Source organism: Thermus albus (genome assembly GCF_022760855.1).
In the GTDB taxonomy this organism is placed as follows: domain Bacteria; phylum Deinococcota; class Deinococci; order Deinococcales; family Thermaceae; genus Thermus; species Thermus albus.
The window spans coordinates 221,388-276,191 of sequence record NZ_JAKTNR010000002.1 but is presented as its reverse complement, the minus strand read 5'-3'; the positions used below and the strand labels follow the sequence as shown (position 1 = coordinate 276,191).

The following is a 54,804-nucleotide window of genomic DNA, read 5'->3' as shown; positions in this document are numbered from 1 at the left end:
TTCCCGGTCTTTTTGAAAAACTCCAGTAAGGTTTCCCGCATTCTATCCCAGGAGGCCCTCCAGGGCCTTCTCCGTGGCCTTCAGGCTCTCCGAGAAGGCCGTAAGGGCCTCGTCCACATGCTCCTTGCCGATGATGAGGGGGGGCTCGAGGCGCACCACCTTGGGGTTATTGAGGCCAAAGGCGGTGATCACCCCCCTCTCCGCCAGCTCCGCCACCACCAGGGCACCGATGTCGGCATCGGTAAACTCCACCCCCAGCATCAGGCCCCGGCCCCGCACGTCCTCTATGAGGTGAGGGTACTGGGCCTTAAGGGCCTTTAGGCCCTCCATCAGGTACCTTCCCATCTCCAAGGCCCTTTGCGGCAGGTTCTCCTTCAGGGTCACCTCAATGGCCGCCAGGGCCGCCGCCGCCGCCAAGGGGTTGCCACCAAAGGTGGAGGAGTGGAAGAGGGGGTTTTGCCGGAAGATCTCAAAGACCTCCCTCCTACCCACGCAGGCCCCGATGGGCATCACCCCACCCCCCAAGGCCTTGGCCAGGGTCATGAGGTCGGGGGCCACCCCTTCCCAGTCCACCCCAAAAAGCCTCCCCGTGCGCCCAAGGCCGGTCTGCACCTCGTCGGCGATCATGAGAACGCCCTTTTTTCGGGTTAGCTCCCGCACCCCCTTTAGGTAGCCTTCTGGGGGCACCCGGATGCCCCCTTCCCCCTGGATGGGCTCCACGATCACCGCGGCCGTCTCCCCGTCTATGGCCGCCTCCAAGGCCTCCAGGTCCCCGTAGGGCACCACCTTGATCCCGGGGAGCAGGGGCTTGGCGGGGTCCTGGTACTGGGGCCTGGGGGTGAGGGAAAGGGCCCCCATGGTCTTGCCGTGAAACCCCCCCTCCGTGGTGATGATGCCGGGTTTTCCCGTGTAGGCCCGGGCCAGCTTGATGGCCGCCTCCACCGCCTCCGCCCCCGAGTTGCCGAAAAAGACCATCTCCAAGCCCTCGGGCGTGATCTCCGCCAGTTTGGCCGCCAGCCTCGCCGTGGGCTCGGACACCAAAACCCGAACCGACATGGGCATGCGCTCCAGTTGGGCCCTAACCGCCTCCACCACCTGGGGATGGCGGTGGCCCAGGTTCAAGGTGCCGTAGAGGCCCAAGAAGTCCAGGTAGCGCTTACCCGTGGTATCCCAGACGTAGGGGCCTTCCGCATGGGACTCCATCCGGTCCAGACCGGTGAAGCGGAGGAGGCCTGCCAGTCCAGGGTCGATGTGGCGCTCAAAAAGCGTAAAGGGGTCGTGGCTCATGCCCACAATGCTATCCTAAGTGTAGCACGCTTAAGGCTTGGTAGATGTCTTCCGGAATGCGGCCAGCCCTCTCCCCCACCTGGCACAGATGCCGGGTAAAGCCTTCGGCCAGAAGCACCCCGTCCCGTTCCACCCGGTAGCGGAAAAGGAGGTCCCGCCGGGAAAGCTGGGCCAGGCGGGTTCGCACCAAAACCTCCTCCCCAAAGCGGGCGGGGGCGCGAAAGGTTAGGCCCAGCTCCACCACGGGGAAAAACACCCCCCTGGCCTCCACCTGGTGGTAGGGCAGACCCGCCTTCTCCAGAAACTCCACGCGGGCCGCCTCCAAGTACACCGCATACACGGAGTGGTGGACCACCCCCATCTGGTCGGTCTCCGCATACCGCACCTTTATGCGGGTCTCGCTCTCCACGGCACAAACTCCAGGCGAGGCAGGTGGCGCAGGCGCACCCGCCGGGCGATGGCGGAAAGGAGCCTTCTCTCGGCGTGGCTCAAGGCCGCCAAGGCCCTTTCCTCGTCACGGAAAGCTTCCACGTACACCGTAAGGACTCTGCCGTCGGGGGAAAGGCGCACCGCCTCCACGGTGAGGAGAAAGAGCCGGGGGTCTTCCAGGCCATGGATGGCCTCGGCCAGCGCCCGCCTAAGGCGCTCCTCCAGATGGGCCTTTCCGTAGCTCACCGCCTAAAGTTTACTCCTGGTCCAGGCGAAGGACCAAGCCCGCAAGCTTCCTCGCCACCTCCTCCGCTCCTTCCCTGGCCTCCACCATGACCCGCACCACGGGCTCGGTGCCCGAGGGGCGTACGTTCACCCGGCCGAAGCCCTCAAGCCTTTCCTCGGCCTCCCGCACCGCCTCCTGGAGCCTCGGATGGCCCAGGACCTTCTTCTTGTCCGAGACCCGCACGTTCAAAAGCACCTGGGGGTACATGGGCAGGGCCTCGTACCAGTCCGCAAGGTCCCCACCCATGGCCTTTAGGGCCTTGAGGGTGAGAAGGGCGGTGAGAAGGCCATCCCCGGTGGTGTGATGCCGGAGGAAGATCACGTGCCCCGAGGGCTCTCCTCCTAAGGCAAGCCCCTTTTCCTTAAGCATCTCCAACACGTAGCGGTCTCCCACCGCCGCCCGGTGGAAGTCCAGGCCCTTTTCCCTTAAGGCCACCTCGAGGCCCATGTTGCTCATCACCGTGCCCACCGCCCCCTTTTCCCCAAAGGCCAAGGCCGCCAGGTAGAGGATGTGGTCCCCGTGGAAAAGCCGGCCCTTGCGGTCTAGGAACTGCACCCGGTCCCCGTCCCCGTCAAAGGCGATCCCCAGGTCCAGGCCCAGCTCCACCACGAAACGCGAGAGGGCCTCGGGGTGGGTGGAGCCGCAATCCTTGTTGATGTTCCGCCCATCTGGGGTGTTGAAGAAGGCCATCACCTCGGCCCCCGCCCGTTGGAAAAGCTTCGGACCTAGGCGGTAGGTGGCCCCGTGGGCCAGGTCCAGGCCCACCTTAAGGCCCGAAAGGTCGGGGGCGTGGGAGAGGAGGAAGTCCAGATACATCCTCTCCGCTTCCCGAAAATCCCCCACGGTGCCGATACCCCGGGTGGGATGGTCCTCCTCCAGGAGGGCTTCTATCTCTTCCTCCACCGGATCGGGAAGTTTCTCCCCCTCGGGCCCAAAAAACTTGATGCCGTTGTCCTGGTAGGGGTTGTGGCTGGCGGAGATCATGGCCCCGGCGCTGGCCTTAAGGTGCCGGGTCAGGTAGGCAAGCCCGGGGGTGGGTAGCACCCCCAGGTGCTCCACCCTGACCCCCTGGCTCATGAGCCCCGCCGCCAAGGCGGCCTCCAGGAGGTCGCTGGACTCCCGGGTGTCCTTGGCCAGGAGGACCACGGGCCTAGGGGCCTCCCGGCGAAAGTAGGCCCCCGCCGCCTGGCCCAGCCTAAGGACGAAATCCGGGGTAAGGGGGGGCTTGCCCGCCTCCCCCCGCACCCCGTCGGTACCAAAGTAGCGCCTCATGGGGAAGACTATACCGCTCTAGGCCTTGGCGGAAAGCCAGTCCTCCCCGATGCCCACCTCCACCTCCAGGGGCACCGCCAAGGGCCACACCCCCTCCATGATCCCCTTGGCCTCTTGGGCCACCTCCTCCGCCCGGTCCTTGGGGGCCTCGAGCACCAGCTCGTCATGCACCTGGAGAAGCATCCGGGCCCCCAGGGCCTCCAGCCTGGGGAAAAGCCTCACCATGGCCAGCTTCATGAGATCCGCCGCCGTCCCCTGCACCGGCATGTTGAAGGCCATGCGCTCCGCGGCCTCCCGGATGCTCTTGACCCGGGAGGTAAGGTCGGGCACGTAGCGCCTACGGCCAAAAAGGGTTTCCACATAGCCCCGCTCCCGCCCCTCGGCCAGGGTCTTCTCAATCCAAGCCCGCACCTTGGGGTAGCTCTGGAAGTAGCGCTCAATAAAGGCCACCGCCTCCTCGTAGGGGATGGAAAGCTCCCCCGAAAGCCGGTGGGCGGACATCCCGTACAGGACCCCGAAGTTGATGGTCTTGGCCGCCCGGCGCATCAGGGGGTCCACGGCCTCGGGAGGCACCCCAAACATCCAGCTGGCGGTTTGGGTGTGGATATCCTGCCCCTCCTGGAAGACCCGGATCAGATTCTCGTCCCCGGAAAGATGGGCCAAAACCCGGAGCTCTATCTGGCTATAGTCCAAGGCCACCAGGGTCCACCCCTCTTCCGCGATGAAGGCGCGGCGGATCCGCTGGCCCAAAGGGGTGCGCACGGGGATGTTCTGCAGGTTGGGGTCGGAGCTGCTTAGGCGCCCGGTGGCAGTGGCCGTCTGGTTGAAGCGGGTGTGGAGGCGGCCCGTCTTAGGGTGGACCAGGCCGGGGAGGGGGTCAATGTAGGTGCCCTTCAGCTTGGCTAGCTCCCGGTACTGGAGGATGTGCTCCACGATGGGGTGGACATGCCGCAAGGCCTCGAGGACCGCGGCACTGGTGGAGCGCTTGCCCGTCTTCTCCGTCTTGCCGATGGCGGGAAGCCCGAGCTCGTCAAAGAGGACCCTTTCCAGCTGGTCGCGGGAGTTCAGGTTAAAAGGATGCCCCGCCAGGCGGTGCACCTCCTCCTCCAGCCGCCCAAGCTCCGCCTCCACCTCCAGGGAAAGGGCCTTAAGGTAGGCCACGTCCAGCCGCACCCCCGTGGCCTCCATCTGGGCCAGGACCCGGGATAGGGGTTTCTCCACCTCCTGGTAAAGCCAAAGTAGCCGCTCCTCCCCCCCAAGCCGCTCCCGGAGGGCGGCATGGAGCCTTTCGCAAAGAAGCGCCCTTTCCCCCGCCTCCTCCGTCCACTCCCCCCCGTACCGCCGGGCCACCCCCTCGGGGGTGGTGTTGGCGGGATCCAGAAGGTAGGCGAGGAGCATGGGGTCATCCCCAGGCACCAGGGAGATCCCTTCCCTTAAAGCCACCACCGCCAGGTCCTTGGCCAGTAGGCCCCGGGCCTCCCCAAGCTCCCCCAGGGCGGCCAAAGGGTTTTCCGCCCGGTACACCCGCCCCTCCAAAGCCGCCGCCAGGGCCCTGAGTTCGGCCCACATGGGCTCAGGCCTGGAGAGGACAAACCCCACGAAAGCCCCTTCAGGAGGTGGCCAAGGGGCTTCCTCCGCCGCTATGGGGCTTTGCAAAAGGCCAAACTCATGGAGGAGGCTGCCAAACTCAAGCCTTTCCAAAAAGGCCCTGAGGGCCTCCCGGTCAGGCTCCCGGCGCCCGGCAAAGTCCACCTCCAAGGGCAGGTCCGTGCGCACCCGGGAAAGCTCCAAGGAAAGCTGCAGGTCCTCCAGGTGGGCCTGGATCTTCTCGCGAAGATGGGCGGGCTTCACCTGGTCCAGGTTCCGCAAAAGGTTTTCCAGGCTCCCCCATTCCCGGACCAGCTTGGCCGCGGTCTTCTCCCCGATCCCCTTAACCCCGGGGATGTTGTCGGAAGGGTCCCCGGCTAGGGCCCGGTAGTCCACCCACTGGGAGGGTTTTAGGCCGTACCTCTCCCAAAGCCACTCCGGGGTGATGAGGTACCCTTCCGGGTGCAGGATGGCGATCCGCTCCGATAGGAGCTGGTAGAGGTCCCGGTCGGCGGTGAGGATGCGCACCTCGTAGCCTTCCCGTTCCGCCCTTTTGGCCAAGGTGGCCAAGACGTCGTCGGCCTCAAAGCCTGGGACCTCGAGGCGCATTAGTCCCAAAAGGTCCACCAGCTCCTTGATAAGGGCCAGCTGCCGGGGAAAGTCCTCCGGGGTGGGGGCCCGCCCCGCCTTGTAGGCCTCGTAGGCCTGGTGGCGGAAGGAGGGGGCCTTGGCGTCAAAGACCACCACCACCACGTCCCCGTCCTCCTTGAGGGCCTTCAAGAGGCTTTTGGCAAAGCCGTACACCGCCTGCACCGGCTCGCCGCGGCTGGTGGTGAGGCCCTTGAGGGCGAAGAAGGTGCGGTAGGCCAGGTGGTGGCCATCCACCAAAAGGACCCGGCCCTTGGGCTCAAAAAGGGGCAGCATCGCCCTTATGCTACCCTAGTCCTCCGCCCGGACCTGCCCCCGGGTGAGGTTCCTCACCTCTCGCAAAAGCTCCTCCTTTTCCCCGGCAGGAAGCCGCACGCAAAAGCGCACCCCTTCCGGCCGGTAGTCCTCCGTCACCGCAAGGGAGCGGGAGCGTAAGAGCCCGTGCACCCGGCCCACCTCGGAGAAAGGCACCAAAAAGCGCACCTCCTCCCACGCCACGAGGGGCGCCTTAGGGGCTCGCCGCAAGGCCTCGGCGGCCACACCCCCATAGGCCCGCACCAACCCCCCGGCCCCCAGCTTGATGCCCCCAAAGTAGCGCACCACCAGGACCACCACCCCGTCCAGCCCCTGGGCCTCAATGGCGTGAAGGATGGGTTTGCCCGCGGTGCCTGTGGGCTCGCCGTCGTCAGAGAAACGGTAGAGGTGGCCCAGCTTGTAGGCATAGCAGTTATGGGTGGCCTGGGGCTCGCGGTTCGCCGCCAAAAAGGCCAAGGCCTCCTCCTCCGAGGCCACCGGAGCCGCCTTGGCGATGAAGCGGCTCTTCTGGACCGTCTCCTCATGGACCACCTTGTCCGCCAGGGTGTAGGCCATCTACGCCGCTTCCTCCAAGGCCCGGCGGGCCGCCTCCTCCATTCCCCGGGGGTCTGGGAGGAACCCCGTCCAGATGCGGAAAGCCAAGGCCCCTTGCCAGGCCAGCATGGGAAGCCCCGTCTGTACCCGAAGGCCCCTCTCCTGGGCCTCCCTTAGAAACCGGGTCCAGAGGGGGCGGTAGACCAGGTCCACCGCCGCCCCTTCCTTGGGGAAAAGCGCGGCCGGTAAGGGGGTGGCCCCTGGGTCCTTAAGCCCCACGCTGGTGGCGTTCACGATGAGCCGAGCCTCCTGGGCCTTCTCCAGGGGGACAGCCTCGAGGCCAAACTCCTCCGCCAAGGCCTGGGCCTTTTCCCAGGTGCGGTTCCAAATCCAAACCCTAAGGCCCGCCTCCCGCAAGGCCCAGGCCACCGCCCGCCCCGCCCCTCCGGCCCCCAGGACCAAGGCCGGGCCCACCAGGGGAATCCCCCCGGCCTTCAGGGCTTCCAGAAAGCCTGGGGCGTCGGTGTTGAAGCCCAGAAGCCTTCCCTCCACGGAAAGCACCGTGTTCACCGCCCCTATGGCCTTAGCCTCCGGGGACACCCAGTCCAGAAGGGGCAAGGCCGCCTCCTTGAGGGGAATGGTGAGGTTCACTCCCCGATATTCCCGGCGCACCACTTTAAGACGCTCCTCCAGGGCCTCGAGGGGCGTCTCCCAGGCCTCGTAGCTTCCCGCAAGCCCTGAGGAAGCCAGGGCGTGCCGGTGCATGGCCGGGGAAAGGGAGTGAGCTATGGGGTAACCCAAGACCGCCAGACGCAGCACAGGTCTCATACCCCTATTCTCCTGTTGCCCCGCCGAGATGACGCCTACCCAAGGTCCTTTCCGGGGCCCCCACCCAGGCAGGGGCCAGGGTGGGGTGGTATCAGGATACCCCACCACACTTTTCCTCCAAGGCCGTATAGAATGAGGGCGGTGAAAAGGCTCTTGGCCCTCGGCTTCCTCCTCTCCCTAGCCCTAGGGAAGACCTACCTTATCCCCATCCAGGGGGAGATCGATCCCGCCTTGGCCGTCTTCGTGGACCAGGCGCTAACCCGGGCGGAGCGGGAAGGAGCCAGTGGGGTGGCCTTCCTCATCGACACCCCAGGGGGCCGGGTGGACGCCGCCATCCGCATCTCGGACCGCATCCTGCAAACCCCCCTCCCCACCCTGGCCGTGGTGCAGAACGCCTTTTCCGCCGGGGCCCTGGTCGCCCTTTCCTGCCGCCAGGTGGTCATGCTCCCGGGCTCGGAGATCGGGGCGGCCCTGCCAGTGGTGGCCTTGCCCCTTCAGGAGCCCCAGGCGGCGGACCAGAAGATCATCTCCGCCCTCAAGGGTAAGTTCCGCGCGGTAGCCGAGGCCAGGGGTAGGCCTGCGGAGCTAGCGGAGGCCATGGTGGACCCCAACCTGGAAATCCCGGGCCTCTCCGCCAAAGGGGAGCTCCTCACCCTCTCCGCGGACAAGGCAGTGGAGCTGAAGGTGGCGGACTTCAAGGCGGGGAGCCTCTCCGAGGCCCTGCGCCAGGCCGGTTACACCCTGGAAACGGAAAGGCTGCAGCCGGGCCCCAGGGTACAGGTGGCCCGGTTCCTCACCAGCTCCACCGTGGCCGGGCTCCTTTTGGCCCTTGGGCTTTTGCTCCTTCTCCTGGAGCTCTTCACCCCGGGGTTCGGAGTGGCGGGGGCCTTGGGGCTGGCCTTCCTGGCCCTCTACTTCGCCGGGGGATGGCTGGCGGGGCTCTCCGGGGCTTTTGAGCTCATCTTGTTTTTCTTGGGGGTGGCCCTCCTGCTGGCCGAGGCCTTTCTCTTTCCAGGGTTCGGCATCGCCGGAGCCTTGGGGGTTGGCTCCATCCTGGCCTCGGTCTACTTTACCTTCGGGGAAAACGCCCTGATGGTGATCGCCATCGCGGTGATCGCCTTGGGCCTGGGCCTTCTTCTGGTCTTCCGCTTCCTGCCCAGAACCCGTCCCGCACGGGCCTTGGTGCTGGAAAGCGCCATCTCCGAACACGCCACAGGGGATGAGGTGGAGGTGGGGGCCATCGGCGTGGCCCTCACGGACCTGAGGCCGGGGGGCGTGGCCCGCTTCGGCAACAAGCGCATAGACGTGGTAGCCAACCGGGGTTTCCTGCCCAAGGGCACCACCTTGAGGGTGGTGGAGGTCAGGGGGCCCACGGTGGTGGTGGAAGCCTTGGAGGAGTGATATGGAAGGATTGGGTGTGCTTTTTCTGGCTTTTATCGTCCTTGTTCTGGTCTTCTTGTTCTTTAGCTTCATCCCCGTAGGCCTCTGGATCTCCGCCTGGGCGGCAGGGGTCCGGGTGCCCCTCATCACCCTGGTGGCCATGCGCCTCAGGCGGGTACCCCCGGCCAAGATCATCTACCCCCTCATCAAGGCCACCAAGGCGGGGTTGGACGTGCGCTTGGACCGCCTCGAGGCCCACTACCTGGCCGGGGGCAACGTGGACCGGGTGGTGGATGCCCTCATCGCCGCCGACAAGGCGGGGATCAAGCTCACCTTTGACCGAGCCGCGGCCATAGACCTGGCGGGGCGGGACGTGTTGGAAGCGGTGCGGGTTTCCGTGAACCCCAAGGTGATCCAGACCCCCATGGTGGCCGCCGTGGCCAAGGATGGCATCCAGCTTCTGGCCACCGCCCGGGTCACGGTAAGGGCCAACATTGACCGCCTGGTGGGCGGGGCTGGGGAGGAGACCATCATCGCCCGGGTGGGGGAAGGCATCGTGACCACCATCGGCAGCGCCAACTCCCACAAGGAGGTCTTGGAAAACCCGGACCGCATCAGCAAGACCGTGCTGGAAAAGGGCCTTGACGCCGGCACCGCCTTTGAGATCCTCTCCGTGGACATCGCCGACGTGGACGTGGGCAAGAACATCGGGGCCCAGCTGCAAATAGACCAGGCGGAGGCGGATAAGAAGATCGCCCAAGCCAAGGCGGAGGAGCGCCGGGCCATGGCCGTGGCCGCGGAGCAGGAGAACCGGGCCCTGGTGGAGGCCATGCGGGCCAAGCTGGTGGAGGCCCAGGCCCAGGTGCCTTTGGCCCTGGCCGAGGCCCTGCGGGCCGGAAGGCTTGGGGTCATGGACTATTACCGCCTGAAGAACATCGAGGCCGACACCGACATGCGGGAGTCCATCAGCCGGGCGGCCAAGCCCGAGGGTGAGGAATGAGTTTAGACAACCTTCTGGGTCTCCTTTTCCTCCTCTTCTTTATCGTCATCCCGGCCCTCCAGGGCCTCAGCCGGCGGGGCCAGCCTCCTCCCCCACCCGATTTCCCCTTGGACCTCCCCGAACCCGAATCCCCACCCCGTCCCAGGCCCAAAGCCCGGCCCAAGCCAAAACCCCGGCCTACCCCTCCCCCCGCCTCTTTGCCCACCGAGGCCGCCTCCTTGGAGCGCTACCCCAGCCCGGAACGCACGCCCCTGGAGGTCAGCTTCCGCGAAACCCTCTCCCCGGAAGAACCCCGCAAGAAAGCGCCCAAAAAGAGGCTGGTCGCCACCGACGGTGAGAGCATCCTGAAAGGGGTGATATGGCACGAAATCCTGAAGAAGCCCAAAGGCTGGTGATCCCTCTAAAATCCGAGGAAACCCTGGCCTTCTTGGGCCAGGCGGACCGCAACCTTAAAAAGCTCCGGGCCCTCTTCCGGGAAGCCTTTGGCGACCGGCTAAAGCTCATCGTGCGGGGTAACCAGGTGGAGCTGGAAGGCGAAAGGGAAGCCTTGGAGGTGGCCGAGCGGACGGTGCGGGACCTCCTGGCCCTCCTAAGGCAAGGGGCGGAGCTGGATCCTCCCACCCTGGAACAGGCGGTGGCCCTGGCCCTGCAGGGGGAAGGCCTCTACCAGGCCACCACCCCGGAAACCGAGCTGGCGCTACCCGGCCGCCTCCGGCCCAAAACCCCGGGGCAGCGGCGGTACGTGGAGGCCATCGCCACCCACGACATCACCTTCGGCATCGGCCCTGCCGGCACCGGCAAGACCTACTTGGCCGTGGCCATGGCGGTGAGCCACCTTAGGGCCAGAAGGGTGAAGCGCATCATCCTCACCCGGCCCGCGGTGGAGGCCGGGGAAAAGCTGGGTTTCTTGCCCGGGGACATCCAAGCCAAGGTGGATCCCTACCTCCGCCCCCTCTACGATGCCCTTTTTGACATGATCGACGCCGAGCGCTTTGAGCAGTACCTCCAGTCCGGGATCATTGAGGTGGCCCCTTTGGCCTTCATGCGGGGCCGGACCCTCAACGATGCCTTCATCATCCTGGACGAGGCGCAAAACACCACCCCAGAGCAGATGAAGATGTTCCTCACCCGCATGGGCTTCTCCTCCAAGATGGTCATCACCGGGGACATCACCCAGATCGACCTGCCCAAGCACCAAAGGTCGGGGCTTGTGGAAGCCATCCGGATCCTTAAGGGCATTGAGGGCATCGCCTTCATCTACTTCAAGGAATCCGACGTGGTGCGCCACCCCCTGGTGGCCCGCATCATCAAGGCCTATGAGGAAGCCGAACGCGGTGGGGATCGTAGCCAATAAAAGGCCCCCCAAAGGCCTTATCCCTAGGCTCCGCCAGGCCCTTTCCGCCCTGATGGAGGAACTGGGCGTGGGGGAAAAGGCGGTCACGGTCATCCTTACCGGGGATCGCAGGATCAGAAGCCTGAAACGGGAATGGTGGGGAGAGGATGAGGCCACGGACGTCCTTTCCTTTCCCCACTATGAGCCCGGGGACCCCTTTGTGCCCCCGCACCTGGGGGATATCTGGATCAGCCTGGACACCGCCAAAAGGCAGGCGGAGGAAAGAGGGGTTCCCCTGGAGGAGGAGGTGCTCACCCTGGCCGCCCATGGGCTATGGCACCTCCTGGGCCACGACCACCAGAAGGAGGAGGATTGGGAAGGGTTCCGCCGCGTTCAAGAGAGGATCCTCAGCCTCTGAAGGGCGTTTGGCGCTCCTTCGGCTACGCCTGGGAGGGCCTGGTCTACGCCTGGCGGGTGCAGCGCAATTTCCGCCTCGAGGTCTACCTGGCCCTCCTAGCCCTGGGCCTGACCCTCTGGCTGGGGGTCAACCCAGTGCCGGTCCTCCTCATCAGCGCCCTGGTGCTCTCCCTGGAGCTCCTGAACACCGCCCTGGAGGCCCTGGCCGACCTGGTAAGCCCGGTGTTCCACCCCCTGGTCAAACGGGCCAAGGACACGGCGGCAGCAGCGGTGCTTTTGGCCAGCTTCCTCGCCCTCCTCCTGGGCCTCTATCTCTTTCTGCCTCCCCTCCTGGGACGTTTTGGGCTAAGCTAGTCCTATGGACCACGAGGAAAGGGAGATGATCCTGGAGATTTTTCCAGGAACTCCCCCCGAACTTCTCCCCATTGGGGAGATTCTTTATTATCGCGACGAGGAAGGGCGGGTGATCATCCAGGAAAAGGGGCCGCCGGAGCTCCGCCTGACCCTGGACCCCTTGCCCGGAACCCTGGGAAGCCCCCAGGTGTGCGAGGCCTGCCGCCGCCACCTTTCGGGAAGCGCCTTGGGGTTCTTCCGCCACCCGGTGGGCGGAAGGGAAACCCACCTCCGCTACCTGGTCCTGTGCTTGGACACCGCCACCTGCGCCAGCCATGCGGAGCCCGAGCGTTTGAGGGAAATCCTCCTTCGCGGTATACTCACCTGAGAAGGAGGCCCTTGGGCCAAGGAGGTCGGCTTTGGCCGACCTTCATGACTTACGAGGTGAGTTATGGCGCGCGAGGTAAAGCTAACCAAGGCCGGTTACGAGCGGCTCATGCAGCAACTTCTGCAGGAACGGGAGCGCCTGCAAGAGGCCACCCGCATCCTGCAGGAGCTCATGGAGTCCTCCGACGACTACGACGACTCAGGTCTGGAGGCGGCCAAGCAGGAAAAGGCCCGCATCGAGGCCCGGATCGATAGCCTCGAGGACATCCTCTCCCGGGCGGTGATCATAGAAGGGGCCACCACCGAGGTGATCGGCCTGGGCTCGGTGGTGGAGCTGGAGGACCCGGTCACCGGAGAACGCCTGGAGGTGCAGGTGGTCTCCCCCGCCGAGGCCAGCGTCCTGGAGACCCCCATGAAGATCTCCGACGCCTCTCCCATGGGCAAAGCCCTCCTGGGCCACAGGGAGGGGGATGTGCTCAGCCTGGAAACCCCTAAGGGCAAGAAGGAGTTCCGGGTGGTCTCGGTGCGCGGCTGAACATGAACGAGCAGACACGGCAACGCCTACTCAACCTGGAAGCCCTGGTGGAGGCGGGTTTTCAACCCTACCCCTACCGGTATCCCAAAACCCATAGCGCCAAGGAAATCCTATCCGCTAAGGAGGGGGCCCCCCCGGAAAGCGAGTGGCCCGAAGAGGTGGCCCTGGCCGGGCGCATCGTGGCCCTTAGGCGCATGGGCAAGGTCACCTTTGCCCACCTCCTGGACGGAAGCGGCAGGATCCAGCTTTACTTCCAGAAGGACCTTACCCCTCGGTATGAACTCCTGAAAAAACTGGACGTGGGGGACATCCTGGGGGTTAAGGGCCCGGTCTTCACCACCAAGACCGGTGAGGTTACGGTAAAGGTCCTCTCCTGGACCCCTTTGGTGAAAAGCCTCCACCCCCTCCCCGACAAGTGGCACGGGATCAAGGACAAGGAGGTGCGCTACCGGCAGCGCTACCTGGACCTGATCGTCAACCCCGAGGTCCGGGAGATTTTCCAACGGCGCACGGCCATGGTGCGCTATATTCGCCGCTTCTTTGAGGAGCGGGGGTTTTTTGAGGTGGAAACCCCCATCCTCCAACCCACCACCGGGGGCGCCGAGGCCCGGCCATTTAAAACCTATCACCATGCCCTAGACCACGAGTTTTACCTTCGGATCTCCTTGGAGCTTTACTTGAAGCGCCTTCTGGTGGGCGGATTTGAAAAGGTGTTTGAGATCGGACGCAACTTCCGCAACGAGGGTATCGATCACAACCACAACCCCGAGTTCACCATGCTGGAGGCCTATTGGGCCTACGCCGACTACCAGGACATGGCCACGCTGGTGGAGGAACTGCTTTCCGGCCTGGTCCTCCACCTCTTTGGCTCCTACCGGGTCCCCTACCAGGGCCGGACTCTGGACTTCACCCCACCCTTTAGGCGCATCTCCTTTGTGGAAGCCCTGAAGGAGAAGGCGGGCCTTCCCTTTGACCCCTTGGACCTGGAAAGGCTAAGGATTTTCGCCGATGCCCACCACCCGGAACTGGCCCATGTCCCCAGCTACAAGCTCCTGGACAAGCTTTTCGGCATTTATGTGGAACCTGAGCTCCAGAACCCCACCTTCGTCTTTGACTTCCCTTTGGCCATCAGCCCCCTGGCCAAGCGGCACCGGGAAAAACCCGGCCTCACCGAACGCTGGGACCTCTATGCGGCCGGGATGGAGCTGGCCCCCGCCTACTCCGAGCTCAACGACCCCCTGGACCAAAGGGAGCGCTTCCTGGAACAGGCCAGGCGCAGACGTGAAGGGGACGAGGAGGCCCCCGAGCCCGACGAGGACTTTCTCCTGGCCCTGGAATACGGCATGCCCCCGGCGGCGGGGCTTGGCTTGGGCCTGGACCGCCTGGCCATGATCCTCACCGACCAGCCCTCCCTAAGGGATGTCCTCCTCTTCCCCCTCCTCAAGCCCAAGCGGGAGCTGGTGGAGGAAGAAGCCTAGGTGGCGGAAAGGGCAGCCCGCCTCAGCTTCCTGGCGGCCCTCCTGGTCTTAGGGCTTAAGGGGGTGGCCTACCTGCTCACCGGCTCGGTGGCCCTTCTTTCCGATGCCCTCGAGTCCACGGTGAACGTGGCGGCCGCGCTTCTGGCCCTCTTCGCCATCCGCTTCGCCCAGAGGCCCCCCGACGAAACCCACCCCTTTGGCCACACCAAGGCCGAGTACTTCTCCGCGGTGCTGGAGGGGGCCTTGGTGGTGCTGGCTGCCCTCCTCATCACCAAGGAGTCCATCCCCCGCCTCCTGGAGCCCAAGCCCCTCGAGGGCCTGGGGCCTGGTCTATTGGTCAGCCTCGTGGCCTCCCTCCTCAATGGGCTCCTGGCCTGGCACCTCATCCGCCAGGGAAAGCTACTCCGCTCCCCTGCCCTCACCGCCGATGGGTACCATGTGCTTTCCGATGTCCTGACCTCCGTGGGGGTGCTGGCCGGCGTGGGCCTTGCCTGGGCCACGGGGTTATGGGTGCTGGATCCCCTCCTGGCCCTATTGGTGGCGGGGAACATCCTCCTCATGGGCTTCCGCCTGGTGCGCCAGTCCGTGGGGGGGCTTATGGACGAGGGCCTCCCCCCGGAGGAGGTGGGGCGGATCCGGGAAACCATTGGCAAGGCCTTGCGAGAAAGGGCCCTGGAGGTCCACGACCTAAAGACCCGCAAGGCGGGAAACCGGGCCTTTTTGGAGTTCCACCTGGTGGTGCCGGGGTCCATGACGGTGGAAGAAGCCCACCGGCTCTGCGATGAGCTGGAAAGGGTTCTGGAGAGGAGTTTCCCCGGGCTTGCCGTCACCATCCACGTGGAACCCGAAAGCGAGCGTAAACGCCCGGGGTGAGGAAGCTGCGGCCCAAGGCTCAGGGAAGACCCCTCGCAGGGCGTTCCCCTCTACCCTGGCCACCTGGCCCCCTGGGAAAGGCGGGGCTGGAGCCCTAACCCCTGGATAGCCCTGGGCCAACCGCGCCGGCAGGCAGGGATGGCATAACGCTCTTTTCCTTAGGCGCACAAAAGCGTAGAATATGGCCCAAGGGAGGGCCCATGCGCAAGAAGCACGACTGGCTCAGGGAGACGTACCAGAAGAGCCTGGAGAAGATGCCCGAAAGGCCCGTGGCCCACCGCACCCTTTCGGACATCGCCCCAGAGCCCCTTTACACCCCCGAGGACATCGGGGTCCTAGACCCCGAGTACGAGGAGAAGCAGGGCTACCCCGGGGAGTACCCCTATACCCGGGGGGTCTACGGCTCCATGTACCGGTCCAAGCTCTGGACCATGCGCATGTTCGCCGGTTTCGGCACCGCCGAGCAGACCAACGAGCGCTTCAAGAAACTTCTAAAGGCGGGCCAAACCGGCCTCAGCGTGGCCTTTGACCTGCCCACCCTCATGGGCTACGACTCCGACCACCCCCTCTCCAAGGGGGAGGTGGGCAAGTGCGGGGTGGCGGTATCCAGCCTGGCGGACATGGAGGTCCTATTTGACGGCATCAACCTCGAGGAGGTCACCACCTCCATGACCATCAATAGCCCCGCCAACGCCATCTGGGCCATGTACCTAGCGGTGGCCAAGAAGAAGGGCTACGACTGGAAAAAGCTTGGGGGCACCATCCAAAACGACATCCTGAAGGAGTTCATCGCCCAGAAGGAGTTCATCTTCCCCCCAGAGCCCAGCGTGAAGCTGGTCATCGACACCTTTGAGTGGGGGCCTAAGAACGTCCCCAAGTGGAACTTCATCTCCGTATCCGGTTACCACATCCGGGAGGCGGGCTCCACGGCGGTGCAGGAGCTGGCCTGGACCCTGGCCGACGGCTTTGAGTATGTGGAAGCCGCCCTTAAGCGGGGGCTAGACATTGACGAGTTCGCTCCCAGGATCAGCTTCTTCTTTGATGTCCATAACGACTTCTTTGAGGAGATCGCCAAGTTCCGCGCCGCAAGGCGCATCTGGGCCAAGGAGATGCGCCACCGCTACGGGGCCAAGAACCCGCAAAGCTGGGCCCTCCGCACCCACGCCCAGACCGCTGGGGTCTCCCTCACCGCCCAACAACCCCTCAACAACATCGCCCGGGTGGCCATCCAGGCCCTGGCCGCCGTCTTGGGGGGCACCAACAGCCTCCACACCGACGCCTACGACGAGGCCCTGGCCCTGCCCACGGAGGAATCCGCCACCATCGCCCTGAGAACCCAGCAGATCATCGCCTACGAAAGCGGGGTCACCCACACCATTGACCCCTTGGCGGGGAGCTATTACGTGGAGTGGCTCACCGACGAGATGGAGCGCCAGGCCATGGCCATCATCCAGGAGATCCGTCGCATGGGGGGCGTGGTGCGGGCCATTGAGGAAGGCTACTTCCTCCGGGAGCTGGCCGAGGCCAGCTACCGCTACCAGCAGGAGGTGGAGCGCAAAGAGAGGATCATCGTAGGGGTGAACGCCTTCACCGACGAGATCCCCCTGAAGGTTCCCATCCAGTTGGTGGACCCCGAGGTGGAACGGGTCCAGGCGGAGCGCCTGGCCCGGGTGCGCCGGGAGCGGGACCCAAAGCGTGTGGAAGAGGCCCTGGCTGGTCTGCGCCGGGCTGCGGCGGAAGGGCAGAACACCATGCCCCACTTCGTGGAGTGCGCCCTGGCCTACTGCACCCTGGGGGAGATGATGGACGTGCTGCGGGAAGTTTACGGCACCTACCAGGAACCCGCTTACGTTTAGGATGGGAGTATGGATAGGCGCATAAGGGTTCTCATCGCCAAACCCGGGCTGGATGGCCACGACCGCGGGGCCAAGGTGGTGGCCCGGGCCTTAAGGGATGCCGGCATGGAGGTCATTTACACCGGCCTACGGCAAACCCCCGAGATGATCGTCTCGGCGGCCATCCAGGAGGACGTGGACGCCATAGGGCTATCCATCCTCTCGGGGGCCCACATGCACTACTTCCGGGAGGTTAAAAGGCTTTTGGGCGAGCAGGGAGCCTCGGACATCCTCCTCTTCGGGGGAGGGATCATCCCCGATGAGGACGTGCCCAAGCTGAAGGAGCTAGGGGTGGCGGCGGTGTTTGGCCCCGGGACCAGCACCCAGGAGATCGTGGACTTTCTAAAGCGGGCGGTGCCGGAGCGCTGGCAGGCCCAGGGCTTAGCATGAAGGCCATCCAGCTTTACTATCCACCGGAGTGGGCCCACTGCTATGGGTGTGGCTACCTGAACCCCATGGGCCTCCACATCAAAACCCACTGGCACCCCCAAAAGGCCCAAAGCGAAACCCGCTTCACCCCAAGCCCCCACCATACCGCCATTCCTGGGTACGTGTACGGGGGGCTTCTGGCCTCCTTGGTGGACTGCCACTCCACCGCCACCGCCGCCGCGGCTAAGGCCCAGGCCGAGGGCCTGGACCTGGAAAGCCATCCCCTCCGCTTCGTCACCGCCAGCCTCAAGGTGGACTACCTAAAGCCCACCCCCCTGGGCCCCGAACTCCTCCTGGTGGGCCGGGCCAAGGAGGTGAAGGGGAAAAAGGTGGTGGTGGAAACCGAGCTCTATGCGGAAGGCGTGCTCACCGTGCGGGGGGAAGCGGTGTTGGTGCAGATCACCGAGGGGTTTAGCGGTTCAAAAGGTGGCGCTCCAGGCGCTGAATAACCGTGGAAAGAGCCTCCGCCTTAGGGGAAGCCACCAGAACCAGCTCCAACCACGCTTCTTCCAGAATCCTCTTGACCTCCCCTAGTTCCTCCACAGGGTACACCTGACCTAAGGCCAAGGCCTGGCAGCGGTCCCGAAGCTCCCTTTTGTCCTCGAGGAGGTGCCGGATGGTCATTCGCGCCTCAAAGAGCTGCGCCTCCAGCTTTTGGATCCGGTCATGCAATGGCCCTTCCTCCCACCGCTTCCTCGCCTGTTCCCGAGAGACGAGCCTTTCCAAATCATCCCAGTGCATACCCTAAGGCTAAGGAACCTCGCCCAACCCCGTGTGATCTATACACCTCGCCTGAAGATGGGAAGGGTCTAGGGCCTGGGGACATCCAGACGCCTTTCCAGAAATCTTTCCAGTAGGAAAAGGGAAAGGGCCATGAGGAGCAGGTAAGGGCGTAGGGAAAGGGGGGAGGAGGTCCTAAGGTTCCCGGCTCCCGGTCCAACCAGCGTTTCCGGATCCAGAAGCGCCCCCCCAGAGGCCTCCGCCAGGGCCCTTAGCACCTCCTTCCCATCCCTGGGGGTCCACTCCCCGGGAAGGGGTAGGGTTAGGGGAAGGCGGCGCTTCCCGTCCAAGAGCACCCCCGGTTCCCCAGCCAGCACCTCGTACCGCTCCGGACCCGTGGGCACCAAGGGCACCTCCCTTCCCCCGCTAAGGAAAAGGGGGGTCTCTAAACGGCCCAGGACCACGGCACGCACCTGGTGCCCCTCAGGGTAGGTATAGAGGGCCAGGGCCTTTTGGCTTCCCATGAGGTAGCGGGCAAGCCCCCCAAGGAAAGGCGCTGCCCCTTCCCATCCGATCCAGGAGCGGGAAAGGTCCGTGGCCAGGGCGGCCACCCGCCCTTCCCCCCGCTCTCCCATGGCCAAAACCGCCCGTCCCTCGCTTTCCAAAAGCACCTCCGCCCAGGGTTCGGCCCGGGCCGGCAGGAGAACGGAAAGGGGGGGTGGGGAAAGCCCTTGGGTCAGGGGATGGGGCCTGGTTTGCACGGGAAAACGCCCCTCCAATCCCTCCCCTTGGAACACCTCCTGCCCCTCCCTCAGGAAAAGCCGGGGAAGTTCCTGGGCGGTGGCCGCCTGGTAGTACCGCCCCCCACCCCGCTGGGCCAGCTTCTTCAAGAACGCCCGGTCGGCGTCAGGTCCTAAGGCCATGGTGCTCACCTCGAGGCCCGAGGCCTCCGCCAGGGACAGGATGGGGTCCTGGGAATCGGAGATGAGACCGTCGCTCAGCACCAAAACCCCCTTGCGATCCACGGGCACATCCTCAAGCAGCCTGACCGCCTCCCGGAAGGCAGGGCCTAGGACCGTCCCACCCTCGGCCCGCACAGAGAGGAGAAGGCTTTCCGCCTCCTTTTTGCCTTGCTCGGTCATGGGTCTCGGAGGGAACAGCACCCGGTGGGTGGAGGAAAAGAGGACCACGCCCAGGTAATCCTCCGGCGCCGCCGACCGCACCAGTTCCAAGGCCCCGGCCACCGCCAGGGAAAGCTTCTCCCCCTCCATGCTTCCGGAAACATCCAGGACCAGGACCAAGGCCGCCCCCTTACGGCCCAGGGGCTTTAAGGGAAGGTCTTCCGGCAAGACCCGGTCCCAGCCACCGAAGAAAAGGCCCTTGGGGGTGGCGGTGAAAAGAAGCCCTCCCCCCCGACGCAGATACTCCCTTAGGGCCTCGGGGGCTCCTGGGGGAAGGTCCAGGACCCCCAGGCCCACCACCACCAGGTCGGCCTCCAAGGGCATGCGGAAGGGGCCCTCCTCCACCTGAAAACCCTGGGCCTCCAGGTAACGGGCCAAGGCCGGATCCCCCAACACCAGGGCCTTGCCGCGGTCGGCAGGTTCCAGGCTCACCTGGGCCTCGCTCCTGCCCCAGGCGCCTTCCACCACCGCCCGCACCTGGGCCTCCTCCGTAAGGGAGAAGGTGTAGGCCAGGGTTTTGCGACCCTGCACCCGGAGACTCTTTTCCACGGACCCCCCAGGACCCTCCACCCTAAGCCGGGCCTCCACGGGCACGGGGGCCTCGAGGACCACCCCCACCCCCACCGTCTCCCCAAAAAGGGGGTAGGGCGGGGGGACCAGGTGAACCTCCACGTGGGGCTTGGGGGGCACGTAGACGGCGTCCAGGGGAAAAGGGGCAGGAAGAGGGGGAAAAAGTCCATCGGAAACCAGCACCACCCGGTCGGGCCTAAGGGCTAGCGCCTCCTTAAAAGCCGCCCTCAGGTCCGTCCCCTCCCCCAGGTCCAACCTGCGGGCGGTGGGGGCAGGAAGCCGGGCCACCCGCTCGGCAAAGGCCAGGTAGATCCCATCCCTAGGCAAACTTTCCGCTAGGGCAAAAACGCTATCCCGAGCAGAAGGGGAAAAGTCCAAGAGGTACACCACCCGCCCCGGTAGGGGCCACCTGGGGTCTAAGAAGGCCAGAAGGAGAAGGAGTAGGACCCCAGCCCTGAACATCCGGAGCATGACCCCATGCTAGTCCATGCGGTTAATCCTCACCTTGGCCTGGGCCGAGGCGGGAGCCCTGGAAAGGCCCTTGGGCGGGCGAGATCTCCAATAGGCCTAGAGAATGCCCCATCCAACGGCATCAGTCCATCCAGTGCCCGAGCTTCTCCTTTTTGGCCTGGAGGTACCGCTCGTTGTGGGGATTGTCCCCGGCCCGCAAGGGAAGGCGCTCCACGATCTCTATGCCGAAGCCGGAAAGGGCCTTTACCTTGCGCGGGTTATTGGTGAGAAGGCGCATCTTGCGCACCCCCAGGTCATAGAGAATCTGGGCCCCCACCCCGTAGTCCCTTAGATCCGGAGGAAATCCCAAGGCCAGATTGGCCTCCACCGTGTCCAGCCCTTGGTCCTGCAGGTGGTAGGCCCGGATCTTGTTGATGAGGCCGATGCCCCGCCCCTCCTGCCTCAGGTAGACCAAAACCCCCTTTCCCTCCTGGGCAATCCGCTCCAGGGCCAGGTCCCGCTGGAAACCACAATCACACCTTAAGGAGTGCAGGGCATCCCCGGTGAGGCACTCGGAGTGCATGCGCACCAGGATGGGCTCCTCAGGCTCCCAGCTTCCCATGACCAAGGCGGCGTGCTCCTCCCCGGTGAGGCTATCCCGGTAGCCCAGGACGCGGAACTCACCAAACCGGGTGGGCAACAGGGCCTCCGCCTCCCGCCTCACGTAGAGATCCCCCTTCTCCAGGCGATAGCGGATGAGGTCGGCGATGGTGCCCACCTTTAGTCCATGCCGCTTGGCGAAGTGTAGCAGGTCCGGCAGGCGGGCCATGCTGCCATCCTCCTTGAGAATCTCAATGAGGCTTCCCACAGGGGTAAGCCCCGCCAAGCGCAGGAGGTCCACCGTGGCCTCCGTATGCCCGGCCCGCCTAAGGACCCCACCGGGTCTGGCCACCAGGGGAAAGATGTGCCCTGGGCGGCGGAAGTCTTGGGCAGTGGCCCCGGGGTCCGCGAGAAGCCTGATGGTGGCCGCCCGCTCAAAGGCGGAAATCCCCGTGCTGGTTCCTCGGGCATCCACGCTCACGGTGAAGCGGGTGCCCTGGGGGTCCTGGTTCCTCTCCACCATGAGGGGCAGGTCCAAGGCCTGGGCCCGCTCCTCGGTGAGGGCCACGCAAAGGAGCCCCCGGCACTCCTTGAGCATAAAGTTCACCCACTCCGGGGTCACGTGTTCCGCCGCCATGATGAGGTCGCCCTCGTTTTCCCGGTCCTCGTCGTCCACCAGGATCACCGGGCGGCCTTGGCGAAGTTCCTCCAGGAGTTCCCTAACGCTGGCCAAACCCTCCATCATTCCCCCTTCATCCATCGTTCCAGGTAACGGGCGATGAGGTCCACCTCCAGGTTCACCCCATCCCCCACCCTCAGGCTTCCCAGGTTGGTGACCTTTAGGGTGTGGGGGATCAAGGTCACGAAGAAGGCATCCCCCTCCAGCCCCGCCACCGTGAGGGAAACCCCGTTTAGGGCCACGCTCCCCTTTTCGGCGATGTAGCGGGTAAGCTCCCGCGGCGGGCGGAAGCAGTAGTCCAGGGCCCCTGGGGTCTCCCGGATGGCCACCACCTCCGCCACCCCATCCACATGCCCGGTGACGAAATGCCCTCCAAGCCGGTCCCCCACCTTAAGGGCCCTTTCCAGGTTGGGGCGATGCCCCACCCGCCAGGTGGGGGCGGTGCGGCGCCGGGTCTCCTGGGCCAACTCCACCCAAAACCCCTCCCCATCCACCGCCACCGCGGTGAGGCAGACTCCGTCCACGGCCACGGAATCCCCCACCTTAAGGTCGGAAAGCACCTCTTTGGCGGCAATCCGCACCCTGAGGAAGGGCCCTTCCTCCACCCCTACGATCTCGCCCGTTTCCTCCACCAGTCCCGTGAACATCATCCCTCCGGATAGGCCTCCAGCCAAAGATCCTCTCCCAGCCATGCCCTACGCACCAGCCTGAGCCCTTTGGCCTCGGCCATGCGCTCCACGGCAAACCCCTCCAAAAACCCCTTCCCCTCTCCCAAGACCTTGGGCGCCACGAAAAGGGCTAGCTTATCCACCAAGCCCCTTTGCCAGAAGGCTCCGGCCAGCCTCGGACCGCCTTCCAACAAGACCCCGTCCAGGCCCTCCTCCAGCAGGAAGGCCAAGGCCGCTTCCAGGCTCACCCTTTCCCCTTCCCGGGGAAGCTCCACCACCCTGGCACCCACCCCCTCGAGGACCCTAAGCCGATCCTTGGGAGCGCCTCTGCCCACCAACACGTACACCTGGGCAGGCTCCTCCCGGGGCCCCTTGTGGAAGATGCGAGCGGTAGGAGGGGTGCGGCCTTCTGTGTCCAGGACCACCTTCACCGGGTCCCTAAGGGGCGGGGGCTCCAGCATGAGGGGGAAGGGGCGGAAGTCGGGCTCCCGCACGGTGAGCCAGGGATCGTCCTGCAAGACCGTTCCCACCCCCACCATCACCACGGGAAGCCACTGGCGGTAGGCCTGGGCCACGCGCCGGCTTTCCTCCGAGGAAACATAGCGGGCATCCCCGCTCAAGGCCGCCACCCTGCCGTCCAGGGTGAGGGCCGCCTTGAGGAGCACAAAGGGCCGGCCCTTTCTTTGCCGGTGGAAGAAGACCTCGTTTTGTTCCCGGGCCTCGGCCTCCAGAAGCCCCGCCTCCACCTCCACCCCCCCCGCCCGAAGGCGGCCTAAACCCCCTTGAGCCAAGGGGTTGGGGTCCTGGGCCGCCACCACCACCCGGGCCACCCCCGCCTGCAAAAGGGCCAGGGAGCAAGGAGGAGTGCGGCCATGGTGGTTGCAGGGCTCCAAGGAAACATAGGCGGTAGCCCCCCGGGCCAAGGGTCCCGCCTCCTTTAGGGCAAAAACCTCCGCATGGGGCTCCCCGGCCTTGGGATGGTACCCCTCCCCCACGATCCGCCCATCCCGCACCAGCACCGCCCCCACCAAGGGGTTGGGATGGGTGTGGCCTCGAGCCCGTTCGGCCAGCTGCAACGCCCTACGGAGAAAACGCTCGTCCAGCTCTCGCAAAGACCCTCCTTCTCCCATCCGGACTTTCACCGTCGGCCCCGGAATTCCACCGGGTCGGGCCCCAAGGGGGCTTCGCGGGCTTTCACCGCCGGTGGGGACTTCCACCCCGCCCCGAAGGAGGTGCCAGGAGGCACCGCATTCAGTTTACCAAGAGGAAGCAAGGCCAGATTCCAGGACGCACCACTTTTCTTCCCTTCCTGAATAGCAAAACAGGGGCCCTCAAAGGACCCCTGCCCGCTTCGATGGTGGAGGTGGGGGGAGTCGAACCCCCGTCCGAAAGTCCCTACGGCAGGCCTCTACGCGCGTAGTCCGTGTTTCGGGTGTCCCCCTGGCTTAGCCCACGGACAGGCGGCCAAGGGCAAGCTCCGCTGGTTTTCGCCTTGGGTTACGGAGCCTAGCCAAGGCTAGCCGGGTTTGTGTCCCCGCTACCGTGAGCCCCCGGCAGGGCTTCCGGGCGGGGTCGCGGTCTTAAGCCGCGAGAGCGTAAGCAGGCTTGTTGGCCTTTATTCGTTTGCGGGTTTTTACGAGGCCACCCGCACCTCGGCGCGCCACCTGCCCTCGGCGACCCCCGTCGAGACCGTTCACCCCCATGTCCCAAGCCGGGCTCGGACCGGCAAACTTGAGTGTAACAGGCTAAAGGGGTTGTAGTCAAGGGGGTTTTGGGTGTACACTGAGCCCAGTGCTCCCAAGGGAGGGGGGTGGGTGTAAGCCCACCCTTCCTTTGTGAAGGGAGGTAGGGAGGTGCCTGTGGACCTTTGGCGGTTGGTGGAGGAAGCGGTAGGGCCCCTGGACCTCGAGGTCCTGGAGGTGCGGGAAGCCCCCGGGGAGGTCCTGGTCCGCCTGGAACGGAAGGACGAGAGGCCCATCAGCGTGGCTGACCTGGAACGGGCCAGCCGGGCCATTGAGGCGGTCTTTGACCGGGAGGACCCCATCCCGGGAAGCTACCGCCTTTTGCTGGAGTCTCCCGGCCCCAAGCGCCCCCTCTTCACCCGCCGCCACTTTGAGCGCTTCCAGGGCCTAAAGGCCAAGGTGCCGGGGCCGGAAGGCTTCGTGGGGCGGATCCTCCGGGTGGAGGGAGACGAGGTGGTCTTCCAGGTGGGCCAGGAGGAAAAGCGCCTCAGGATCGGTACCTTCCGCGCCAACCTCGCCGAGTGGCCCGAGGAGCCCAGGTAGACAACACTACAGACGGGATACAGGGAGGAGAGATGAACCGGGAATTCATAGACGCCATGCAGCAGCTGGCCTTGGAGCGGGGGGTTACCACCGAGGAGGTCCTCGAGGCCTTCAAGGAAGCCCTGCGCAAGGCCTACATCAAGCGGCAGAAGGGATACCGCAAGGAAGAGATCGATGCCGGCAAGGGCCCGGAGGTGGACGTCTACATTGATCCCCAGACCGGGCGCATTGAGATGGTGGAGGTCCGCCGCGTGGTGGAGAAGGTGGAGGACCCCGACAAGGAAATCGCCCTCTCCGAAGCCCTGGAGTACGATCCCGAGGTCCAGGTGGGCGATGAGATGGAGTTCCCCATTGACCCCGAGGGCCTTTCCCGCATGGCCATCCAAGACCTGCGCCAGATCCTCACCCAGCGCCTCAAGGAGTCCGAACGCAACCGCATCTACAACGAGTACAAGGACAAGGAAGGCCAGGTCCTCACGGGGGTGGTGACCCGGGTGGACAACCGGGGCAACGTCTTCGTGGAGCTGGGCCGGGGAGAGGCTTACCTTCCGAAGAGCGAGCAAATCCCCACCGAGCGGTACTATCCCGGCCAACGCCTCAAGGTGTACCTGAAGAAGGTGGACCGCTCGGCCAAAGGCCCTTCCTTGATCGTGAGCCGGGCCCACGAAAAGCTTCTGGAACACCTGTTGAAGCAGGAGGTCCCCGAGATCGCCGAGGGCATCGTGGAGATCAAGGCCATCGCCCGCGAGCCCGGCCGCCGCAGCAAGGTGGCGGTGATGACCCACAACCCCAATGTGGATCCCATCGGGGCCTGCATCGGCCACAAGGGGCAACGCATCCAGGCGGTTTCCGCGGAGCTGGGCCGGGAAAAGGTGGACATCATCCTCTGGGCCAAGGACCCCAAGGAGTTCATCAGGAACGCCCTCTCCCCCGCCCAGGTGGGTTCCATTGAGCTGGACCCGGATGGGCAGAAGGCCCGGGTCAAGGTGACCAAGGACCAGCATTCCCTGGCCATCGGCACCGGGGGGCAGAACGTCCGCCTGGCTTCCAAGCTCACGGGGTACGAGATCCACTTTGAGGAGGCGGAGATCTCCGACCTGGACGAGGCCATTCGCCGGGCCGCCCAGGAGGAGGCAGAAGCCCCGAGCCGGGCCAAGGAGGAGTTTGAGAAACTCTTCCGGGACATTTCCGAGTGATGGCCAAGCATGTCCCCATCCGCATGTGCGTGGCCTGCCGCAGAAGGCGGCCTAAGGGAGAGCTTTTGCGGATTCTCTTCACGGCGGAGGGGTTTCGCCTGGACCCCACGGGGAAACTGCCGGGCAGGGGGGCCTATGTCTGCCCCGACAACCCCGAGTGCTGGACGGAAAAGAAACTCAGGCGCTTTGCCGGCGGCCGGGCCAAGGCCTTGTCGGAGTCGCTTACAATCCTTCTAGGAGGTACGGATGGCCAAAATACGCATCTACCAGCTGGCTAAAGAGCTGGGCATGACCAACGAGGAGCTGCTGGAACTCCTGGACCAGATGGGGGTTCCCTACAAATCCCACGCCTCCACCCTTTCCGAGGAGGATGCGGAGGCGGTGCGGGAACTGGTCAAGGAGCAACGGGGTCTGCAGGAAAAGCTGGCCGAAGAAGAGCGCAGGAAAGCCCTTCCTAGAAGGCCTCCCGTGGTAGTCATCATGGGCCACGTGGACCACGGGAAGACCACCCTGCTGGACTATCTGCGCAAAAGCCGCATCGCCGAGAAGGAGGCGGGGGGGATCACCCAGCACGTGGGCGCCTTTGAGGTGAAGACTCCCCAGGGTACGGTGGTCTTCATAGATACCCCGGGGCACGAGGCCTTTACCACCATCCGGCAGCGGGGGGCCAAGGTGGCGGACATCGCCGTCATCGTCATCGCCGCCGACGACGGGATCATGCCCCAGACGGACGAGGCCATCGCCCACGCCAAGGCCGCCGGGGCCAGGATCCTCTTCGCCCTCAACAAGATGGACCTGCCCCAGGCCAACCCCGACCGGGTCAAACGGCAGCTCATGGAGCGGGGTTTCGTGCCCGAGGAGTATGGGGGGGAGGCCATCGTGGTGCCCATCAGCGCCAAGACCGGACAGGGGGTACAGGACCTCTTGGAGATGATCCTTCTCATCGCCGAGCTGGAGGACTACCGGGCCGACCCCAACGCCGAACCTAGGGGGGTTATCCTCGAGTCCCGGCTGGACAAGCAGGCGGGGATCATCGCCAACATGCTGGTCCAGGAGGGCACCTTCCGGGTGGGGGATTACGTGGTGGCCGGCGAGGTGTACGGCCGCATCCGGGCCATGATGGACGCCGACGGCAACCAGCGCAAGGAAGCGGGACCGGGTAGCGCCGTGCAGGTCCTGGGCTTCCAGGAGCTTCCCCACGCTGGGGACGTGGTGGAATGGGTGCCCGATCTCGAGGCGGCCAAGGAGATTACCGAGGAGCGAAAGGAGGAGCGCAGGGCCCGGGAAGAAGCGGAAAGGGAGCGCCGCCCCAGGACCATGGCCGACCTCCTGCGCGCCCTACAGGAGGAGGGGCAGAAAGAGGTGAACCTCATCCTGCGGGCGGATACCCAAGGTTCCTTGGAAGCTATCCAGCACATTCTCGCCAAGGAAAGTACCGACGAGGTCAAGATAAATGTGCTCCTGGCCCAGGTGGGGGCCCCCACCGAGTCCGATGTCCTCCTGGCGCAGACCGCCAACGCCGCTATCCTGGCCTTCGGGGTAAACCCCTCCGGTGCCGTGAAGAAGGCGGCGGAGCAAAAGGGGGTCCTCCTCAAAACCTTCCGCATCATCTACGACCTCATCGACGAGGTCCGGGCCATGGTGAAGGGGCAAAAGGAGCCCATATACAAGGAGGAGGTCCTGGGCCGGGCCGAGGTGCGGGCCATCTTCCGCCTGCCCGGAGGCAAACAGGTGGCAGGATGCATGGTCACCCAGGGCAAGGTGGTGCGGAGTGCCGAGGTGCGGGTGTTGCGCAAGGGGGAGGAGATCTGGAAGGGCAGGATGGCCAGCCTCAAGCGCTTCAAGGAGGACGTGCGGGAGGTGGCCCAAGGATATGAATGCGGGGTTGGCCTCGAGGGGTTCGACGACTTCCAGGAAGGAGATGTCCTTGAGGTTTTCCAGATGGTGGAGGTGCCGGCGTAGGAGGTTCCCGGCGGTGGTCCTCCCTCAGGAGGCATCCCATGACCCCTAGCCTCCCCTTGGGGTATCCCAGGCAGCCGATCCTGGGGGGTGCCTGGGGAAGGCCGGGACTCGTCCTGGCCATCCTGGCCCTCGCCCTCCAGGGTCTACCCCTACCACCCCCGGACAGGGGAAAGGCGGAAGCAGGGCTTCATGCGAAGGGGCCCGCCTGGGTCCTGAAGGAGGAGCGGCAAGGGAGCGGGACCACCTCCTTGGCCCAGGCTCCCACCCGGCCTCCCCATCTCCCCAGCAAACCCCAGAACCGGGAGGCCCCACCGCCCGTGCCAGGGACCCTTTCCCCACCCCACCTCTACCTTCTCTACGGCCGCCTCCAGATGGATGGAGGCTAAGGCCTGGGTTCCCTCCCGCGCCGGCTCCAGCCCCAAAGGCCATCCGGCGCACCTTAAGTAGGGTTTGGATTTGTCCTATGGCTTCAGGCGCTTCTGATACCGAATCAGGCACATGTGTAACCGAAGGGAAACCGTATGAACCGCAAGCTTCTCAACGGACTTCTGCTCCTTGGCCTTTTCCTGCTGGCCCTCCTCATGGTCTGGAAGCCCTGGGCCCCAGGGGAGCCCAAGGTAAAGCTGGGCCTGGACCTTAAAGGAGGTCTGCGCATCGTCCTCGAGGCCGCCGTGGAAAGCCCCACCCCCGACGACCTGGAAAAGGCCCGTACCGTCCTGGAAAACCGCATCAACGCCCTGGGAGTGGCGGAACCCCTGATCCAGATCCAGGGGCAAAAGCGCATCGTGGTGGAGCTACCGGGCCTCTCCCAGGCGGACCAGGACCGGGCCCTTAAGCTCATCGGCCAGCGGGCGGTCTTGGAGTTCCGCATCCTAAAAGAGGGGGCTACGGGCACCACCGTGGCCCAGATCAACCAGGCTCTTAGGGAAAACCCCAGGCTTAAGCGGGAAGAGCTGGAAAAGGACCTCATCAAGCCCGAGGACCTGGGCCCAGCCCTCCTCACGGGTGCGGACCTGGCGGATGCCCGGGCGGTCTTTGACCAGTTCGGCCGCCCCCAGGTCTCCCTCACCTTCACCCCAGAAGGCGCCAAAAAGTTTGAGGAGGTCACCCGGGCCAACGTGGGCAAACGGCTAGCCATCGTCCTGGATGGCAAGGTTTACACCGCCCCCGTCATACGGCAGGCCATCACCGGGGGCCAGGCGGTGATTGAGGGGCTTTCCGGCCTCGAGGAGGCCAGCGAGATCGCCCTGGTCCTGCGCTCCGGGGCCCTACCCGTGGCCCTGGAGGTGGCGGAGATCCGCTCCATAGGCCCCACCCTGGGCCAGGATGCCATCCAAGCCGGCATCCGTTCCGCCCTCATCGGCACCCTGGCCATCTTCCTCCTCATCTTCGCCTACTACGGCCCAAGCCTGGGCCTGGTGGCCTCCTTGGGCCTTGTCTACACCTCGGTGCTGATCCTGGGGCTCCTTTCCGGCCTAGGGGCCACCCTTACCCTCCCCGGCATCGCCGGTCTCGTCCTCACCCTGGGGGCGGCGGTGGACGGGAACGTGCTTTCCTTTGAGCGCATCAAGGAGGAGCTTAGGGCGGGGAAGAGGTTCCGCCAGGCCATCCCCGAGGGCTTCAAGCACTCCACCCTCACCATTCTGGACGTGAACGTTGCCCACCTGTTGGCCGCTGCCGCCCTTTACCAGTACGCCACCGGCCCCGTCAGGGGCTTCGCCGTGGTCTTGGCCATCGGGGTGGTGGCCAGCGTCTTCTCCAACCTGGTCTTCAGCCGCTACCTCCTGGAGCGCATGGCGGACCGGGGTGAGATCAAGCCTCCCATGTGGCTGGTGAACCCCCGGTTCAACTTCATGGGCCCGGCCCGCTTCGTAACCGTAGCCACCCTCCTCCTGGCGGTCTTAGCCGCGGGGATGGTCTTCACCAAGGGGTTTAACTATTCCATTGACTTCACCGGGGGCACCGCTTACACCCTGCGCACGGGCCCCGAGGTAGGGGTGGACAGCCTAAGGCGTTTCCTGGAGGGCAAGGGTTTTCCCGCCAAGGAAGCCGTCATCACCCAAGTACAGGCCCCCACCGCCGACTACAGGGAGTTCTCCCTTAAGCTCCCGCCCCTTCCCGACGAAAAGCGCCTCGAGCTGGAGCGGCTTTTTGCCGGGGAGCTTAAGGCCAGCGTCCTCACCTCGGAAACCGTGGGTCCGGCCATCGGCTCGGAGCTTCGCCGCAATGCGGTGATGGCGGTCTTGGTGGGCCTAGGCCTCATCCTCATCTACGTGGCCTTCCGCTTTGACTGGACCTTTGGCGTAGCCAGCGTCCTGGCCGTGGCCCACGACGTGGCCATCGTGGCCGGGATGTATAGCCTCTTGGGCCTGGAGTTCTCCATCCCCACCATCGCCGCCTTGCTCACCATTGTGGGCTACTCCATCAACGACTCCATCGTGGTCTCCGACCGGATCCGGGAGAACCAAAAGCTCATGCGGGGCACCCCCTACCGGGAAATGGTAAACCGCTCCATCAACCAGACCCTCTCCCGCACGGTGATGACCAGCCTCACCACCCTCCTGCCCATCATCGCCCTCCTCTTCCTCGGGGGAAGCGTCCTCAGGGACTTCTCCCTGGCCATCTTCGTGGGCATCTTCGTGGGCACCTACAGCTCCATTTACGTGGTGAGCGCCATGGTGGTGTTCTGGAAAGAGTTGCGCCAGCGCCAGGCCAAGAAATCCATTTAGAGACCGCCCGGAAGCAGGCAGCAACCCAAACCCGGGGACGAAAAGGGATCCCCGGGTTTGGGTTACCTTCCATCCCAGCTCCGTTGAGAGGGGCCGAGGTATTGACCAGGCGCCGGTTTAAGGGGTTCCTGCCTCCAAGCCCAACTCCTCCAAGGCCCTCTGCCGAAGGCGAAGGGCCTCCTCATGGGCCGGGGTGCCGTAAAGCCGCCGCAGAACCTCCTCATCCAGGGGATCCAGGCGCAGGGCCAAAAGCCAGTCCTCAAACCTCGGGCTTTGCAAAAGGGCCTGCCGCCGTTCCTCCAAATAGACCCTGGCCTGGTCTTCAAGAAAAGGGTGGTCCAAACCCAGATAGGGTGGGGCAAGGGGAGCCTCGGGATCCCAAAGGTCCACGTACAGTTCCGGGACTTCGCGAACGAGGCCATAGGGTTTTTGGCGCAGGAAGTAGGGCTTGGCGCCCCTGGGACGCCCCGGCTCTAGGGCGTTCACCACCTCCCACCAGAGCACCCGGAACTCCCCCGGGGAAACCGCCAAGGCCTCCAGGAGGTCCTCCTTCTCCCAGTCCGAAGCCGTCAAAAGGGCCAGGAGTAGCCGGGCCTTATCTCGGCGGAAGCGCACGGGGCGTCCCTCCACCCGGACCTCAAACCCCCCAAGCACCCGGATCCCTACCCGGACCCCTGGATGGTAGGGGACTCCAAGGCGACCGAGCCGCCAAAGGGCCCGGCGCACCCGGGCAATAGGGGGAGAGAACAGCGTCCTTCCAGCCAAGAAGGGGTAAGCCAGCAGCAGGCTTTCCCAACCATCCCGGAAGGGATAGGCCCCCACCAACGCCCGAAGAAACGGGTCCAGGAGGGGTAGGGCGGGTAGGGGGAACACCAGTCCCCGGCGAAGCCAGGCCATCGCCACCATGAGCGTGAGAAAGCCCTCCACCCAAAGATCCCCTGCGGTCCGGGCCAGGCGGACCATCTCCTTATAGGCTCCCTCATCCCCTAAGGCGGCTAGGCCCCCCAAAGCCTCCACCTCGAGCCGCGCCGGACCCCCCTCGGCCATGGCCAGGGCGGACCGATAAGCCGCACCGGCCTCCTCAAAGCGCCCTAAAGCCAAAAGGGCATGCCCCCGCCTGGCCTGAGCCAGGCTCATGCCGAAGGGACTTCCCAGCACCTCGGCCTCCCTCAGACCCCGCTCCGCCCAGCGAAGGCCCTCTTCCGCATCCCCGGCCACGCACTCCAAAAGAGCCCGGAGAAGGGTTCCCTCCCGGTGGTTTTGTGGTGGCCGATGCAAGCCAGGGTCCGCGCTTTCCCGCAACAAGGCCAAGGCTTTCCCTGGCCTTCCCTGCCTAAGGAGAAGCCGCGGTCCAGAAAGCCCGAGGGCCTCAGCTTCCTCTACCAGGCCCTCGTTCAGGAGGTTCTCCGCTAAAAGGGGGCGGGCTTCCTCTGGGAAGAGCTTCAAAGCCTCCTCCAGGTAGGGACGTCCTCGCGCCGGCTCCACCGTGTCCAGGAAAAGCCGGGCCAAGCCCAGGTAAGCCCGGGTCTCCCCTGCCCTCAGGGCTTTTTGGTAGGCAGCCTCCGCCTCCTGGTAGCGCCCCGCCTGGCGCAAGGCCTCCGCTTCCAAGAGGTCGAGCTTATGCCGCCCTCGCCGCAAGGCTTCCGGCAGGTGGGCCAGGAGGCGCAAAACGGTGTAGGTGAGGCCACGGGCCAACCAGGAGAACCCCTCCTGCGCCAAAAGATCCGCCACATGGCCGAACCTTCCCGCCTCCAGGAGGAACTCGGCTGCCCGAATCCCCTCCCCCCGGGCTAGGGCCTCCTCCGCCGCCTTGGTGAGGAGCCCCCGGGCCTCCGCCTCGGGAAGAAGGGTCTTGAGGGCGCTGCGCACCAGGGGATGGAAGTAGAGTTTCCCCTCCCGCCTCTCTAGCAGAAGGTCCTCGGCAAAAGGTAAGAGGGCCTGGCCTTCCGCCTCTGGGACCTCCCCCAAAAGGGCCAGCCTCGAGGCCGCCTCCAACACCCCCCGGGGAAGCCCATACGCCAGGTAGGCCAAGAGCCCCTCGGCGCTTTCCAGCGCCAATTCCGGCCTGAGCCCCCGGCGCATGGCCAAAAGGGCTACGCGCAAGCCCAAGGGCCATCCCTTCACCAGGGAGAGGGCCCTTTCCACCTCAAAGGCCGGAAGCTCCGGGGCCAACGCCTTGGCCAGTTGGCAGGCCTCCTGGGGATCAAAGGCCAGCTCCCGTTCGGAAAACACCGTGAAAAAGGCAAAGGGCGTGGCCCTCCGTGAGAGGAGCAGAACCCTTACACCCGGAAGGCGCACAAGCCCTTGGACCACCCTAAGCACCCCGGGACTCTCTGCCCGATGCGCCTCATCCAGAACCAAGAGGTGGGAGCCCAGAGGCTCCAAGGCTTGGATCAAGGCCTCCAGAGCACGAGGCCAGGCCCCCGCCTCCAAAAGCCCCGCCACCTCAGCCAACCCCACCCGCTCCCGGTAGGCCGCCAGGAGGTGCCAGAGAAAAACCGCCGGGTCCTTGGCCTCCTCTGCCAGGGCCAGGTAGACCCCCGTGAACTCAGAGGCCAGGCTGGTCTTCCCGTACCCCGCCCCTCCGGCTAGGACCACCCCCGGGCTATGGCGAAACGCTTCCTCCACCAAGCGCCGAGGGCGGTCCCGCCGCACCTCCTTGGCCGTGCGCGGGGGGAGGAGCCTCGAGGGGGGCACCGGATAGGGCATGCTCACATTCTCCTAGTATCCAGGCCTCTGGGCAATGGCCGATTGACTCCGCCCCAGGCAGAAGGCCTGGCCCCGTGGAGGCCACCCTCAGGGAAGGACACCACTCGTGTAACGGCTCTGTAACACCCAGAAGCTAACCTTGAGGCAAATGTTCGTCCGAGGGCTGGGGATTTACCTACCCGTCAAGCGCGTGTCGGCAGAGGAAATCGCCGCATCCTCGGGGCTTCCGGCAGAGGTGGTTCGGGAAAAGCTGGGGATCGTGGAAAAACCGGTACCGGGGCCCGAGGACCACCCCGCCGACATGGCCCTTTGGGCTGCCCAGGCCGCCCTCAAGGCGGCGAACATCCCTGCGGACGCCATCGACTGGGCGATCTCCATTGTGGAGGAATATAAAGACTACCCTGTATGGGCCACGGCCCCTTACCTAGCCTGGGGCCTAGGGGCCTCGAGGGCCAAGGGGCTGGATCTCAACCAGAAGTGCGCCTCCCTCATGGGCGCCCTGGAGGTAGCCCGGGGGCTTTTCGCCACCCGCAAAGAGGCCCAGGTGATCCTGGTGGCGGGGGGCTACCGCAATGGGGACCTGGTGGACTACCAAGACCCCAGCACCCGCTTCCTCTACGACCTCGCCGCAGGGGGAGGGGCCGTGATCCTCACCCGGGAGGGACCTGGGCTCAGGCTATTGGGCCTTGCCCACCGCATGGACCCCACCCTGGCCCTCATGGTCAAGGTGCCCGTGGGGGGTACGCGAAACCCCTTAAACCCGGGCAACCTGTCGGCGTTCCGCCTGCGCGTGGAGAACCCTCAGGCCATGAAGGAACGCCTAGACCGCAGCTCCATCCCCACGTTCCTGGAGGTGATACGGGAGGCCTTGGGGGAAGCCAGCTATACCGAGGCCGACCTGGACTACCTGGCCCTTCTCCACATGAAGCGCTCCGCCCACCGGGCGGTGCTGGAAGGTCTGGGCCTGAGGGAAGACCAGTCCATCTATTTGGAACGCTTCGGGCACCTGGGCCAACTAGATCCTATCCTCTCCCTGAAGCTGGCCTGGGAGGAGGGCCTTCTGCGGGACGGGAGCCTGGTAGCCCTGGCTGCGGCCGGCGTGGGGTACTTCTACGGGGCGGCGGTGCTCCGCCTGGAAGGAGGGCTTTGTGTTTGAGGCCAACTGGCTGGAAAGGCTGGCCGAATACCATCCAGAGCGTAAAGCCGTCTTCTTTCAAAACACCTGGCTCACTTATGGGGATCTTTACCGCAGGGCGCGGAAAACCGCGGGCGCGCTCCAGAGCCTAGGAGTGGGCCAAGGGGACCGGGTGGGCCTCCTGGCCTGGAATCACCCCGCTTACCTGGACCTTCTCTTCGCCGCCCCCCTTCTCGGCCACATCCTCACCCCCTTTAACCACCGCCTAAGCTTGCCCGAACTGCAAGCCCTTTACGCCTACACCGAGCCCCGGGTGCTCTTCTACGGGGAGGGCTTTCAGGAAATGGCCCAGGCCCTGGATCCCAAGGCACTTCCCCTCGAGGTCCTCTTAGAGGGAACGGAAATGGGGTGCGAGGCGGGGATGGGTCCGGAAGACCCCGTCCTCCTTCTCTTCACTGGGGGCACCACCGGCCTACCCAAAGGGGCCCTGATCCCCTACCGTCAGCTTCTGATCAACGCCATCCAGACCGCTTTCTCCTGGGGGCTTACCCGGGAGGACCGGTACATCCTGGCGACCCCCATGTTCCACGCCGCCCTGAACGCCCTGGCCACCCCTCTCCTATACCTGGGGGGGAGCGTGGTGATCGAGGAGCGCTTCCGCCCTGACGAGTACCTAGCCCTGGCCCAGGCCCACCGCCCCACCATCCTCTTCTTGGTACCCACCATGTTCCAAATGCTCTTGGAAACTCCTGGCTTCACAGAAGCTGACCTTTCTTTCGTGCGCTTCGCCATCTCCGGAGGAGCCCCCTGCCCTAGCCCGGTGCGGGAAGCCTTCCGCAGGAAAGGGGTGCGCTTCAAGCAGGGCTACGGCCTCACGGAGTGCGGCGTGAACTGCTTCACCCTGGAGCTGGAAGAGGCCGAGGCCTACCCCGAGAGCGTGGGCCGGCCCATGCCCCACTTAAGGGCTCGCGTGGTGGGGGAGGATGGAGGGGAAGTCCAGGTAGGGGAAACCGGGGAGCTTTGGCTTTCGGGAAGCGTGGTCATGAAGGGGTATTTCCGCCGCCCTGAGGAAAACGCCAAGGCCTTCGTCTATGACGGGGAAAGACTCTGGCTTAGGACCGGGGACCTGGCCTTCCGAGATGAGGGAGGCCGCTTCTACATCGCAGGGCGCAGGAAGGAAATGTTCATCTCCGGAGGGGAGAACGTCTACCCCGGGGAGGTGGAGCGGGCCCTCTACGACCACCCAGCGGTACGGGAGGCCGCCGTAGTGGGGGTACCCGACCCCAAGTGGGGCGAGGTGGGGATAGCCTTCGTGGTCCTAAGGGAACCGCTGGAGTCAGAGGTCCTTCGCGCCTTCCTGCGGGAGCGCCTGGCGGGGTACAAGGTTCCCAAACACATCGTCTTCCTGGAGGAACTTCCCAAATCCGGCCCGGGAAAGGTGCAGAAGGAAGTGCTGAAAAAGGTGTGGGAGGAGAAGTATGGCCAGGCTTAGATACCGCGTAGAAGGCAGAGGTCCCAAGGTGGTTCTTCTCAATGGGATCTTCCAACGCCTGGAGAGCTGGGATCCCGTGCTGCCCCACCTCGAGGGCTACACCGTCCTCCGCTACGACATGCGGGGCCAAGGGGAAAGCGAGGCCCCAGAGGGTTTCTACACCCCAGAGGTCCACGCCCAGGACCTCCTCGGGCTCCTCGAGGAGCTGGGCTGGGAAGACGCCACCTTAGTGGGCCTTTCCAATGGGGGGATCGTGGCCTTAAAGGCCGCCCTCCTGGCCCCTCATCGCTTCCGGGGGCTGGTTCTGGCCTGCACCACCCCTTACCTGGACCCCGCCTTAAGGGCCAAGGTGGAGAGCTGGCTTTACGCCCTTAGAGCTGGGGGCACCCCCTTGCGCCTTAGGGTAGCCCTACCCTGGGTATTTGGGGCCCACTTCCTCAACACCCACCCCGACCTTTTAGAGGAAGAAGGCCTTGCTTCCCTGATGGCCCAGTCTCCGAATGAGAAAGCTCAGGAAAGGCTTCTTTTAGGTTTTCTTGCCCTACAGGACCTCAGGCCCGAGCTTCCGCGCCTTGCTTTACCCGCCTTGGTCCTTTATGGGGAGGAAGATCTGCTTTTCCCCAAGCCCTATGCGCAAGCCTTGGCTGAGGCCCTTAGAGCGGAGCTTCAAGCCTTGCCTACGGGCCACGCGGCGTCCCTGGAGGATCCCCCTGCCTTCGCCCGTGCCGTGAGGCAGTTCCTGGAGGCAGTCCATGCTTAGCTACTTGGAAAGCGGTACCGGAACCCCGGTGGTTTTAGTCCACGGCAACTTTGCCTGCAAGGAATGGTGGCGGGAACTCTTGCAAGATCCCCCAGAAGGGGCCTGGCTCCTGGCCCCTGACCTGCCGGGCTTTGGTGAAAGCCCAGTTCCTGAGGATTTCTTCCCTTCCATCCCCGCCTACGCCAAAGCCCTTACAGACTTTCTGCGGCAAAAGGGGGTAGAGGAAGCCATCCTGGTGGGTCACTCCCTAGGGGGTGCGGTGGTTATGGAAGCGGCGGACGAGAAGACACCGGGGCTGGTCCTCCTCAACTCCGCCCCACCCTCGGGGTTGAAAACCCCAGAAGCCTATTACCCTATCCTGGAAAGCTACCAGTACAACCGGGAAGCCCTGTCCCAGGCCCTAGCTGCCATGGCCCCCACCCGTAGACCCCCCTGGTTCTCCGAGCTGGTGGAGAAAGCGCAAAGGATGCACCCCGCCCACTTCCAGGGCAATGCCCGGGCCCTGGCGGCGTGGCGGCTGGAAAGGGCGTACCCGGGGCCAGTTCTGGTGATCCACGGCGCCATGGACCCCCTCGTGAACCGGGCCCTGGCCGAGGAAACGGCGGCTTTCTTCCCCAAAGGTAGGCTTTTGATTCTAGAAAACATAGGCCACTCAGTGAATCTGGAAAATCCCGGGTTGCTAAAAGGCATCTTAGAGGACTTCCTCAAGGAGGTGCACGGTGAAATTCAAGGTGGGGGATAAAGCCAGCTACACCCAGACCATCTCCGAGGCCCACGTGGCCCTCTTCGTGGGAGCTGTGGGGGACACCAATCCCCTGCACGTGGACGAAGCCTATGCCCAAGGAAGCCGCTTTGGCCGGCGCATCGCCCAGGGGATCCTGGTGGCCGGGCTCATCTCCACGGTGATCGGCACCAAGCTGCCGGGAACGGGGGCCATCTACCTCTCCCAGACCCTGCGCTTCCTAAAGCCCACCTACCTGGGGGATACCATCACCGCCACCGCAACGGTGAAGGGAGTGCGGGAAAGGGAAAAGGGGGGATTCGTCCTCACCCTTGACACCGTGTGCGCAAACCAGCGAGGAGAAACGGTTATAGAAGGCGAGGCCGTGGTGCTTTACGAGGAACCTACGGGCGGAAGGCCCTAGGGAAAGGAGGCAAGTATGCGAAAAGCTGTGGGATTTTTGGTGCTCCTAGCAGGTCTGGCTTGGGCCCAGGTCCCCTTGAGGGTGGGGGTCATCCTCCCCCTCTCCGGGGCCTCTGCGGTTTCGGGTAAGGCAGCGCTGAACGGCATCCAGCTGGCCGCTGACGAGGCCAACGCCGCCGGTAAGGTGAGGCTGGAGCTGGTGGTGGTGGACGACGGCACCGACCCTGCCAAGGCGGTTCCTGCCTTCACCAAGCTCATGACCGTGGACAAGGTGGACATCGTGATCGGCGGCCTGGCCAGCGGCGTCACCTTCGCGCTCTCCGGCCCCGTGAAGCAGTACAGCCCCCTCTTCCTGGTTGTCGGAGCCGCCAGCTCGGTGGTGGAGCAGGCCTTTGAGGGATACCCTCTCTTTTTCCACTACCACCCCTGGGACTACCACAACGTGGCCGCCGCTTTGCAGTTCTTCCAGTACCTGAGCCGGGAACACGGAGCCAAGAAGGTGGCCATCCTCTACGAGGATGGGCCCTTCGGCTCCGCAGGCATCGGGGTCTACAAACAGCAGCTGGAAAAACTGGGCTACCAGGTACAGGCGGAACCCTTCAAAGCAGGAAGTGGGCAGTTTACCGCCATCCTGACCCGCTTCCGGGCCTTTGCTCCCGACATCCTCTACTGGATCGGATACGATGTCGACGCTCTACCCATCGCTACCCAGGCAAGGCAGGTGGGGCTCAGGCCCAAGCTCATCTATGGCGCTCCACCCTCCTGGCCCATCGGTTTTGAGAAAAACCCCCTTTCCAATGACATCGCTGGCATGACCGCCTGGTTACCCACGGTGGCCAACCCCGAATCCCGCCGCTTCGTGGAAGCCTACCGCAAGAAGTTCGGGGAAGTCACCGAGGAATATATGGCGCCCATGGGCTATACCATCGTCAGGAGCTTGGCCCTGGCGACGGAGAAGGCCGGTAGCACCGACAAAAACCGCATCGCCGAGGCCTTGGCTGGCCTAAAGATGCCCACGCCCTTTGGCCTCTTGTCCTTCAAGCCCTCGGACACGGGCCGCACCAAGTACCAAGGGTTCGGCCCCGAGATCTGGTTCCAGTTCCAGTATCTCCAGGGAAGCCGTCGGCCCGTTTTCCCCAAGGAAGTGGCCACAAGGCCCTTGCGCTACCCTGGGGAGTACTATCTCCGATAGGAGGCTTCTAGGAAGGCCATGGAGCTCCTGCTGCAAACCCTCCTAAACGGCCTCCTCATGAGCGGGGTCTACGCCCTGGTGGCCACAGGTCTGGCCCTTTCCCTGGGGGTGGTGGGGATCGTCAACTTCGCTCACGGAGAGTTCCTGATGATGGGCGCCTTTCTCTCCTACCTGCTTTTCGCCCACCGGGGGATGGATCCCCTCCTCTCCTTGGGTTTTGCCTTCCTCGCGGCTTTCATGGTGGGTGCCCTGACCTACCAAGGCTTGATCCGGCCGGTGTTGCGGGCCGCGGAACTCAACCAGATGCTCCTTACCTTTGGCCTATCCATCCTCCTGCAAAACCTCGCCCTCCTCCTATTTGGGGCCGACACCCGGGTGGTGGCCCCGCCTTACCAGGCCACCACCCTCTCCTTGGGTCCCTTTTTTCTGGGGGCTGTGCCCTTTGGGGCTTTCTTGCTTTCCCTTGCCATCCTCCTAATGCTCCAGGTCTTCCTTACCCGAAGCCGATTCGGCCTAGCCATGCGGGCCGTGTCCCAAAACCGCTTAGCCCCTGGCCTTTTGGGCATCGAAGCGGATAGGATCTACCTTCTGGCCTTTGGCCTTGCCGCTGCCCTAGCCGGGGTAGCCGGGGTGATGTTATCGGTGATGCTTTACGCCAGCCCCACCGTGGGTTTCGTCTTCACCCTGAAGTCCTTCGCCATCGTGGCCCTAGCCGGACTCGGCAACCTCAAGGGGGTGGTACCCGCTGCTCTCGTTCTAGCCACGGCCGAGGCCCTGGTAAGTACCTATCTACCGGGAGGAGGCGGGCTTGTGGAAGCGGTCTTCTTTCTGGTCCTGTTTCTAGCCCTAGTGGGCCGGGCCTGGAGGAAGGCATGAAGGGCTTTGGCCACTTCCCCTTGATCCTCCTCTTCCTCCTCCTCTTTGCCCTGCTACCTTTTCTTCCCTTCGGGGTTTGGCAGGCCTTTCTCCTGGACGTGGGCTTTTTCGTCCTCCTCTTCACCGCCCTGGCCCTTTCCTGGGACTTGGTGGCCCGGACGGGTCAGCTTTCCCTAGCCCACGGAGCGTTCTTTGGCTTGGGGGCGTATAGCGCCGGGCTTCTAGCTCCGCAAGTGGGTACCCTTCCCGCTCTCCTCTTGGGGGCCCTGACAGCGGGAGCCGGGGCCCTCGTCCTAGGGTCGGTGACCCTCCGCCTCCACGGCCTGTACTTCGCCATTGCCAGCCTGGCCTTCAGCGAGGTGTTGCGCACGCTTACCCTGAAGTTACCCTTTACTGGGGGACCCATAGGCCTCCCTGTGCCGCCTCCTTTTGCGGGAACCTGGCCTTTGGCCGCTTACTACCTGGGCCTCGGTGTTCTCCTCCTGGCCACGGCCCTAAGCCTTTGGGCGGAAAAGAGTTCATTTCGCCTTGCTCAAGCCGCCACCCGACAATCGGAGGCCGTGGCCCGGGTTTTAGGGGTGCGGGTGGTCCGGGTAAAACTTTGGTCCTTGCTCCTGGGGAGTTTGGTTGCCGGGCTTGCGGGTGGCGTCTACGGGATGAAGACCCTATTTCTCTCCCCTTACGATGCCTTTAGCCTGGGAAGGGCCGTGGAAGCCTTGGTCATCCCCATTTTTGGCGGCCTCTACACCACCTTGGGGCCCCTGGTGGGCGGGGTGGTGTTGGTAAGCCTCGAGCAGGCCCTCAGGCTTTGGATCAAAGAGGGTTACCTGGTGGTCTACGGAGCCATCCTCATCTTGGTCATTCTCTTTCTCCCCCGCGGACTGGTGGGGATACTGGGGAGGCGCCGTGGGTAACCTCTTGCAGGCGATGGGCCTAAGCAAGCGCTTCCTGGGGCTCCAGGCCCTAAAGGAGGTAAACCTCCACCTGAAGGAGAGGGAGATCCTGGCGGTGATCGGCCCCAATGGGGCGGGCAAAAGCACCCTTTTGAACCTTCTTTCGGGTCTAATAAGCCCCGACCGGGGCCGGATCCTCTTCCTGGGGCAAGACATCACCCACCTCCCTCCGGAAGCCCGCACCCACCTGGGCCTAGGGCGGGCCTTCCAGATCGTGCAGCCTTTTCCCGAGCTGACCGTGCGGGAGAACCTTCTGGTAGGGGCCCTCTTTGGCAAGCCAGGAACGTCCCGGAAGGAAGGGGAAGCCTGGGTGGAGGAGGTGTTGCGCCTCACGGGGTTGCAATCTCGGTCCGAAGCCTTAGCGGGGGATCTCACCCTTTTGGAGGATAAACGCCTGGAGCTGGCCCGCGCCTTGGCCACCCGGCCCAAGGTTCTCCTCCTGGACGAGGTGATGGCTGGCCTCCGCCCCAAGGAGGCCGAGGAGGCGGTGGCGCTGGTGCGACGGATCCGCGACGCCGGTGTTTCCATCCTGTTCATCGAACACCTCATGTCGGTGGTGCGGGCCTTGGCCGACCGGGTGGTGGTTTTGGACTACGGAGAGGTGATCGCTGAGGGCACCTATCAGGAGGTGGCCCAAGATCCGAGGGTGCGGGAAGCATACCTGGGGAGGGGAGCGTGAAACTCAAAGTAGAGGGCTTGGAGACCGGTTATGGCAAGGCCCAGGTACTCTTCGGACTAGATCTGGGGGTCGAGGAAGGGGAGCTCGTGGCCCTCCTTGGCGCCAATGGGGCCGGCAAAACCACCTTGCTCCGGGCCATCTCCGGGCTGATCCCGCCCTGGCGGGGAAAGGTCCTTTGGGATGGGGAGGACCTCCGGAGGTTTTCCCCAGCCCGGCGGGCCCGGCTTGGTCTCGGCCATGTACCGGAAGGCCGGCAACTCTTTCCCCTGATGACCGTGGAGGAAAACCTCCGTCTAGGGGCTGCTTTTCTGGCCCCGGAAAGGGAGAGGGAGGGTTTTGAACGGGTCTTTGCCCTCTTCCCCCGTCTATACGAAAGGAAGAGGCAGCTGGCAGGTACCCTCTCCGGGGGGGAACAGCAGCTGCTGGCCATCGCCCGGGCCCTCATGGGCTTTCCCAAAATCCTCCTGGTGGATGAGCCCTCCCTAGGACTCGCCCCCCGCCTAGCCGAGGAGGTGCTCCTCTCCCTCAAGCACGTAGCGGAAGAAGGGGTGGGGGTGTTGCTGGTGGAGCAGAACGTGGCCCTTTCCCTCGAGGTGGCGGCCAGGGCCTACGTGCTGGAGCATGGGCGTATCGTGCTCCAGGGTCCGTCCCATGTGGTGTTAGAAGATTCCCGGGTCCGGGAAGCTTACCTAAGTCTCTAAACTATTCCTAAACGGGTATCCGATGAGGCCTTTTGCTAGAAAAACCGTCCTGATCACCGGCGCAGGAAGCGGTATCGGCCTAGCCCTAGCCCGGGCCTTCGCCCAAGAAGGCGCCAAGGTGCTGTTGCATGACCTTAAAGACGCCTCCGCCTTGGCAGCGGAGCTAGGCGGGGTATTTCTCCAGGCCGACCTCTCCGACCCCCAGGCCGTAGAGGAGCTAGGGAGGGAAGCCGCCCGGCAGGGGGTGGACATCCTGGTCAACAACGCGGGCTTCCAGCACATCGACCCGGTGGAGGACTTTCCCCTAGAGACCTGGCAAAGGATGCTCCAGGTGATGCTCACCGCCCCCTTCCAGCTCATCAAGGCCCTCCTCCCGGGGATGAAGGCCAAGGGCTGGGGGCGGATCTTGAACATCGCCAGCGTCCACGGCCTGGTGGCAAGCCCCTACAAGTCCGCCTACATCTCCGCCAAGCACGGGCTTTTGGGCCTCACCAAGACCGTGGCCCTCGAGGCGGGCCCCTTTGGCGTCACCGTGAACGCCATCGCCCCCGCTTACGTGCGCACCCCCTTGGTGGAGAACCAGATCGCCGACCAAGCCCGCACCCTGGCCATTTCCGAGGGCGAGGTGGTGGAAAAGGTCTTCCTGGCCCAGGCGGCCATCAAGCGCCTCATCGAGCCGGAAGAGATAGCCGAACTGGCCCTTTTTTTGGCCTCGGAAAAGGCCTCGGCCATCACGGGGGCTGTCTTCCCCATAGACCTGGGCTGGACCGCCCGCTAGCCCCGCACCGCCCGTAGGGGAAGCCCCTTCTCCCTGGCCCAAGATTCCCACTCCCAAGCGGCCTTCTCCTTAAGAAAGGCCCGCAGCCGCTCGTAGGCCGGATTTCCGGGCTCCGCCAGGTTGAAGGCCGCGGGAAGGAGTTCGGGGAGTCCAGCTTCCTGACAAAATTGGACCCATAGATGGGGCTCCAAGGCCGCCAGGGCCACCTTTCCCTCCCGGGCAGGATAGACCCCATAACAGAGAACGGAGCCGTCCAGAAAGGGAATGGGGGGATAGGCCATGGCCTTGACCGCCTCGGAAAGGGCCACCTCGTATACCCCGCCCCCTAGGAGGAGCCCCTTGAGCGCCGCCAAGGCCAGAGCGTAGGCCCCGGCCAGATCGGCAAACTGGAAGGACTGCCAGGGAAAGCGCCCGAGGAGCCCCGCCTCCGCCAAATAGGTGAGATCGTGGCCCGGGTCCGGGGAATTGGGATAGCCCCGAAGCCGGGCGTAGACCAGGCGGGGGTTGACAGCAAGGAGCACCTCCGGGCCCAGGCCCAGGCGCTCCATGACCCCCGGGCGGTTGGACTCTAGGAGGATGGCGGCCTCGGCTGCCAGGGCCATAAGCCTTTCCCGGCCCGCCTTCTCCTTAAGGTCCAGGACCAAAACCTCCTTGTTGCCGTTCAAAAAGCGGTAGGTCCCCAGGGCCCAACCCCTTAGGGGATCCCCTTGCGGAGGCTCCACCTTGAGGACCGGGAAGCCCAGATCGGCCAGGAGCTTTCCCGCCAAAGGCCCGGGGAGGAGCCGGGTCAGGTCCAAAACCTTACCTGGGGGCCATGCGCAAGGCGCCATCCAGGCGGATCACCTCCCCGTTCAGCATGGGGTTTTCCAAGATGTGTAGGACCAAGGCCGCGTACTCCTCCGGCCGCCCCAAGCGCCTGGGAAAGGGCACCTGTTCTATCAAGGAAGCCTTAGCCTTCTCCGGAAGGCCCTGAAGGAGGGGGGTGTCGAAGAGGCCGGGGGCTACGGTCACCACCCGGATCCCCCAGTCCGCCAGCTCCCGGGCCGCGGGGAGGGTCAGACCCACCACCCCCCCCTTGCTGGCGGCGTAGGCCACCTGGCCCACCTGACCCTCAAAGGCGGCCACGCTGGCGGTGTTCACCACCACACCCCTTTGCCCCTCGGCATCAGGAGGATTCTCCTTCATGGCCCAGGCGGCTAGGCGCAGGATGTTGAAGGTGCCCATGAGGTTCACCTCCACCACCTTGCGGAAGGCTTCTAGATCGTGAGGGCCTTCGCGCCCCAATACCTTGCGGGCCAAACCGATTCCCGCCGCATTCACCACCGCGAAGAGGGGCGCCTGGGAAGCGGCCAGCTCCACTGCCCGTCTGGCGTCCTCCTCCCGGGTCACATCCCCCTCCAGGTAGGTTATGCCCTCCTCCTCCCCACACTTGAGGTCCAGAACCACCACCCTATAGCCCCGATCCCGCAAGGCCAGGGCCGCTGCCCTACCAAGCCCCGAGGCCCCGCCCGTCACCAAGGCGCTTCTTTCCATACCCACCCCCTAAATCCTCTGGATGACGGTGGCCGTGGCCTGCCCGTGGCCGATGCACATCACCTGCAGGCCAAACTCCCCCCCGGTGCGCTCCAGCTCGTAAAGGAGCTTGGTCATGAGGATAGCCCCCGTGGCCCCCAGAGGATGGCCGTGGGCGATGGCCCCGCCATTGGGGTTCACCTTTTCGGGGTCGGGAGCGAACTCCCGCAGGAAGGCCAGGACCACGCTGGCAAAGGCCTCGTTGATCTCGATGACATCCAGGTCCTTAATGGATAGGCCCGCCTTCTCAAGGGCTCTTTTGGCGGCAGGGATCACCTCCAGTAGCTGCAGGGTGGGATCCCCGGCCACCACCACCCGGGCCAGGAAACGGGCCCGGGGGCGAAGGCCCAAGGCCAGGGCCTTTTCCTGGTCCCCCAGGAGAAGGGCCGCTGCCCCGTCGGAGATCTGGCTGGAGTTGCCGGCGGTCACCACCCCATCCTCCCGGAAGACAGGCTTTAGAGCCAGCATCTTCTCGTAGTCCACGTCAAAGCGGACCCCCTCATCCCGGTCCAGAAGGAAGGGCCTTCCCTCCCCGTCCACCCCCTCCAAAGGAAGGATCTGGGACCGGAAACGGCCCTCCTGGATGGCCCGGGCTGCCCGCTTGTGGGAAAGGTAACCCCATTCGTCCAGCTCCTCCCGGCAGAAGCCGTACTGCTGGGCGATGCGCTCGGCGCTCTCCCCTTGGTGGACGAGCTCGTAACGCTGGAAAAGGGCCGGGTTTAAGGTGTGGAAGCCTCCCCCGATGTCGGAGAACATGGGGGCCCGGGTCATGCTCTCCACCCCGCCGGCGATGGCGAAGTCCAAATCCCCAGCGGCTATAGCCTGGGCGGCGAAGTGGACCGCCTGCTGGCCCGAGCCGCACATGCGGTTTAAGGACACCGCGGGCACCTCCTTGGGCAGGCGGGAAAGGAGCACGGCAAGCCGCCCTATGTTGGCCCCTTGCTCCCCGGTTTGGGTCACGCAACCCGTGACCACGTCCCCGATGAGGCCGGGGTCGATACCCGTACGCTCAAGAAGGGCATCTAACACCTGGGCGTATAGGGCATCGGGCCGCCACTCGCGCAAAGCCCCATTCCGCTTGCCGATGGGGGTACGCACCGCCTCGAGGATCACCGGTTCTGCCATATCCGCCTCCTTGCCAGCTCCCGTAGGATGATGAGCCTCTGGATCTCGGAGGTTCCCTCGTAGATCTGGAGCACCTTGGCGTCACGGTACAGCTTGGCCAAGGGGTACTCCTCGCTGTAGCCGTTGCCGCCAAAGACCTGGAGGGCCTCGGACACCCCCCGCACCGCGGCATCGGCGGCGAAGGCCTTGGCCGTGGCCGCTTCTAAGGCGTTTTCCTCCCCCTCTTCCGCCCGCTCGGCGGCCTTTAGGGTGAGGAGGCGGGCGGCCTCCAGGTCCATGTGCATCTCCGCCAGCTTGAACCCCACCCCCTCATGCTCCAAAAGGGGTTTGCCAAAGGCCTCCCGCATGGCGGCGTAGGCCAAGGCCTCGTCCAAGGCCCTTTGCAAAAGCCCCACCGCCAAGGCGGCCACCATGGGCCGGGAACGGTTGAAAACCTGCATGGCCAGGGAAAAGCCTTCCCGGGCGATCAGGCCCTCCTCGGGTACGAAGGCCCCGTCCAGGTACACCTCCGCCGCCGGGGAAGCCCTCTGCCCCAGCTTGGGCAAAGGGGGCCCCACCTCCACTCCCACCCCCCGCTCCACCAAGAAGGCGGCGATCCCTTCCCGCCCTTCCGCCACCTTGGCGAAGACCACGAAAAAGGCCGCCTCCGGGGCATGGCTGATCCAGGTCTTGCGCCCGTGGAGGCGGTACCCCCCCGCCACCTTTTCCGCCCGGGTGCGGATGGCGGCCACGTCCGAGCCGGCATGGGGTTCGGTGAGGGCATAAGAGGCCACCTCCTCCTTGAGCCGGGGGAGGAAGCCCCGGGCGTAGGGGCTTCGGGAGAGGAGGAGGGCGTCGGCCACCAGGTTGTTGAGGAGCAAGGCCGCCGCTACCCCAGTGCAGGCATAGGCCAGCTCCTCCGCCACCAGGGCCAAGGCCCTTGGCCCAAGCCCGGCCCCGCCCAGCTCTTCCGGCACCAAGAGGACCGGAAAACCAAGCCCCGCCGCCTCCCGAAAGAGGGGCCAGGGGAAGCGAGCCTCCTGGTCCAGGAGCCTGGCCTGGGGAAGGATGCGCTCCCGGGCAAAGCGGCGGGCCAGTTCCTGAACAGGTTTATCCAGGTCCAAGGGAACCTCCAGGAAAAGTTTACCCGGTGCAAAACCCTAAGGCAACCGCCCTCTCTTTTCCTTCTTAAGGTACATGAGCCCATCGGCCGCCTCGAGGGCTTGCAGAAGCTCCCTGCCCTCCACCGGGCAGAAGCCCACGGAAACCGAAGGGAACCGGGCGTGAACCCGGGCCTCCAAGGAGGCACCATCCCTTAGGCCCAGGTGCAGGCCCACAAACTCGTCCCCACCTACCCGGTACAGGGCATCCCCCTCCCTCACCTCCTCCCGCAGAATCTGGGCGAAGCGGAGCAGATGGGCATCCCCGGCCTGGTGCCCCTCCCGGTCGTTTACGGCCTTGAGGTTATCCAGGTCCCAAAGGGAAAGCACCAGGGAAAGCCCTTCCCGGGCCGCCAGGGCTTGGAGCCTGGAGAAGTCCCGCTCCAAGGAACGCCGGTTGGCCAGGCCCGTGAGAGGGTCGGTGAGGGCCTCACTCTGGATGAGGCTTTGCAGGGCCTGAAGGCGCTGGATCATGGCCGCCACGCTCAAGCCCCCGATGCCCGCCAAAAGCCCCCCCGCCGCCACCAGGAAACGGGTCTCCTCCTGGGGCCAAGGGGCCAGGAGCCCAAAGGCCAATCCCAGCCCAAGCCCGGGCCAGCCGGCAAAGGCGGCGAAGGCATAGGCCCCCACGGTGTAAAAAGCCATCACCCCAAGGCGCCAGTCCTCCCCGGAAAGCCCGCGTACCACCACCTCCGGTGGGGCCACCAGGCTCATAAGGGAGGTCAATAAGGCCACCCCCAGGTGCAAGGCCACCGCCAGGCGGTCCTTACCGGTAACCTTACCCAAGGTATAGGCGAAAACAAGGCTCCCCCAGTAGAGGGCCGTGGCCCAGTACATCACCCGGTCCCCATAGAGGGCCACAACGGGGATCCACACCGCAGGAAGCAAGGCCAGACGCCAGTAGAGGCCAACAAGACCCGCCCAGATCCCAGGGGCCATGCCGCATTCTAATGGTTTCAAAAGCCGCCAGGAGAGCCAGCTTGACTTTGCCCCTTCCACCCTGGACGATGAGAGGGATGGATAGCCGGCGCATTCGCAACTTCTCCATCATCGCTCACGTGGACCATGGGAAGTCCACCCTGGCGGACCGCATCCTGCAGCTGACCCATGCGGTGAGCGAACGGGAGATGCGGGAGCAGTTTCTGGACTCCCTGGAGCTGGAGCGCGAGCGGGGCATCACCATCAAGGCCAGCGCCGTGAGGGTGGAGTACCAGGCCAAAGACGGCCAGGCTTATGTCTTTAACCTCATTGACACGCCAGGCCACGTGGATTTCACCTATGAGGTTTCCCGGGCTTTGGCGGCGGTGGAAGGGGTTTTGTTGGTGGTGGATGCCAGCCAAGGGGTGGAGGCCGAAACCTTGGCCAAGTTTTACATGGCCCTGGAGCACGGCCACGTGATGATCCCCGTCATCAACAAGATCGACCTCCCCAACGCCAGGCCCCTGGAGGTGGCCCTAGAGGTGGAGGAGGTCTTGGGCCTTCCCGCCGACGAGGCCATCTTCGCCTCGGGGAAAACCGGGGAAGGGGTGGAGGAGATCCTCGAGGCCATCGTGACGCGCATCCCCCCACCCCAAGGAGACCCCGAAGCCCCCTTAAAGGCCCTCATCTTTGATTCCCTTTACGACGCCTACCAGGGGGTGATCCCCTACCTCCGCCTGTTTGAGGGCCGGGTGCGCCCGGGGGACCGGATCCGCATCTACTCCACCGGCAAGGAGTTCACCGTGGATAAGGTGGGGATCTTCACCCCCCAAGGGCTCATCTCCGTGGAGGAGCTCACCGCCGGGGAGGTGGGTTGGCTTGTCGCCGCCATCCGGGATATCCACGACGTCCAGGTGGGGGATACCATCACCCACGCCCATAGGCCCACGGACGCCCCTTACCCTGGCTTCCGCCCCGCCAAGCCCGTGGTCTTCGCCGGGCTTTATCCCGTGGACTCCGGGGACTATAACAGGCTGCGGGACGCCCTGGAAAAGCTTAAGCTCAACGACGCCGCCCTTTCCTTTGAGCCGGAGACCTCCACCGCCCTGGGCTTTGGCTTCCGCTGCGGTTTCCTAGGGCTTCTCCATGCGGAGATCGTGCAGGAGAGGTTGGAGCGGGAGTTCGGACTGGAGCTCATCGCCACCGCCCCCAGCGTGGTCTACAAGGTGCGCCTGAAGGACGGGGAGGAGATGGAGGTGCTAAACCCAGCCGACCTCCCCGACCCCACGAAGATAGAGGAGATCCTCGAGCCCTACGTGAAGCTCACCGTCTTTACCCCCGAGGAGTACGTGGGAGCCATCATGCAGCTGGTGCAGGAAAAGCGGGGGCGCCTGGTGAACATGACCTATCTTCCCGGAGAAACCAAGAGGGTGGAACTGGTCTACCAGGTGCCCTTTGCCGAGATCCTCTACGACTTCCACGACCGGCTAAAGAGCCTCTCCCGGGGCTATGCCTCCATGGACTACGAGCAGATGGGCTACCAGCCCGGGGACCTGGTCAAGGTCAACGTGCTGGTGCACGGGGAACCCGTGGATGCCCTCACCTTTATCGCCCACCGGGACAAGGCCTACGCCATGGCCCGGGCCATGGTGGACAAGCTGGCGGAGGTCATCCCCCGTCAGCTCTTTGAGGTGCCCATCCAGGCGGCCATCGGGGGGAAGATCATCGCCCGGGCCACGGTGAAAGCCCTGAGGAAGGACGTGCTGGCCAAATGCTACGGTGGGGACGTAACCCGGAAGAAGAAGCTTTTGGAAAAACAAAAGGAAGGAAAGAAGCGGCTCAAGGCCATCGGCAAGGTGGAGGTTCCCCAGGAGGCCTTCCTGGCGGTGCTTTCGGCGGGGAGGAATGAGCCTTAGGGCAAGGCTGGCCCTGGTCATCGCCTTTCTAGCCTTTCTGCCCAACCTGGTCCTAGCCCTCACCCTAGGCCTCATGGGGAATGGTCCATGGCTCCCCTTGGTGCTCTGGCTTCTCCTCATCGCCCTGGTTTCCGGAGCCGTGGGGTATCTCCTGGCCCGGAGCCTGCTCCGGCCCCTGGAGGAGCTCACCCGCACCCTGGCCTACCTCTCCCTGAAGGAGGGCCCGGTGAGCGAGCTGAGGCTTCCTGCCCCCAAGGAACCTCCGCCCAGGGAGATCGCCCTCCTCCGCACCCGCTTCGGGGAGCTTCTTCAACGCCTGCAACGCCTGATGGAGGCCAGGGAGGCCTTTTACGGGGCCCTGGCCCACGACCTCAAGACCCCCCTCCTTTCCGCCATCCGCGCCCTGGAGTACCTGGAAAGGGCCGACCACCTGGGCCGCGAAAAGCGGGTGGAGCTCCTTTTAGCCCTGAGGCGAGAGTTGACCCAGGCCCACCTCCTGGTGGAAAACCTCCTGGCCCTCTCCCGCCTCGAGGCCCGCCCCCCCCAGCGGGAAACCCTAAACCTCAGGGCCTTGGCCGAGGATCTCCTGTTGCGGTATGGGGAAGAGGCCAAGAGGCGGGGAATCGCCTTGAGGGTAGAGGGGGCAGGCGTGGCCCGGGGGGAGAGGCTCCTTGTGGAACGGGCCCTGGCCAATCTCCTGGGCAATGCCCTGCGCCACGCCAAGACCCAGGTGCGCATCCGGGTGGAAGAGGGAGCCATGCAGGTGGAGGACGACGGGGAAGGGCTTCCCCTGCCCCTCGAGGCCCTGGCCCAGCCCTTCCGCCAAGGGCAGGGCATACGGGGAAGCTCAGGGCTCGGCCTTTACACCGCCAAGCGGGTGGCCGAGGCCCACGGGGGGAGGCTCTTAGCCTGCAAAAGTCCCTTGGGCGGAGCGTGTTTGCGCTTGGAACTCCCCTCCGCCAGGGAGCTTTAGTCCATAACCGGAGGAATCTGCCGCACCCAGAGGATGTAGGAGAGGTGCTCCAGGTACCTCAGGGGAACCTCGGAAAGGGGCCGGTCCACCTCCAGGCTCATCATGGCCTCCCCACCCCGCTTCTTGCGGCTTACCGTGAGGTAGGCGATGTTGACCTCGTCATCGGCCAGGATCCGGGCCACCCGGGCCACCACGCCCGGGGTATCCACGTTGCGGATGACCAAGGTGGGAGCGGCCCCAGTGATACGCACCTCAAAGCCATCCAGGTCAAAGATGCGCACCAACCCCCCTCCCAGGGAACTACCCGTAACGGTGATGCGCTCCCTCTCCCCCTCTAGGACCATGCGCACGGTGTTGGGGTGCACATCCCCTAGCTCCACCTCCTTGAAGACCACTTCCACCCCTTCCCCTTCCGCCAGGCTCAAGCTTTCCTTAAGCCTTTCGTCGTCGGGCTTGAAGCCCAAGACCCCTGCCACCAGGGCCAGGTGGGTGCCGTGGCCCTTTCCCGTTTTGGCAAAGGAACCGTGCAGGCCAAACTCCACCCGCCTGGGCCTTTCCCCCAAGAGGTGGCGGGCCAAAAGGGCCAGGCGGCAGGCCCCGGCGGTGTGGCTGGAGGAAGGCCCCACCATCACCGGGCCGACCATGTCTAAAAGACCCATGCTTGTAGAATAACCCCATGCGCACGTTCCTGACCCGGGCCATCGGCCTCCTCTTGGCCGTGGGGCTCCCGGTTCTGGGCCAAAGCCTGGGGGTCCCGAAGGAGGTCCAGGTGGGGCGGTCCGTGGTCCTGGAGGGTAGGGACCTGCCCGAGGGGCGCTTCCCCCTGGTGCTGGAGGGACCAGAAGGGCAGCAGACCCTGGAGGTGGAGGTCCAGAAGGGAAGGTTCCAGCTAGAGCTAAGCCCCAAGGCCCCCGGGGAATACCGCGTCCGACTTTCCCTTCCCGCCGGTGCCTTGGAAGCCCGCTTCACCGCCCTTGCCCCCACCACCCCTGAGCTGACCCAGGAAGGCCTTAAGCTCCCCTGGGGCCTCCTAGCCCTGCCCCCGGGGGACTGGTTGGGCCCCTTGGTCCAGGGGGATAAGGTGTTCGTGGCCCAGGGGCTTTTGGTGGTGGAAACCAGCCTCAAGGGGGAAACCCTGTCCTTCCACTTCGCCCCGGCCCGCATCCTGGCCCTCCGCCCAGGCCCCGAGGTCCTCCTACAGGGGGACTGGGTCCTGCCCATCCCCTTCCCGCGGCTGCCCTTTGAGGGCCATGGGGAGGACCTACAAACCCTAGGCTCCCTCCTCCAGGCCCTCAACCCGCCTAAGCCTTGGCCTTACTTCGCCTACTGGACCCAAGACCCCGCCACCCTCACCCCGGAGGACCTGGAGGCCTATGGCCAGGACCTCCTGGCCCGGGGCCACAGGCCGGAACTCCTCTTCGGCCAGGCGGAGGTGGCCCGCATGGCCGAGGCCTCCCGCTCTTTACGGCAGAAGGATCCCGAAAAGGCCCTTCTCCTGGCCCAGACCCTTCTCCGCTACACTCCCCTTTTCCCCGGCTCGTTGGCCTTTTTTAGGGAAACGGCCCTGTACCTCGAGGCCCAGGGGTACCCTGCCCAGGCCTTGCGCTTCCGCGAAGCAGAGAAACTCCTAAGAGCCTGGCTTCCCCCGCAGCTTACCCTGCTTCCCCCTGCCCTTTGGACCCTGGGCCTGGCATACCTGGCCCTCATGCTCTACCTCTTCCTCTTCTACCTACCTGCCCAGTTAAAGGACCTGAAGCCCCTTGGCGGCTACCTGGGCGGATTCTGGAAGCACCCACTCCTACGCTTCAGGCACCTCCACCTGGCCTACGCCAGCCTGGGGGAACGGGTGCTGGCCCTGGCCCTCTTCCTAGCCCTTGGCCTGGGCCTCCTCCTGCAGGGACTGGACGCCCGGGTGCGGGGGGAGCTTTTCGCCCCCCCCTTGGACCAGGGGACCCTCCGCACCCAAAAAGCCCAGGACTGGCTCCGCACCCTGCCCCCTACCCCTGAGGCCAAGGCCCTTCTGGGCTACGCCCTTCTGACGGAGGCCCCTAAGGAGGCCCTGGGCCTCCTGAAGGAAGCCTCCTTGCCCTTCGCCTTGGCCCTCAGGGGGGACGAGGCCTCCTTGGCCCAAGCCTACCGCCAGGCTCCCCTCGAGGGCCCCATCCGCACCGCCTTGCACCTGGGCCAGGACCCCTGGGGAGCCAGGGAGCCAGGCCCCACCTTCCGGACCCTTTACCTGGCCCTCCTCCAGGTGGAGCTCAGGCGCCTCCAAGAGGATCCGCTCCGGGGGTTTTTGCGCCTGGGCATCCCCCTTCCCGAAAGGACGAAGCCCTGGATCTTCGCTGGCTTTGGCCTCCTCCTCCTCTACCACCTCCTCACCTTCCTGCTGCCCCGGCGCAGGGCCCCGGTCCCCCTCTCCTGGGCCCTGGGGGTACGCCTTCTGGTGCCGGGAAGTCTGGGGTTCTCCTCCGGGCTGGGCCTTGTCCTCCTCCTCCTGGCCGCCTACGGGCTTTTTGCCGTGCTGGAGGGCCAGACGCCCACCTTCCTGATCCTGGCCTATGGGCTCCACCTCCTGGCGCTGGTCCTTAGCCTAAGGAGGCCCGCATGATCCTTCCCCCCATCCCCACCCCCTTTGACCGGGAGGGCCGCCTGGATGCGGAGGCCTTTCGCCCACTGGCGGAAGCCCTAGAACCCTTGGTGGATGGGTTCCTCATCTACGGCTCCAACGGGGAAGGCGTCCACCTGACCCCGGAGGAAAGGGCCAGGGGGCTCCGGGCCCTAAAGCCCCGGAAACCCTTCCTGGTGGGCCTCATGGAGGAAACCCTACCCCAGGCGGAGCGGGCCCTCCTCGAGGCCCAGGAAGCGGGGGCCATGGCCCTCTTAGCCACCCCACCCCGGTACTACCACGCCAGCCTGGGCCAGGGGCTGGTGGCCTACTACCAGGCCCTGGCGGAGAGGATGCCCGTGTTCCTTTACCACGTGCCCCAGAACACCAAGGTGGACCTCCCCCTTGCCGCGGTGGAGAGCCTGGCCCAGCACCCCCGGATCCTTGGGATCAAGGACTCCAGCGGGGACCTCTCCCGTCTGGCCTTTTACCAGGCCCACCTGAGGGATTTCCGGGTCTTCACCGGCCACGCCCCCACCTTCCTGGGGGCTTTGGCCCTGGGAGCCGAAGGGGGCATCCTGGCCGCGGCCAACCTGGCCCCTAGGGCCTACCGGGCCCTCGTGGAAGCCTTCCGCAGCGGACAGTTGGCGAAGGCCCAGGCCCTGCAAAAAGGGCTCTTCCCCTTAGGGAACCTCCTCTCCCAGGGAGGGGTACCCCTCCTCAAGCAGGCCCTACGCCACCTGGGCCTGCCTGCAGGGTACCCCAGGCCCCCCTATCCCACGGAAAGCCCCCTTTGGCCCAGATTCCTTCCGGTTCTGGATAGGCTAAAGGAAGAGGGGTGGATCCTATGAGAAAGGCTTCCCTGCTAGCCTTGGCGCTAAGCTTTCTGGCTGCCTGCGCACCCCAAGCCCTTACCCCGGAAGCCCGTTTCCTAGGAGCGGAGATCCGGGGTTTTGAGCTTAGCCCGGAACCCGCCCTCCTCCTGGGGGTAAGGGTGGGGTTCCAAAACCCCAATCCCTTCCCCCTGCCCCTTGCCACCTTCGGCACCCGGCTCCGGGTGGGGGAGGTGACGGTGCCCCTGGACCTCAGCCTACCCCCCGGAAGGAAAGAGGAGGTCCTCCCCGTTCGGCTTACCCCCAAGGGGGCCTTGTCCACGGCCCAGGCCCTCCTTTCCCGGGAGGGGGTGGAGGTGGCCCTGGAGGGCCGCACCCTAGGCCAAGCCCTCACCTTCTTCCGCACCCGGCTGGCCTTTCCCTTGGAACCCCTTAGGGTGCGCCGGGCAGGGGTGAACTTCTTCTTGGAAAACCCCAATCCCCTTCCCCTCAAAGTGGAAGGGAATCTGGTCCTCCTGGGGCAAAGCTTCCGGGTCCAGGTAGACCTGCCAGCGAAAGGGGAAGGGAGGCTCCAGGTGGTGGGCTTCAGGCCGGGTCTGGAAAGGGGCGCGGGAAGACTAGAGCTTACCCTCGAGGTCCCAGGTTTCTTCCGCCAGCAGCTGGTCCTGCCCCTTTAGAGCTTGAAGCCCAAGGGCAGAAGCTCCCCCAGGGTCTTCACCACATAGCCCTCGGGCCCGTGCATCACCACCTCGGTCCCGGGGGTGCCAAACTCCAAGAGCACCTGGCGGCACCCCCCGCAAGGGGGGATGGGCCCTTTGGGGCTATAGACGTGCACCCGGTCTATGCGCCTTTTCCCCGCCAGGACCATGGCCGCCACCGCATTCCTTTCCGCACACTGGGAGAGGGGAAAGGAGGCGTTTTCCACGTTGACCCCAAGAAAGCTCTCCCCTTCCGCCTCCACCAAGGCCACCACGGGAAAGTGGGAGTAGGGAGCGTAGGCCCTTTCCAGGTGGGCTAC

56 protein-coding genes, 1 other RNA gene and 1 riboswitch (2 of these 58 running past the window's edge) are annotated in these 54,804 nt (G+C 65.0%); of the genes, 35 read left to right on the top strand and 22 right to left on the bottom strand.

Features of this window, described 5'->3' with window-relative positions; all coding sequences use genetic code 11:
- The 8 genes in view from rnr to aroE are tightly spaced (at most 18 nt apart) and all read right to left on the bottom strand, a layout consistent with a single transcriptional unit that may run on beyond the window.
- Positions 1-41, bottom strand: the 5' portion of a protein-coding gene (rnr, locus tag L0D18_RS03315; RefSeq protein WP_243027351.1) for a ribonuclease R. It extends 2,212 nt beyond the left edge of the window; the window shows 41 of its 2,253 coding nt (coding positions 1-41); its start codon is at positions 39-41; its stop codon lies off the left edge, out of view.
- A gap of 1 nt (position 42) precedes the next feature.
- Entirely contained in the window at positions 43-1,287 is a 1,245-nt protein-coding gene (locus L0D18_RS03310) for an aspartate aminotransferase family protein (protein WP_243027350.1), read from the bottom strand.
- 10 nt (positions 1,288-1,297) lie between these two features.
- Positions 1,298-1,696 carry an acyl-CoA thioesterase gene (locus L0D18_RS03305; RefSeq protein ID WP_243027349.1) on the bottom strand — a complete coding sequence of 133 codons (399 nt, stop codon included), beginning with the start codon at positions 1,694-1,696 and terminating at the stop codon, positions 1,298-1,300.
- Complete coding sequence (locus L0D18_RS03300; protein ID WP_243027348.1) at positions 1,675-1,962, bottom strand: ribosome-binding factor A; 288 nt, start codon at positions 1,960-1,962, stop codon at positions 1,675-1,677. The genes L0D18_RS03305 and L0D18_RS03300 overlap by 22 nt, the downstream gene beginning before the upstream one ends.
- 10 nt (positions 1,963-1,972) lie before the next feature.
- Positions 1,973-3,274 carry a phosphoglucosamine mutase gene (glmM, locus tag L0D18_RS03295; RefSeq protein ID WP_243027347.1) on the bottom strand — a complete coding sequence of 434 codons (1,302 nt, stop codon included), beginning with the start codon at positions 3,272-3,274 and terminating at the stop codon, positions 1,973-1,975.
- Positions 3,275-3,292: 18 nt separating this feature from the next.
- Positions 3,293-5,794 carry a DNA polymerase I gene (polA, locus tag L0D18_RS03290; RefSeq protein ID WP_243027442.1) on the bottom strand — a complete coding sequence of 834 codons (2,502 nt, stop codon included), beginning with the start codon at positions 5,792-5,794 and terminating at the stop codon, positions 3,293-3,295.
- A 6-nt stretch (positions 5,795-5,800) separates the two neighbouring features.
- Positions 5,801-6,379 carry an IMPACT family protein gene (locus L0D18_RS03285; protein ID WP_243027346.1) on the bottom strand — a complete coding sequence of 193 codons (579 nt, stop codon included), beginning with the start codon at positions 6,377-6,379 and terminating at the stop codon, positions 5,801-5,803.
- Positions 6,380-7,177, bottom strand: a complete 798-nt coding sequence (aroE, locus tag L0D18_RS03280) for a shikimate dehydrogenase (RefSeq protein WP_243027440.1) — start codon at positions 7,175-7,177, stop codon at positions 6,380-6,382. It abuts the gene before it with no gap.
- A 141-nt stretch (positions 7,178-7,318) separates the two neighbouring features.
- Between aroE and L0D18_RS03275 the strand changes: the two genes are divergently transcribed.
- The 13 genes from L0D18_RS03275 (at position 7,319) to L0D18_RS03215 (ending at position 17,695) form a co-directional block, all read left to right on the top strand.
- A complete protein-coding gene (locus tag L0D18_RS03275) occupies positions 7,319-8,587 on the top strand; it encodes an NfeD family protein (protein ID WP_243027345.1) in 1,269 nt (422 codons plus the stop codon).
- A gap of 1 nt (position 8,588) precedes the next feature.
- Complete coding sequence (gene floA / locus L0D18_RS03270; RefSeq protein ID WP_243027344.1) at positions 8,589-9,566, top strand: flotillin-like protein FloA; 978 nt, start codon at positions 8,589-8,591, stop codon at positions 9,564-9,566.
- Positions 9,563-9,961, top strand: a complete 399-nt coding sequence (locus L0D18_RS03265) for a hypothetical protein (protein ID WP_243027343.1) — start codon at positions 9,563-9,565, stop codon at positions 9,959-9,961. Before floA ends, L0D18_RS03265 begins: the two co-directional genes overlap by 4 nt.
- On the top strand, positions 9,925-10,920 hold the full coding sequence (locus L0D18_RS03260; protein ID WP_243027342.1) for a PhoH family protein: 996 nt from the start codon (positions 9,925-9,927) through the stop codon (positions 10,918-10,920). The genes L0D18_RS03265 and L0D18_RS03260 overlap by 37 nt, the downstream gene beginning before the upstream one ends.
- Complete coding sequence (ybeY, locus tag L0D18_RS03255; protein ID WP_243027341.1) at positions 10,883-11,317, top strand: rRNA maturation RNase YbeY; 435 nt, start codon at positions 10,883-10,885, stop codon at positions 11,315-11,317. The genes L0D18_RS03260 and ybeY overlap by 38 nt, the downstream gene beginning before the upstream one ends.
- Entirely contained in the window at positions 11,272-11,670 is a 399-nt protein-coding gene (locus L0D18_RS03250; RefSeq protein WP_243027340.1) for a diacylglycerol kinase, read from the top strand. The genes ybeY and L0D18_RS03250 overlap by 46 nt, the downstream gene beginning before the upstream one ends.
- Before the next feature lie 4 nt (positions 11,671-11,674).
- Positions 11,675-12,037, top strand: coding sequence for a hypothetical protein (locus L0D18_RS03245; RefSeq protein ID WP_114312502.1), 363 nt, complete (start codon positions 11,675-11,677; stop codon positions 12,035-12,037).
- Between the two features lie 63 nt (positions 12,038-12,100).
- Positions 12,101-12,571 carry a GreA/GreB family elongation factor gene (locus L0D18_RS03240; protein ID WP_243027339.1) on the top strand — a complete coding sequence of 157 codons (471 nt, stop codon included), beginning with the start codon at positions 12,101-12,103 and terminating at the stop codon, positions 12,569-12,571.
- 2 nt (positions 12,572-12,573) lie between these two features.
- The gene (gene lysS, locus L0D18_RS03235) at positions 12,574-14,049 is read left to right on the top strand and encodes a lysine--tRNA ligase (protein WP_243027338.1); all 1,476 of its coding nucleotides are present in this window, start codon (positions 12,574-12,576) and stop codon (positions 14,047-14,049) included.
- Entirely contained in the window at positions 14,050-14,922 is an 873-nt protein-coding gene (locus L0D18_RS03230) for a cation diffusion facilitator family transporter (protein ID WP_243027337.1), read from the top strand.
- A 200-nt stretch (positions 14,923-15,122) separates the two neighbouring features.
- Positions 15,123-16,778, top strand: a complete 1,656-nt coding sequence (locus L0D18_RS03225; protein ID WP_243027336.1) for an acyl-CoA mutase large subunit family protein — start codon at positions 15,123-15,125, stop codon at positions 16,776-16,778.
- A 9-nt stretch (positions 16,779-16,787) separates the two neighbouring features.
- Positions 16,788-17,207: a cobalamin B12-binding domain-containing protein gene (locus L0D18_RS03220; RefSeq protein ID WP_243027335.1), complete on the top strand. Its 420-nt coding sequence runs from the start codon at positions 16,788-16,790 to the stop codon at positions 17,205-17,207.
- Positions 17,204-17,695 carry a PaaI family thioesterase gene (locus tag L0D18_RS03215; protein WP_243027334.1) on the top strand — a complete coding sequence of 164 codons (492 nt, stop codon included), beginning with the start codon at positions 17,204-17,206 and terminating at the stop codon, positions 17,693-17,695. The genes L0D18_RS03220 and L0D18_RS03215 overlap by 4 nt, the downstream gene beginning before the upstream one ends.
- Here the strand turns inward: L0D18_RS03215 and L0D18_RS03210 are convergent.
- The 6 genes from L0D18_RS03210 to ssrA all read right to left on the bottom strand — a co-directional run bounded on the left by L0D18_RS03210 (position 17,658) and on the right by ssrA (position 23,815).
- Positions 17,658-17,987 (bottom strand): hypothetical protein, encoded by a 330-nt coding sequence (locus tag L0D18_RS03210; RefSeq protein WP_243027333.1) that lies wholly within the window; start codon positions 17,985-17,987, stop codon positions 17,658-17,660. The two genes, L0D18_RS03215 and L0D18_RS03210, sit on opposite strands and share 38 nt — an antisense overlap.
- Positions 17,988-18,055: 68 nt before the next feature.
- Complete coding sequence (locus L0D18_RS03205; protein ID WP_243027332.1) at positions 18,056-20,188, bottom strand: VWA domain-containing protein; 2,133 nt, start codon at positions 20,186-20,188, stop codon at positions 18,056-18,058.
- Positions 20,189-20,309: 121 nt separating this feature from the next.
- A complete protein-coding gene (locus L0D18_RS03200) occupies positions 20,310-21,509 on the bottom strand; it encodes a bifunctional 3,4-dihydroxy-2-butanone-4-phosphate synthase/GTP cyclohydrolase II (RefSeq protein ID WP_243027439.1) in 1,200 nt (399 codons plus the stop codon).
- The gene (locus L0D18_RS03195; RefSeq protein WP_243027437.1) at positions 21,509-22,093 is read right to left on the bottom strand and encodes a riboflavin synthase; all 585 of its coding nucleotides are present in this window, start codon (positions 22,091-22,093) and stop codon (positions 21,509-21,511) included. The genes L0D18_RS03200 and L0D18_RS03195 overlap by 1 nt, the downstream gene beginning before the upstream one ends.
- Positions 22,093-23,226, bottom strand: coding sequence for a bifunctional diaminohydroxyphosphoribosylaminopyrimidine deaminase/5-amino-6-(5-phosphoribosylamino)uracil reductase RibD (gene ribD / locus L0D18_RS03190; protein ID WP_243027331.1), 1,134 nt, complete (start codon positions 23,224-23,226; stop codon positions 22,093-22,095). Before ribD ends, L0D18_RS03195 begins: the two co-directional genes overlap by 1 nt.
- Positions 23,227-23,228: 2 nt before the next feature.
- Positions 23,229-23,349: riboswitch (FMN riboswitch) on the bottom strand.
- A gap of 120 nt (positions 23,350-23,469) precedes the next feature.
- Positions 23,470-23,815, bottom strand: a transfer-messenger RNA (tmRNA) gene (gene ssrA, locus L0D18_RS03185).
- A 158-nt stretch (positions 23,816-23,973) separates the two neighbouring features.
- On the opposite strand from ssrA, the gene rimP reads away from it, so the two are divergent.
- The 6 genes from rimP to secD all read left to right on the top strand — a co-directional run bounded on the left by rimP (position 23,974) and on the right by secD (position 30,286).
- A complete protein-coding gene (rimP, locus tag L0D18_RS03180; RefSeq protein WP_243027435.1) occupies positions 23,974-24,399 on the top strand; it encodes a ribosome maturation factor RimP in 426 nt (141 codons plus the stop codon).
- Positions 24,400-24,431: 32 nt separating this feature from the next.
- A complete protein-coding gene (nusA, locus tag L0D18_RS03175; RefSeq protein ID WP_243027330.1) occupies positions 24,432-25,595 on the top strand; it encodes a transcription termination factor NusA in 1,164 nt (387 codons plus the stop codon).
- Entirely contained in the window at positions 25,595-25,873 is a 279-nt protein-coding gene (locus tag L0D18_RS03170; protein ID WP_243027329.1) for a YlxR family protein, read from the top strand. Before nusA ends, L0D18_RS03170 begins: the two co-directional genes overlap by 1 nt.
- The gene (gene infB, locus L0D18_RS03165) at positions 25,842-27,557 is read left to right on the top strand and encodes a translation initiation factor IF-2 (RefSeq protein WP_243027328.1); all 1,716 of its coding nucleotides are present in this window, start codon (positions 25,842-25,844) and stop codon (positions 27,555-27,557) included. The genes L0D18_RS03170 and infB overlap by 32 nt, the downstream gene beginning before the upstream one ends.
- 38 nt (positions 27,558-27,595) lie before the next feature.
- Positions 27,596-27,943, top strand: coding sequence for a hypothetical protein (locus tag L0D18_RS03160; protein WP_243027327.1), 348 nt, complete (start codon positions 27,596-27,598; stop codon positions 27,941-27,943).
- 135 nt (positions 27,944-28,078) lie between these two features.
- Positions 28,079-30,286 carry a protein translocase subunit SecD gene (secD, locus tag L0D18_RS03155; RefSeq protein ID WP_243027326.1) on the top strand — a complete coding sequence of 736 codons (2,208 nt, stop codon included), beginning with the start codon at positions 28,079-28,081 and terminating at the stop codon, positions 30,284-30,286.
- A gap of 117 nt (positions 30,287-30,403) precedes the next feature.
- Here secD and L0D18_RS03150 read toward each other — a convergent pair whose 3' ends face one another.
- Complete coding sequence (locus L0D18_RS03150; protein WP_243027325.1) at positions 30,404-32,995, bottom strand: MalT transcriptional regulator family protein; 2,592 nt, start codon at positions 32,993-32,995, stop codon at positions 30,404-30,406.
- A gap of 148 nt (positions 32,996-33,143) precedes the next feature.
- Here L0D18_RS03150 and L0D18_RS03145 point away from each other — a divergent pair, with 148 nt between their 5' ends.
- The 11 genes from L0D18_RS03145 to L0D18_RS03095 are packed head-to-tail and all read left to right on the top strand — an operon-like array spanning position 33,144 to position 42,705.
- Positions 33,144-34,151 carry a 3-oxoacyl-ACP synthase gene (locus L0D18_RS03145; RefSeq protein ID WP_243027324.1) on the top strand — a complete coding sequence of 336 codons (1,008 nt, stop codon included), beginning with the start codon at positions 33,144-33,146 and terminating at the stop codon, positions 34,149-34,151.
- Positions 34,144-35,622: a class I adenylate-forming enzyme family protein gene (locus L0D18_RS03140; RefSeq protein WP_243027323.1), complete on the top strand. Its 1,479-nt coding sequence runs from the start codon at positions 34,144-34,146 to the stop codon at positions 35,620-35,622. Before L0D18_RS03145 ends, L0D18_RS03140 begins: the two co-directional genes overlap by 8 nt.
- Positions 35,609-36,382, top strand: coding sequence for an alpha/beta fold hydrolase (locus L0D18_RS03135; RefSeq protein WP_243027322.1), 774 nt, complete (start codon positions 35,609-35,611; stop codon positions 36,380-36,382). The genes L0D18_RS03140 and L0D18_RS03135 overlap by 14 nt, the downstream gene beginning before the upstream one ends.
- A complete protein-coding gene (locus tag L0D18_RS03130) occupies positions 36,375-37,124 on the top strand; it encodes an alpha/beta fold hydrolase (RefSeq protein WP_243027321.1) in 750 nt (249 codons plus the stop codon). The genes L0D18_RS03135 and L0D18_RS03130 overlap by 8 nt, the downstream gene beginning before the upstream one ends.
- A complete protein-coding gene (locus L0D18_RS03125; protein WP_243027320.1) occupies positions 37,102-37,527 on the top strand; it encodes a MaoC family dehydratase in 426 nt (141 codons plus the stop codon). The genes L0D18_RS03130 and L0D18_RS03125 overlap by 23 nt, the downstream gene beginning before the upstream one ends.
- 15 nt (positions 37,528-37,542) lie before the next feature.
- Positions 37,543-38,718, top strand: coding sequence for an ABC transporter substrate-binding protein (locus L0D18_RS03120; protein WP_243027319.1), 1,176 nt, complete (start codon positions 37,543-37,545; stop codon positions 38,716-38,718).
- 18 nt (positions 38,719-38,736) lie between these two features.
- Positions 38,737-39,594, top strand: a complete 858-nt coding sequence (locus tag L0D18_RS03115; RefSeq protein ID WP_243027318.1) for a branched-chain amino acid ABC transporter permease — start codon at positions 38,737-38,739, stop codon at positions 39,592-39,594.
- Positions 39,591-40,508: a branched-chain amino acid ABC transporter permease gene (locus L0D18_RS03110; RefSeq protein ID WP_243027317.1), complete on the top strand. Its 918-nt coding sequence runs from the start codon at positions 39,591-39,593 to the stop codon at positions 40,506-40,508. The genes L0D18_RS03115 and L0D18_RS03110 overlap by 4 nt, the downstream gene beginning before the upstream one ends.
- Positions 40,509-40,521: 13 nt before the next feature.
- Entirely contained in the window at positions 40,522-41,226 is a 705-nt protein-coding gene (locus tag L0D18_RS03105; RefSeq protein WP_279232133.1) for an ABC transporter ATP-binding protein, read from the top strand.
- Complete coding sequence (locus L0D18_RS03100) at positions 41,223-41,927, top strand: ABC transporter ATP-binding protein (RefSeq protein WP_243027315.1); 705 nt, start codon at positions 41,223-41,225, stop codon at positions 41,925-41,927. Before L0D18_RS03105 ends, L0D18_RS03100 begins: the two co-directional genes overlap by 4 nt.
- A 22-nt stretch (positions 41,928-41,949) precedes the next feature.
- Complete coding sequence (locus tag L0D18_RS03095) at positions 41,950-42,705, top strand: 3-hydroxybutyrate dehydrogenase (protein WP_243027314.1); 756 nt, start codon at positions 41,950-41,952, stop codon at positions 42,703-42,705.
- Here the strand turns inward: L0D18_RS03095 and L0D18_RS03090 are convergent.
- The 5 genes from L0D18_RS03090 to L0D18_RS03070 are packed head-to-tail and all read right to left on the bottom strand — an operon-like array spanning position 42,702 to position 47,480.
- Positions 42,702-43,535 carry a CoA transferase gene (locus L0D18_RS03090; protein WP_243027313.1) on the bottom strand — a complete coding sequence of 278 codons (834 nt, stop codon included), beginning with the start codon at positions 43,533-43,535 and terminating at the stop codon, positions 42,702-42,704. The genes L0D18_RS03095 and L0D18_RS03090 overlap by 4 nt on opposite strands.
- Positions 43,507-44,238 (bottom strand): 3-hydroxyacyl-CoA dehydrogenase, encoded by a 732-nt coding sequence (locus tag L0D18_RS03085; RefSeq protein ID WP_243027312.1) that lies wholly within the window; start codon positions 44,236-44,238, stop codon positions 43,507-43,509. The genes L0D18_RS03090 and L0D18_RS03085 overlap by 29 nt, the downstream gene beginning before the upstream one ends.
- Positions 44,239-44,247: 9 nt before the next feature.
- Positions 44,248-45,402 carry a thiolase family protein gene (locus tag L0D18_RS03080; protein WP_243027311.1) on the bottom strand — a complete coding sequence of 385 codons (1,155 nt, stop codon included), beginning with the start codon at positions 45,400-45,402 and terminating at the stop codon, positions 44,248-44,250.
- Positions 45,387-46,505: an acyl-CoA dehydrogenase family protein gene (locus tag L0D18_RS03075; protein WP_243027310.1), complete on the bottom strand. Its 1,119-nt coding sequence runs from the start codon at positions 46,503-46,505 to the stop codon at positions 45,387-45,389. Before L0D18_RS03075 ends, L0D18_RS03080 begins: the two co-directional genes overlap by 16 nt.
- Before the next feature lie 36 nt (positions 46,506-46,541).
- Positions 46,542-47,480 carry a GGDEF domain-containing protein gene (locus L0D18_RS03070; protein WP_243027309.1) on the bottom strand — a complete coding sequence of 313 codons (939 nt, stop codon included), beginning with the start codon at positions 47,478-47,480 and terminating at the stop codon, positions 46,542-46,544.
- A gap of 77 nt (positions 47,481-47,557) precedes the next feature.
- Here L0D18_RS03070 and lepA point away from each other — a divergent pair, with 77 nt between their 5' ends.
- Together lepA and L0D18_RS03060 are read left to right on the top strand one after the other, a co-directional pair.
- A complete protein-coding gene (gene lepA, locus L0D18_RS03065; RefSeq protein WP_243027308.1) occupies positions 47,558-49,375 on the top strand; it encodes a translation elongation factor 4 in 1,818 nt (605 codons plus the stop codon).
- Entirely contained in the window at positions 49,365-50,348 is a 984-nt protein-coding gene (locus L0D18_RS03060; RefSeq protein WP_243027307.1) for a sensor histidine kinase, read from the top strand. Before lepA ends, L0D18_RS03060 begins: the two co-directional genes overlap by 11 nt.
- Here L0D18_RS03060 and sdaAB read toward each other — a convergent pair.
- Positions 50,345-51,007: an L-serine ammonia-lyase, iron-sulfur-dependent subunit beta gene (sdaAB, locus tag L0D18_RS03055; RefSeq protein WP_243027306.1), complete on the bottom strand. Its 663-nt coding sequence runs from the start codon at positions 51,005-51,007 to the stop codon at positions 50,345-50,347. The genes L0D18_RS03060 and sdaAB overlap by 4 nt on opposite strands.
- 17 nt (positions 51,008-51,024) lie before the next feature.
- Between sdaAB and L0D18_RS03050 the strand changes: the two genes are divergently transcribed.
- From L0D18_RS03050 to L0D18_RS03040, 3 genes are read left to right on the top strand one after another with little or no spacing between them, the layout of a single operon-like run.
- A complete protein-coding gene (locus L0D18_RS03050) occupies positions 51,025-52,956 on the top strand; it encodes a hypothetical protein (RefSeq protein ID WP_243027305.1) in 1,932 nt (643 codons plus the stop codon).
- Entirely contained in the window at positions 52,953-53,804 is an 852-nt protein-coding gene (locus L0D18_RS03045; protein WP_243027304.1) for a dihydrodipicolinate synthase family protein, read from the top strand. Before L0D18_RS03050 ends, L0D18_RS03045 begins: the two co-directional genes overlap by 4 nt.
- Positions 53,801-54,463, top strand: coding sequence for an LEA/WHy family protein (locus tag L0D18_RS03040; RefSeq protein WP_243027303.1), 663 nt, complete (start codon positions 53,801-53,803; stop codon positions 54,461-54,463). Before L0D18_RS03045 ends, L0D18_RS03040 begins: the two co-directional genes overlap by 4 nt.
- Here L0D18_RS03040 and cdd read toward each other — a convergent pair.
- A protein-coding gene (gene cdd, locus L0D18_RS03035) for a cytidine deaminase (protein WP_243027302.1) crosses the window boundary here: on the bottom strand, positions 54,460-54,804 show its 3' portion. Its footprint extends 24 nt past the window's final position; 345 of the gene's 369 nt are visible here — the last part of the coding sequence; the start codon falls outside the window, past its right edge — the gene reads right to left on this strand; it ends in the stop codon at positions 54,460-54,462. The genes L0D18_RS03040 and cdd overlap by 4 nt on opposite strands.

Excerpts from the sequence above, each read along its gene's own strand:
- L0D18_RS03220 (WP_243027335.1), top strand. The coding sequence starts at position 16,788 with ATGGATAGGCGCATAAGGGTTCTCATCGCCAAACCCGGGCTGGATGGC.
- L0D18_RS03145 (WP_243027324.1), top strand. The coding sequence starts at position 33,144 with ATGTTCGTCCGAGGGCTGGGGATTTACCTACCCGTCAAGCGCGTGTCG.
- L0D18_RS03170 (WP_243027329.1), top strand. The coding sequence starts at position 25,595 with ATGGCCAAGCATGTCCCCATCCGCATGTGCGTGGCCTGCCGCAGAAGG.
- L0D18_RS03245 (WP_114312502.1), top strand. The coding sequence starts at position 11,675 with ATGGACCACGAGGAAAGGGAGATGATCCTGGAGATTTTTCCAGGAACT.
- L0D18_RS03095 (WP_243027314.1), top strand. The coding sequence starts at position 41,950 with ATGAGGCCTTTTGCTAGAAAAACCGTCCTGATCACCGGCGCAGGAAGC.
- L0D18_RS03260 (WP_243027342.1), top strand. The coding sequence starts at position 9,925 with ATGGCACGAAATCCTGAAGAAGCCCAAAGGCTGGTGATCCCTCTAAAA.
- infB (WP_243027328.1), top strand. The coding sequence starts at position 25,842 with ATGGCCAAAATACGCATCTACCAGCTGGCTAAAGAGCTGGGCATGACC.
- L0D18_RS03070 (WP_243027309.1), bottom strand. The coding sequence starts at position 47,480 with ATGGCCCCTGGGATCTGGGCGGGTCTTGTTGGCCTCTACTGGCGTCTG.
- lysS (WP_243027338.1), top strand. The coding sequence starts at position 12,574 with ATGAACGAGCAGACACGGCAACGCCTACTCAACCTGGAAGCCCTGGTG.
- L0D18_RS03040 (WP_243027303.1), top strand. The coding sequence starts at position 53,801 with ATGAGAAAGGCTTCCCTGCTAGCCTTGGCGCTAAGCTTTCTGGCTGCC.
- L0D18_RS03110 (WP_243027317.1), top strand. The coding sequence starts at position 39,591 with ATGAAGGGCTTTGGCCACTTCCCCTTGATCCTCCTCTTCCTCCTCCTC.
- L0D18_RS03160 (WP_243027327.1), top strand. The coding sequence starts at position 27,596 with ATGACCCCTAGCCTCCCCTTGGGGTATCCCAGGCAGCCGATCCTGGGG.
- L0D18_RS03265 (WP_243027343.1), top strand. The coding sequence starts at position 9,563 with ATGAGTTTAGACAACCTTCTGGGTCTCCTTTTCCTCCTCTTCTTTATC.
- L0D18_RS03085 (WP_243027312.1), bottom strand. The coding sequence starts at position 44,238 with ATGGAAAGAAGCGCCTTGGTGACGGGCGGGGCCTCGGGGCTTGGTAGG.
- L0D18_RS03225 (WP_243027336.1), top strand. The coding sequence starts at position 15,123 with ATGCGCAAGAAGCACGACTGGCTCAGGGAGACGTACCAGAAGAGCCTG.
- glmM (WP_243027347.1), bottom strand. The coding sequence starts at position 3,274 with ATGAGGCGCTACTTTGGTACCGACGGGGTGCGGGGGGAGGCGGGCAAG.
- sdaAB (WP_243027306.1), bottom strand. The coding sequence starts at position 51,007 with ATGGGTCTTTTAGACATGGTCGGCCCGGTGATGGTGGGGCCTTCCTCC.
- secD (WP_243027326.1), top strand. The coding sequence starts at position 28,079 with ATGAACCGCAAGCTTCTCAACGGACTTCTGCTCCTTGGCCTTTTCCTG.
- L0D18_RS03105 (WP_279232133.1), top strand. The coding sequence starts at position 40,522 with ATGGGCCTAAGCAAGCGCTTCCTGGGGCTCCAGGCCCTAAAGGAGGTA.
- L0D18_RS03200 (WP_243027439.1), bottom strand. The coding sequence starts at position 21,509 with ATGGAGGGTTTGGCCAGCGTTAGGGAACTCCTGGAGGAACTTCGCCAA.
- L0D18_RS03130 (WP_243027321.1), top strand. The coding sequence starts at position 36,375 with ATGCTTAGCTACTTGGAAAGCGGTACCGGAACCCCGGTGGTTTTAGTC.
- ybeY (WP_243027341.1), top strand. The coding sequence starts at position 10,883 with ATGAGGAAGCCGAACGCGGTGGGGATCGTAGCCAATAAAAGGCCCCCC.
- L0D18_RS03080 (WP_243027311.1), bottom strand. The coding sequence starts at position 45,402 with ATGGCAGAACCGGTGATCCTCGAGGCGGTGCGTACCCCCATCGGCAAG.
- nusA (WP_243027330.1), top strand. The coding sequence starts at position 24,432 with ATGAACCGGGAATTCATAGACGCCATGCAGCAGCTGGCCTTGGAGCGG.
- L0D18_RS03275 (WP_243027345.1), top strand. The coding sequence starts at position 7,319 with ATGAGGGCGGTGAAAAGGCTCTTGGCCCTCGGCTTCCTCCTCTCCCTA.
- L0D18_RS03210 (WP_243027333.1), bottom strand. The coding sequence starts at position 17,987 with ATGCACTGGGATGATTTGGAAAGGCTCGTCTCTCGGGAACAGGCGAGG.
- L0D18_RS03120 (WP_243027319.1), top strand. The coding sequence starts at position 37,543 with ATGCGAAAAGCTGTGGGATTTTTGGTGCTCCTAGCAGGTCTGGCTTGG.
- L0D18_RS03240 (WP_243027339.1), top strand. The coding sequence starts at position 12,101 with ATGGCGCGCGAGGTAAAGCTAACCAAGGCCGGTTACGAGCGGCTCATG.
- L0D18_RS03215 (WP_243027334.1), top strand. The coding sequence starts at position 17,204 with ATGAAGGCCATCCAGCTTTACTATCCACCGGAGTGGGCCCACTGCTAT.
- L0D18_RS03310 (WP_243027350.1), bottom strand. The coding sequence starts at position 1,287 with ATGAGCCACGACCCCTTTACGCTTTTTGAGCGCCACATCGACCCTGGA.
- L0D18_RS03090 (WP_243027313.1), bottom strand. The coding sequence starts at position 43,535 with ATGGCGCCTTGCGCATGGCCCCCAGGTAAGGTTTTGGACCTGACCCGG.
- L0D18_RS03060 (WP_243027307.1), top strand. The coding sequence starts at position 49,365 with ATGAGCCTTAGGGCAAGGCTGGCCCTGGTCATCGCCTTTCTAGCCTTT.
- L0D18_RS03045 (WP_243027304.1), top strand. The coding sequence starts at position 52,953 with ATGATCCTTCCCCCCATCCCCACCCCCTTTGACCGGGAGGGCCGCCTG.
- L0D18_RS03050 (WP_243027305.1), top strand. The coding sequence starts at position 51,025 with ATGCGCACGTTCCTGACCCGGGCCATCGGCCTCCTCTTGGCCGTGGGG.
- L0D18_RS03205 (WP_243027332.1), bottom strand. The coding sequence starts at position 20,188 with ATGCTCCGGATGTTCAGGGCTGGGGTCCTACTCCTTCTCCTTCTGGCC.
- L0D18_RS03150 (WP_243027325.1), bottom strand. The coding sequence starts at position 32,995 with ATGCCCTATCCGGTGCCCCCCTCGAGGCTCCTCCCCCCGCGCACGGCC.
- L0D18_RS03195 (WP_243027437.1), bottom strand. The coding sequence starts at position 22,093 with ATGTTCACGGGACTGGTGGAGGAAACGGGCGAGATCGTAGGGGTGGAG.
- floA (WP_243027344.1), top strand. The coding sequence starts at position 8,589 with ATGGAAGGATTGGGTGTGCTTTTTCTGGCTTTTATCGTCCTTGTTCTG.
- L0D18_RS03285 (WP_243027346.1), bottom strand. The coding sequence starts at position 6,379 with ATGGCCTACACCCTGGCGGACAAGGTGGTCCATGAGGAGACGGTCCAG.
- lepA (WP_243027308.1), top strand. The coding sequence starts at position 47,558 with ATGGATAGCCGGCGCATTCGCAACTTCTCCATCATCGCTCACGTGGAC.
- L0D18_RS03115 (WP_243027318.1), top strand. The coding sequence starts at position 38,737 with ATGGAGCTCCTGCTGCAAACCCTCCTAAACGGCCTCCTCATGAGCGGG.
- L0D18_RS03135 (WP_243027322.1), top strand. The coding sequence starts at position 35,609 with ATGGCCAGGCTTAGATACCGCGTAGAAGGCAGAGGTCCCAAGGTGGTT.